General features: G+C 62.8%; 46 protein-coding genes (2 of these 46 running past the window's edge). 32 read left to right on the top strand and 14 right to left on the bottom strand.

What is annotated here, in order from left to right:
- The 11 genes from pspB to hutW all read left to right on the top strand — a co-directional run.
- A protein-coding gene (gene pspB, locus ACT5M9_RS21715; RefSeq protein ID WP_349922051.1) for an envelope stress response membrane protein PspB crosses the window boundary here: on the top strand, nucleotides 1-179 show its 3' portion. Its footprint begins 58 nt before the window's first position; 179 of the gene's 237 nt are visible here — the last part of the coding sequence; its start codon lies beyond the left edge, outside the window; it ends in the stop codon at nucleotides 177-179.
- Entirely contained in the window at nucleotides 176-577 is a 402-nt protein-coding gene (pspC, locus tag ACT5M9_RS21720; protein ID WP_438551279.1) for an envelope stress response membrane protein PspC, read from the top strand. Before pspB ends, pspC begins: the two co-directional genes overlap by 4 nt.
- A gap of 83 nt (nucleotides 578-660) precedes the next feature.
- On the top strand, nucleotides 661-2067 hold the full coding sequence (locus ACT5M9_RS21725) for a YcjX family GTP-binding protein (RefSeq protein ID WP_457980571.1): 1407 nt from the start codon (nucleotides 661-663) through the stop codon (nucleotides 2065-2067).
- Nucleotides 2068-2124: 57 nt separating this feature from the next.
- On the top strand, nucleotides 2125-3168 hold the full coding sequence (locus ACT5M9_RS21730; RefSeq protein WP_457978946.1) for a YcjF family protein: 1044 nt from the start codon (nucleotides 2125-2127) through the stop codon (nucleotides 3166-3168).
- A gap of 238 nt (nucleotides 3169-3406) precedes the next feature.
- The gene (phhA, locus tag ACT5M9_RS21735) at nucleotides 3407-4222 is read left to right on the top strand and encodes a phenylalanine 4-monooxygenase (RefSeq protein WP_457978944.1); all 816 of its coding nucleotides are present in this window, start codon (nucleotides 3407-3409) and stop codon (nucleotides 4220-4222) included.
- Nucleotides 4223-4266: 44 nt separating this feature from the next.
- Nucleotides 4267-4605 (top strand): 4a-hydroxytetrahydrobiopterin dehydratase, encoded by a 339-nt coding sequence (locus tag ACT5M9_RS21740; RefSeq protein ID WP_438551276.1) that lies wholly within the window; start codon nucleotides 4267-4269, stop codon nucleotides 4603-4605.
- 143 nt (nucleotides 4606-4748) lie between these two features.
- Nucleotides 4749-6296, top strand: coding sequence for a transcriptional regulator TyrR (tyrR, locus tag ACT5M9_RS21745; protein ID WP_438551275.1), 1548 nt, complete (start codon nucleotides 4749-4751; stop codon nucleotides 6294-6296).
- Between the two features lie 174 nt (nucleotides 6297-6470).
- A complete protein-coding gene (gene yfiR / locus ACT5M9_RS21750) occupies nucleotides 6471-7010 on the top strand; it encodes a regulatory sequestration protein YfiR (protein ID WP_457978942.1) in 540 nt (179 codons plus the stop codon).
- Nucleotides 7007-8257, top strand: a complete 1251-nt coding sequence (dgcN, locus tag ACT5M9_RS21755; protein WP_457978940.1) for a diguanylate cyclase DgcN/YfiN — start codon at nucleotides 7007-7009, stop codon at nucleotides 8255-8257. Before yfiR ends, dgcN begins: the two co-directional genes overlap by 4 nt.
- A 26-nt stretch (nucleotides 8258-8283) precedes the next feature.
- Complete coding sequence (gene yfiB / locus ACT5M9_RS21760) at nucleotides 8284-8772, top strand: outer membrane lipoprotein YfiB (protein ID WP_457978938.1); 489 nt, start codon at nucleotides 8284-8286, stop codon at nucleotides 8770-8772.
- 376 nt (nucleotides 8773-9148) lie between these two features.
- A complete protein-coding gene (gene hutW / locus ACT5M9_RS21765) occupies nucleotides 9149-10528 on the top strand; it encodes a heme anaerobic degradation radical SAM methyltransferase ChuW/HutW (RefSeq protein ID WP_457978937.1) in 1380 nt (459 codons plus the stop codon).
- 74 nt (nucleotides 10529-10602) lie between these two features.
- Here the strand turns inward: hutW and xseA are convergent, their stop codons facing one another.
- From xseA to ACT5M9_RS21790, 5 genes are all read right to left on the bottom strand, one after another.
- Nucleotides 10603-11964 carry an exodeoxyribonuclease VII large subunit gene (gene xseA, locus ACT5M9_RS21770; protein WP_457978935.1) on the bottom strand — a complete coding sequence of 454 codons (1362 nt, stop codon included), beginning with the start codon at nucleotides 11962-11964 and terminating at the stop codon, nucleotides 10603-10605.
- Between the two features lie 119 nt (nucleotides 11965-12083).
- A complete protein-coding gene (locus ACT5M9_RS21775; RefSeq protein ID WP_457978934.1) occupies nucleotides 12084-12998 on the bottom strand; it encodes a DMT family transporter in 915 nt (304 codons plus the stop codon).
- A gap of 173 nt (nucleotides 12999-13171) precedes the next feature.
- Nucleotides 13172-13594: an ExbD/TolR family protein gene (locus ACT5M9_RS21780; RefSeq protein WP_457978932.1), complete on the bottom strand. Its 423-nt coding sequence runs from the start codon at nucleotides 13592-13594 to the stop codon at nucleotides 13172-13174.
- On the bottom strand, nucleotides 13594-14364 hold the full coding sequence (locus ACT5M9_RS21785; protein WP_457978931.1) for a MotA/TolQ/ExbB proton channel family protein: 771 nt from the start codon (nucleotides 14362-14364) through the stop codon (nucleotides 13594-13596). The genes ACT5M9_RS21780 and ACT5M9_RS21785 overlap by 1 nt, the downstream gene beginning before the upstream one ends.
- Nucleotides 14365-14366: 2 nt before the next feature.
- On the bottom strand, nucleotides 14367-15152 hold the full coding sequence (locus tag ACT5M9_RS21790; RefSeq protein ID WP_457978929.1) for an energy transducer TonB: 786 nt from the start codon (nucleotides 15150-15152) through the stop codon (nucleotides 14367-14369).
- Nucleotides 15153-15640: 488 nt separating this feature from the next.
- Between ACT5M9_RS21790 and ACT5M9_RS21795 the strand changes: the two genes are divergently transcribed.
- From ACT5M9_RS21795 to ACT5M9_RS21820, 6 genes are all read left to right on the top strand, one after another.
- Nucleotides 15641-18808: an alpha-amylase family glycosyl hydrolase gene (locus tag ACT5M9_RS21795; protein WP_457978927.1), complete on the top strand. Its 3168-nt coding sequence runs from the start codon at nucleotides 15641-15643 to the stop codon at nucleotides 18806-18808.
- Nucleotides 18809-19726: 918 nt separating this feature from the next.
- Nucleotides 19727-20359, top strand: coding sequence for a YitT family protein (locus tag ACT5M9_RS21800; protein ID WP_457978925.1), 633 nt, complete (start codon nucleotides 19727-19729; stop codon nucleotides 20357-20359).
- Between the two features lie 276 nt (nucleotides 20360-20635).
- Nucleotides 20636-22099, top strand: a complete 1464-nt coding sequence (guaB, locus tag ACT5M9_RS21805) for an IMP dehydrogenase (protein WP_438551263.1) — start codon at nucleotides 20636-20638, stop codon at nucleotides 22097-22099.
- Nucleotides 22100-22184: 85 nt separating this feature from the next.
- Complete coding sequence (gene guaA, locus ACT5M9_RS21810; RefSeq protein WP_457978923.1) at nucleotides 22185-23774, top strand: glutamine-hydrolyzing GMP synthase; 1590 nt, start codon at nucleotides 22185-22187, stop codon at nucleotides 23772-23774.
- A 382-nt stretch (nucleotides 23775-24156) separates the two neighbouring features.
- Complete coding sequence (locus ACT5M9_RS21815) at nucleotides 24157-24429, top strand: hypothetical protein (protein ID WP_457978921.1); 273 nt, start codon at nucleotides 24157-24159, stop codon at nucleotides 24427-24429.
- 170 nt (nucleotides 24430-24599) lie between these two features.
- Nucleotides 24600-25418, top strand: a complete 819-nt coding sequence (locus ACT5M9_RS21820; protein ID WP_457978920.1) for a helix-turn-helix domain-containing protein — start codon at nucleotides 24600-24602, stop codon at nucleotides 25416-25418.
- 30 nt (nucleotides 25419-25448) lie between these two features.
- Here the strand turns inward: ACT5M9_RS21820 and ACT5M9_RS21825 are convergent, their stop codons facing one another.
- The 3 genes from ACT5M9_RS21825 to ACT5M9_RS21835 form a co-directional block, all read right to left on the bottom strand.
- A complete protein-coding gene (locus ACT5M9_RS21825) occupies nucleotides 25449-27704 on the bottom strand; it encodes a M9 family metallopeptidase (RefSeq protein WP_457978919.1) in 2256 nt (751 codons plus the stop codon).
- A gap of 447 nt (nucleotides 27705-28151) precedes the next feature.
- A complete protein-coding gene (locus ACT5M9_RS21830; RefSeq protein WP_457978917.1) occupies nucleotides 28152-28979 on the bottom strand; it encodes a methylated-DNA--[protein]-cysteine S-methyltransferase in 828 nt (275 codons plus the stop codon).
- 59 nt (nucleotides 28980-29038) lie between these two features.
- Nucleotides 29039-29803 (bottom strand): SDR family oxidoreductase, encoded by a 765-nt coding sequence (locus ACT5M9_RS21835; RefSeq protein ID WP_457978915.1) that lies wholly within the window; start codon nucleotides 29801-29803, stop codon nucleotides 29039-29041.
- Nucleotides 29804-30098: 295 nt separating this feature from the next.
- Here ACT5M9_RS21835 and ACT5M9_RS21840 point away from each other — a divergent pair, with 295 nt between their 5' ends.
- Together ACT5M9_RS21840 and ACT5M9_RS21845 are read left to right on the top strand one after the other, a co-directional pair.
- On the top strand, nucleotides 30099-31445 hold the full coding sequence (locus ACT5M9_RS21840; RefSeq protein ID WP_457978913.1) for a leucine-rich repeat-containing protein kinase family protein: 1347 nt from the start codon (nucleotides 30099-30101) through the stop codon (nucleotides 31443-31445).
- Nucleotides 31446-31650: 205 nt separating this feature from the next.
- Nucleotides 31651-32298, top strand: a complete 648-nt coding sequence (locus tag ACT5M9_RS21845) for a thiopurine S-methyltransferase (protein ID WP_457978911.1) — start codon at nucleotides 31651-31653, stop codon at nucleotides 32296-32298.
- 305 nt (nucleotides 32299-32603) lie between these two features.
- Here the strand turns inward: ACT5M9_RS21845 and ACT5M9_RS21850 are convergent, their stop codons facing one another.
- On the bottom strand, nucleotides 32604-35378 hold the full coding sequence (locus ACT5M9_RS21850) for an insulinase family protein (RefSeq protein ID WP_457978909.1): 2775 nt from the start codon (nucleotides 35376-35378) through the stop codon (nucleotides 32604-32606).
- A 161-nt stretch (nucleotides 35379-35539) separates the two neighbouring features.
- On the opposite strand from ACT5M9_RS21850, the gene sixA reads away from it, so the two are divergent.
- The 3 genes from sixA (at nucleotide 35540) to ACT5M9_RS21865 (ending at nucleotide 37480) form a co-directional block, all read left to right on the top strand.
- Entirely contained in the window at nucleotides 35540-36007 is a 468-nt protein-coding gene (sixA, locus tag ACT5M9_RS21855; protein ID WP_457978907.1) for a phosphohistidine phosphatase SixA, read from the top strand.
- Nucleotides 36008-36140: 133 nt separating this feature from the next.
- Nucleotides 36141-36347: a stringent response modulator YtfK gene (gene ytfK / locus ACT5M9_RS21860; RefSeq protein ID WP_349922445.1), complete on the top strand. Its 207-nt coding sequence runs from the start codon at nucleotides 36141-36143 to the stop codon at nucleotides 36345-36347.
- Nucleotides 36348-36559: 212 nt separating this feature from the next.
- Nucleotides 36560-37480: a DMT family transporter gene (locus ACT5M9_RS21865; RefSeq protein ID WP_457978905.1), complete on the top strand. Its 921-nt coding sequence runs from the start codon at nucleotides 36560-36562 to the stop codon at nucleotides 37478-37480.
- Nucleotides 37481-37545: 65 nt separating this feature from the next.
- Here ACT5M9_RS21865 and ACT5M9_RS21870 read toward each other — a convergent pair whose 3' ends face one another.
- Entirely contained in the window at nucleotides 37546-39162 is a 1617-nt protein-coding gene (locus ACT5M9_RS21870) for a peptide ABC transporter substrate-binding protein (protein ID WP_457978903.1), read from the bottom strand.
- A gap of 373 nt (nucleotides 39163-39535) precedes the next feature.
- On the opposite strand from ACT5M9_RS21870, the gene fbp reads away from it, so the two are divergent.
- Nucleotides 39536-40570 carry a class 1 fructose-bisphosphatase gene (gene fbp, locus ACT5M9_RS21875; protein ID WP_457978902.1) on the top strand — a complete coding sequence of 345 codons (1035 nt, stop codon included), beginning with the start codon at nucleotides 39536-39538 and terminating at the stop codon, nucleotides 40568-40570.
- A 202-nt stretch (nucleotides 40571-40772) separates the two neighbouring features.
- Here fbp and mfd read toward each other — a convergent pair whose 3' ends face one another.
- Both mfd and ACT5M9_RS21885 read right to left on the bottom strand, forming a co-directional pair.
- Nucleotides 40773-44228, bottom strand: a complete 3456-nt coding sequence (gene mfd, locus ACT5M9_RS21880) for a transcription-repair coupling factor (protein WP_457980569.1) — start codon at nucleotides 44226-44228, stop codon at nucleotides 40773-40775.
- A gap of 48 nt (nucleotides 44229-44276) precedes the next feature.
- On the bottom strand, nucleotides 44277-44852 hold the full coding sequence (locus tag ACT5M9_RS21885; RefSeq protein ID WP_457978900.1) for a PilZ domain-containing protein: 576 nt from the start codon (nucleotides 44850-44852) through the stop codon (nucleotides 44277-44279).
- A 76-nt stretch (nucleotides 44853-44928) separates the two neighbouring features.
- Between ACT5M9_RS21885 and ACT5M9_RS21890 the strand changes: the two genes are divergently transcribed.
- Genes ACT5M9_RS21890 through lolE form a run of 3 tightly spaced genes read left to right on the top strand, consistent with a single transcriptional unit; the run spans nucleotide 44929 to nucleotide 48159 of the window.
- Nucleotides 44929-46164, top strand: a complete 1236-nt coding sequence (locus tag ACT5M9_RS21890) for a lipoprotein-releasing ABC transporter permease subunit (protein ID WP_457978899.1) — start codon at nucleotides 44929-44931, stop codon at nucleotides 46162-46164.
- A 40-nt stretch (nucleotides 46165-46204) separates the two neighbouring features.
- The gene (gene lolD, locus ACT5M9_RS21895; protein ID WP_457978897.1) at nucleotides 46205-46918 is read left to right on the top strand and encodes a lipoprotein-releasing ABC transporter ATP-binding protein LolD; all 714 of its coding nucleotides are present in this window, start codon (nucleotides 46205-46207) and stop codon (nucleotides 46916-46918) included.
- Complete coding sequence (gene lolE / locus ACT5M9_RS21900) at nucleotides 46918-48159, top strand: lipoprotein-releasing ABC transporter permease subunit LolE (RefSeq protein ID WP_457978895.1); 1242 nt, start codon at nucleotides 46918-46920, stop codon at nucleotides 48157-48159. Before lolD ends, lolE begins: the two co-directional genes overlap by 1 nt.
- Before the next feature lie 133 nt (nucleotides 48160-48292).
- Here lolE and yfbR read toward each other — a convergent pair whose 3' ends face one another.
- Both yfbR and ACT5M9_RS21910 read right to left on the bottom strand, forming a co-directional pair.
- Nucleotides 48293-48883, bottom strand: a complete 591-nt coding sequence (yfbR, locus tag ACT5M9_RS21905) for a 5'-deoxynucleotidase (protein ID WP_457978893.1) — start codon at nucleotides 48881-48883, stop codon at nucleotides 48293-48295.
- A gap of 102 nt (nucleotides 48884-48985) precedes the next feature.
- Nucleotides 48986-49420, bottom strand: a complete 435-nt coding sequence (locus ACT5M9_RS21910) for a YccF domain-containing protein (RefSeq protein ID WP_438551247.1) — start codon at nucleotides 49418-49420, stop codon at nucleotides 48986-48988.
- A gap of 430 nt (nucleotides 49421-49850) precedes the next feature.
- On the opposite strand from ACT5M9_RS21910, the gene tig reads away from it, so the two are divergent.
- The 6 genes from tig to ppiD all read left to right on the top strand — a co-directional run.
- Entirely contained in the window at nucleotides 49851-51161 is a 1311-nt protein-coding gene (gene tig / locus ACT5M9_RS21915) for a trigger factor (RefSeq protein ID WP_457978891.1), read from the top strand.
- 86 nt (nucleotides 51162-51247) lie between these two features.
- The gene (gene clpP, locus ACT5M9_RS21920) at nucleotides 51248-51871 is read left to right on the top strand and encodes an ATP-dependent Clp endopeptidase proteolytic subunit ClpP (RefSeq protein ID WP_005324106.1); all 624 of its coding nucleotides are present in this window, start codon (nucleotides 51248-51250) and stop codon (nucleotides 51869-51871) included.
- Nucleotides 51872-52012: 141 nt separating this feature from the next.
- Nucleotides 52013-53287, top strand: coding sequence for an ATP-dependent protease ATP-binding subunit ClpX (gene clpX, locus ACT5M9_RS21925; RefSeq protein WP_438551245.1), 1275 nt, complete (start codon nucleotides 52013-52015; stop codon nucleotides 53285-53287).
- Between the two features lie 141 nt (nucleotides 53288-53428).
- Complete coding sequence (lon, locus tag ACT5M9_RS21930) at nucleotides 53429-55783, top strand: endopeptidase La (RefSeq protein WP_438551244.1); 2355 nt, start codon at nucleotides 53429-53431, stop codon at nucleotides 55781-55783.
- Between the two features lie 240 nt (nucleotides 55784-56023).
- Nucleotides 56024-56296 carry a nucleoid-associated protein HU-beta gene (hupB, locus tag ACT5M9_RS21935; protein ID WP_005315375.1) on the top strand — a complete coding sequence of 91 codons (273 nt, stop codon included), beginning with the start codon at nucleotides 56024-56026 and terminating at the stop codon, nucleotides 56294-56296.
- Nucleotides 56297-56447: 151 nt separating this feature from the next.
- Nucleotides 56448-57671, top strand: partial view of a peptidylprolyl isomerase gene (gene ppiD / locus ACT5M9_RS21940; protein WP_457978888.1) — the 5' portion only. The gene runs 690 nt beyond the window's last position; the window shows 1224 of its 1914 coding nt (coding positions 1-1224); its start codon is at nucleotides 56448-56450; the stop codon falls past the right edge of the window.

Here is a 57671-nt window from a genome sequence, read left to right on the forward strand (position 1 = left end):
CCCCCATCTGGCTGGTGCTGCACTATCGCGCCAAGGGCAGGATAGGGGCGGGCCTTGCCGATAACGAGCGGGAACAGCTGCAAGGGCTGCTGGTGCGCGCCGAGAAGATGCAGGAGCGGGTCGGTGCCCTGGAGTCCATTCTGGACGCCGAGGTCCCCGGCTGGAGGAACAAGGTATGAGCGCCGCCAACAGCCAACGCAACCTCTACCGTGATCCCCAGCAGGGCAAGATAGCCGGCGTCTGCGCCGGCCTCGCCGAGTACTTCGGGGTGGAGACCTGGATAGTGCGGCTGCTGGCCATCAGCGGCCTCATCTTCGCCGGCTTCATCACCTTCACAGCCTATATCGCGGCCTGGTTCCTGCTGGACAAGAAACCGGTAACCCTCTATCGGGAGCAGGATGCCGACTTTGGCGAGCTGCGCATGAAGGCGCGCAGCTGGCAGGCGGGGGTGACCCCCCATCAGGCGCTGGGGCGCATCGCCCGGGAGCTCGACAGCCTGGAACCCAGGCTGCAGCGCATGGAGAAGCTGGTCACCTCCAAGGAGTTCAACTTGCAACGGGAATTCAGCAAGCTGTGATGCATCGATAGGCGCGCCCCGGGCCAGAGAGGGGTCGGGGCGCGTCAGCACAGAGGATTGAGCACGCCTTGACATCTAAAAAATTGCTACGCAACAAGCTTGAACAACAGTGGTCAGTGCTGCAGCACAAGGCCACGGACGTGGTGAACCGGGTGCGGGATCGCCACATTCGGCTGGCGGTCACCGGCCTGTCACGCAGTGGCAAGACCGCCTTCATCACGGCGCTGGTGAACCAGCTGGAGCATGCGGCCATCGACGGCCGTCTGCCGCTCTGGGATGCCCAGCGCCAGGGGCGGATCCTGGGGGCGCGCCGCGTCCCCCAGCAGAACCTCCACATCCCCACCTTCCCCTACGAGCGGGGGCTCGACTCCCTGTTCGGCGACCCCCCCGCCTGGCCGGAGCCCACCCGCGGGGTGGCCGAGGTGCGCCTGGAAATTCGCTATCGCACCCGCCACCCCCTGCGCCGCCACCTGGGGGAGATCTCCACCCTCTACGTGGATCTGGTGGACTACCCCGGTGAGTGGCTGCTGGACTTGCCGCTGCTGGATCTCAGCTACGAGCAGTGGAGCGAGCAGGTGCAACATCAGTTGCGCCGCCCCGAGCTGCAGCAACTTGCAGCCAGCTGGCTTGAGCCGCGCTGGCAGGCGGAGCAGCCGTTCGAGGAGAAACCCGCGAGCGAGCTGGCGGAGCGTTACACCGACTACCTGCACGCCTGCAAGCGGGAGCTCGGCCTGCACCTCATTCAGCCCGGTCGCTTCGTGCTGCCGGGGGAGTACGCCGGCGCCCCCTTGCTGCAGTTCGTGCCCTGGGTGTGGGACAAACCCGCTCATGAGCCTGCCGACGGCACCCTCTACGCCACCTTCAAGCAGCGTTTCGAACAGTACAAACAGCACCTGGTGCAGGGCTTCTACGAGCAGCATTTCGCCGGCTTCGATCGCCAGATCGTGTTGGTGGACTGCCTGCAACCCCTCAACGCCGGGGCCGCCAGCTTTGGCGACATGCAGCAGGCCATCGCCCGCATCATGGAGAGCTTCGCCTACGGCAAGAGCAACTGGTGGCGTCGTCTCTTCTCCCCGCGCATCGACAAGCTGCTGTTCGTGGCGAGCAAGGCGGATCACGTGACGCCGGAGCAGCACGGCCCCCTGGTCTCCTTGCTGCAACATCTGGTGAGCAGCGGCCGTGGTCAGGCCCGCTTCGAGGGCATAGAGACCGAATGCCTGGCGCTCGCCGCCATCAAGGCCACCGAGGTGGGCAAGGGGCAGGCCAACGGCCGCGAGTTCCCCGCCATTCGTGGCACCAGCCTGGAGGGCGAGCCGTTGCTGCTGTTCCCGGGGGAGGTGCCATCCCAGATCCCGCCGGCCCAGTGGTGGCAAAACCAGGGCTTCGATTTTCAGGCGTTTCGCCCGCTGCCCATGAGCGCCCACCAGGCGCTACCCCATATCCGGCTCGACGCGGCGCTGGAATTCCTGCTCGGGGATCACCTCGAATAATCAGCTGGCCTGCTGGCGGGGCAACCCCTTGCTGGCAGGCGCCGAGGAACATAAGCGATGAACGATCAGACAAAACAACCAACGCCAGAGGCGGGCGTCCCGTTGCAAGGCAAGGTGGTACTGGATCCCGTGTTGCAGGTGGCATCAGCAGAGCCTGCCCCCGCACCGGCCCAGCGGCTGGAGGAGGCGAGCTTCGAGCGCCTCGATGAGCTCAATGACTTCACCGAGGTGGAGCCGGCCCTGACCATCAAGCCCCGCCGCCGTCACCGCCTGCTCGGCTGGGGGCTGGGGGCCGTGGGGCTGCTCTCCCTTGGCCAATTTGGCGCCTTCCTCGTCGACCTGTTCGCCTCGTCCCCGCTCTGGGGCGGCGCCTGGCTGTTGGCCTCAGGCCTGGTGCTGGCGGGCACGGCGTCCGTGGCCGGGCGCGAGTGGCTGCGCCTGCGCACCCTCAAGCGGCGCCAGGACGTGCGCTCGCGCGCCGACGATCTGCTGGCCCATCAGGGAGTGGGGCAGGGTCAGGCCTTCTGCGAGGCCCTGGCACAGAAGAGTGGCGACAAGGGGCGGGAGGGCTATCGCAACTGGCTCTCCCAGCTCGACGAGAGTCACAGCGATCGGGAGGTGCTCACCCTCTACAGCCAGCTGGTGCTGACCGAGCGGGACAAGCTGGCCCAGGCCCGGGTCGCCAAATGGTCGGGGGAGGCCGCCGTGCTGGTGGCCCTGAGTCCGCTCGCCACCGTCGACATGATGCTGATGCTGTGGCGAAACCTGAGGATGATCGAGGACATCGCGGATGTGTATGCCATCGAACTCGGTTACTGGAGTCGCATCCAGCTGATCCGTCAGGTGTTTCGCAACATGCTCTATGCCGGCGCCACCGAGCTCGTCACCGAGGTGGGGATGGACTTGCTCGGCGCCGAGCTCACCGCCAAGCTCTCGGCCCGCGCCGCGCAAGGGGTGGGGGCTGGCCTGCTTACCGCGCGGCTCGGGCTGCGCACCATAGAGGCGTGCCGCCCGTTGCCCTGGTGCGGGGACGAGAAACCCAAGCTCGGCGAGCTGAGGAAGCGGCTTATCGGTCAGCTGGCGGGTTATCTCAACCGCTGATGGTGTGAGGCGATTTCGCCCCCGCATGGCGGGCCACTCCAGCGCCAGATACGCACATTCAGATGTCACAAATTATTTACATTTGTGCGCAGCAGCCGACCTCGGGGTCGGCTGCTTTTTTAGGGGGCAAACCGTTACAGTGATCCTATAGACCTCTGCGAGCGGGCCTGTGCAAACAGGCCTCCGCCCGCAGAGCCCACGCAGGAGCGCCCAAACGGGGCGCGGGATGGAAGGGATCATGGCCAGCCTCTATACAGCACACAAACCGGACGAGCAGGGCGTCATCCACTACAGCGACGAGGAGCACGGCACCTGGCAGATCCTCATCGAGCGTCAGCTCGCGGCGCTCGGCGGCAAGGCCTGTGAGGAGTATGTGGCCGGGCTCGCGCGCCTCGACCTGCCCCGGGACAGGATCCCCCAGCTGGCGGAGATCAACAGGGTGCTGCAACCCGCTACCGGCTGGTCCGTGGTGGCCGTGCCGGCGCTCATCTCCTTCGATCGCTTCTTCTCGCTGCTGGCCAACCGCCAGTTCCCGGTGGCCACCTTCATCCGCCGCCGGGACGAGCTCGACTATCTGCAGGAGCCGGACATCTTCCACGAGCTGTTCGGTCACTGCGCCATGCTCACCAACCCGGCCTTCGCCCACTTCACCCATGTCTACGGCCAGCTCGGCCAGAAGGCGAACAAGGAGGAGCGGGTTTTCCTCGCGCGCCTCTACTGGTTCACCGTGGAGTTCGGTCTGGTGCAGGAGGCGGCCGGGAAGGGGCAGGGGAGCGATGGCCTTCGCATCTACGGCGGCGGCATCCTCTCCTCCATCGGCGAGACGGCCTATGCCCTGGGGGGACAGCCCAGACTGCAGCCCTTCAGCCTGATGGAGGTGCTGCGTACCCCCTATCGCATCGACATCATGCAGCCCATCTATTACGTGTTGCCTAGCCTGGATGCTCTCTACCGGCTGGCAGAGCAAGACATCATGGCGACGCTCGCCGAGGCGCGTCGCCTCGGCCTCAATGCGCCCCTGTTCGCCCCGGCCCCTGACAAGCAGGCGAGCTGAGGCCACTTACCCATTTTCCGACTGATCAACGAAAGGAGTCCCCCATGTCCGAACTGGCAAGCCAACGATGCGAAGCGTGCCGTGCCGATGCCCCCAAGGTCAGCGACGAGGAGCTGGCGACCCTGATGCACGCCATCCCCGACTGGCAGCCCCTGGTGGTGGCCGGTGAGCTGCAACTGCGCCGGGAGTTTGGCTTTCGCAACTTCAAGGAGGCGCTGGCCTTCACCAACCGCCTGGGGGAGCTGGCGGAGGCGGAGTTCCACCATCCCGCCATCCTCACCGAGTGGGGCAAGGTGACGGTGAGCTGGTGGACCCACAAGATAGGCGGGCTGCACCGCAACGACTTCATCATGGCAGCGCGCACCGACGAACTGCTGAAGTAAGCCGTTTTCCCTCTGTTTTTGCCCCCTGGGCCCGCCTGGTAAAACAGGGTGGGCCCGCATTTTTATGGGTCAGCGCTCGCACTGGCGGGATCGAGTCTGTATCATCCAATGAATCAGAATGTTAGCTAGGAAGTGTGTTCCGAATGCGTCTTGAAGTCAGCTGTGAAGACCGCCTGGGCCTGACCCGGGAACTCCTCGACCGCCTGGTGGAGCACAACATCGATCTGCGCGGCATCGAAATCGATACCTCAGGCATCATCTATCTCAACTTCCCCGAGCTGGAATTCAGCGATTTCCAGCACCTGATGCCGGGCATTCGCCGCATTCCCGGCGTCTATGACGTCAAGACCATCCCCTATATGCCATCCGAGCGGGAGCACCACGAGATCGAGGCCCTGCTCAAGGCGCTGCCTGATCTGGTCTTCTCACTCGATGCCAAAGGGAAGATCACCCAGGCCAACCAGTCCGCCCTCACCACGCTCGCGCTGCCGCCGGAAGAGGTGCGTGGCATGGCGCTGGGCTCCCTAGTCAAGGGGTTCTCCTTCAGCCGTTGGCTGGAGGCGGGGGAGATCCGGCCCCAGACCTGCAAGCTGAGCCTCGGCAGTGAAGAGTACCTGGGGGATCTCATGCCGCTCTTCGTGGCGGAAGAGAAGGGCAGGCAGGCCCTGGCCGGCGCCGTGGTGGTGCTCAAGTCCGCCCGCCGGGTCGGCATGCACTTCAGCGCCCTGCACGCGGTGGAGGTGGGGGGCTTCGAGCACCTGCAGGCCGAGAGCCAGAAGATGAAGGAGGTGCTGGCTCAGGCCGCCAAGCTCGCGATGCAGGACGCGCCGCTGCTGATCGTCGGGGAGACAGGCACCGGCAAGGAGCTGCTGGCTCGTGCCTGCCATGGTGCCAGCCTGCGCTCCAGCCACCCCTTCATGGCGCTGAACTGCGCCGCCATGCCGGACAACGTGGCCGAAAGCGAGCTGTTTGGCTATGCCCCCGGTGCCTTTGGCAACAACACCGAGGGCAAGCGCGGGGTACTGGAGCTGGCGAGTGGCGGCACCCTGATGCTGGACGAGATCGGCGACATGTCTCCCCATCTGCAGACCAAGTTCCTGCGGGTGCTGCAGGATGGGGTCTTCCGCCGGGTCGGGGACGAGCAGGAGGTGCGGGTCAATGTGCGCTTCATCTGCACCACCCAGAAGCAGTTGCTGGATCTCGTGCACGAGGGCAAGTTCCGCGAAGATCTCTACTATCGCCTCAACGTGCTGAGCCTAAGCCTGCCGCCCCTGCGCGAGCGCAAGGCGGACATCATGGCCCTGGCCCAGCAGTTCGTCTCCCGCTTCGCAAGTGAATTGCAGCGCCCGCGCCCACGCTTCACCCGCAACATGGCGGAATACCTGACCGCCTATCGCTGGCCCGGCAACGTGCGCCAGCTGCGCAACTGCCTCTACCGGGCCATGACCCTGCTGGAAGGGGACGAGATAGGACCGGAGCACGTGGATCTGCCCATGGCGGCGGATACCATGCCCCTTATCGACGAGTGGTTCGAGGGGGGGCTCGACGAGGCGGTCAAGCGCTTTGAGAGCCAGCTGCTGGCGCGGCTCTACCCGGCCTTCCCGTCCACCCGCCAGCTGGCCAAGCGGCTCGGGGTCTCCCACACCGCCATCGCCAACAAGCTGCGTGAATACGGGATCGGCAAGAAGTAGCGAAATGAGTGGAATTGATGTCAGGGGCCCCTCTCGTCAGGGGCCCTTGTGGTTGCTGCGACATTCCTTGACGCAGCCGATATGGCAGTGGATGGGTCCTGGTCAAACGGCTGGTAAGCTCGCTCCACATCTCCCCTTCCTCCCCCTGGGTACTGACGTGAGCACAAGGGCATCATGCAATCACACTCCTTGATCCGGGCCCTGGTGTTGCTGGTCACCCTGCTCTGCCCGCTGGTGCAGGCGGAGCCCTTGACCAGTGCCGAGGCGCGTGCCGAGCAAGTGCGTCAGACCGTCCTCGACATTCTCAGCTATACCCGCTGGCCGAGCGAGCCCGCCACCCTGCGCCTGTGCATCACGGCACCGACGGAGTACGCGGGGGCCCTGCTCACCATAGAGCGCCAGGCCAATGGTCGCCCGGTGGACGTGCACCGCTATGAGACCGACGACGAGAACCTGGGCCTGCGCTGCGACGTGATCTATGTGGGGGTGCTCTCTTCACAGCTGCGGCTGCCCCTGTTCGAACGCCTCAAGGGGCATCCCATCCTCAGCATCAGCGAGCAGAGCAGCGAGTGCATCGCCGACGCCGTCTTCTGCCTGCAGGCCGGGATCGACCGGGTGCGCTTCAAGGTCAACCTGGATGCTCTCGCCCGCAGCGGGGTGCGGGTGCATCCGGCCGTGCTCAAACTGGCCAGGGCCGGAGAGGGGGCACAATGAAGGATCAAGTGTCGCTCGATTCATCCCGGATCACCCTGCGCCAGAGCCTGGGGCGCACCCACATGATGACGTCCCTCACCGCCGTCTGTATGGCGGGTCTGTTTTTGACCATCACCGCCTTGCTGGCTCTGCGCCTCTATGCAGACCACAACCTGGAGCTGGTGGCGCGGGCCATCAGCTACACCACGGAGGCGGCCGTGGTGTTCCATGACGAGGAGGCGGCGAGAGACGCCCTGCAGGCCATCACCTCCCACGAGGACGTGGCCAGCGCCAGCATTCACCTGGCCAATGGCCAGGTGCTGGCGAGCTGGAGCCGGGCCATCACCACCCCCTGGTCGAGCCTGGAGCGGCAACTGGCCCACCTGATCCTGCCGGGGCCGGTGGAGCTGCCCATGCTGCGAGAAGGCAAGGAGATAGCCCGCATCCACCTGGTGGGCCACGGGCAGTATCTGCTGCGCTTCTTGCTGCAAACCCTGCTGGCGACCCTGGTCTGCCTGCTGCTCAGCATCCTGGGGGCCCTCTACGTGGCTCGTAGGATGCAGCACTCCATCACCGAACCCCTCAAGTCCCTGGCGCGGGTGGCCTTCAACGTGCGCCGTCGCCGCGACGTCAACCTGCGGGTGCCAGCGGCGAACATCGCCGAACTGCACGATCTGGGAGAGGACTTCAACTCCCTGCTCGACGAGCTGGAAGCCTGGCAGGCCCATCAGAAGCGGGAGAATGCCAGCCTGCTCCACCAGGCCACCCACGATCCCCTGACCGGCCTGCCCAATCGCGCCCTGTTCGAGGCGAGGCTGGCCCAGGCCGTCACGGCCGGCGGTGCCCAGGGGGAGCATTTTGCGCTGCTCTATCTCGATTGCGATCGCTTCAAGCAGATCAATGACAACCTCGGCCATGCCGCCGGTGACGACGTGCTCATCACCCTGGCCAGACGGGTGCAGCACCAGCTGCGGCCGATGGATCTGGTGTGTCGGCTCGGGGGGGATGAGTTTGCCGTCCTGCTCTCGCCCCTGCACCACCGGCAGGAGGTGGATGAGGTGATGGGGCGGATCCAGCGGGCCATGGCGGCCCCCGTGGTGCTGGGGGACGGCCAGCAACTGGTGGCCGGGGTCAGCGTCGGTTTTGCCATGTACCCCGAGCAGGGGACAACGGCGGAGGCGCTGTTGCAACACGCGGACGGCGCCATGTATGAGGCCAAGCGACAACGACGGGAGGCAGAAGACAACACAAGAGACACAGAGCGTTAGGCAGGTAAAACAACAAGAGGATAAGAATGAACACTTCCAACTGGATAAGAGCGGGCCTGACTGGGTTGCTGCTCAGCGTCCTGACTGCATGCCAGAGCCCTCCCAAGGGCCTGACCCCGGCGCAGCTGACCGTGCTCAAGGAGCAGGGTTTCCATCTGACCGACGAGGGGTGGACCCTGGATATCTCCAACAAGGTGCTGTTTGCCAACAACGTGGGGGCACTCAACCCCAACACCCGCCAGGTGGTGGAACAACTTGGCAAGGCGCTGATGGATGTGGGGCTGAACAAGGCGCGGGTGGATGGTCACACCGACTCCAATGGCGAGGCCGGCTACAATCAGCAGCTCTCCCTGAAACGGGCCCAGTCCGTGGCGGATGTGCTGGTCTCCGTGGGCATGCCCCCCGCCAACCTGGACATCCGCGGCCGTGGTGAAGAGGCGCCCATCGCCAGCAACGGCAATGCTGCCGGACGCGCCGAGAATCGCCGGGTGGCCATCATCATCGGCAACGATTGACCGCGCGAGCAATGCGGCCGCTGGCTCCTTGCGCCAAGGCGGTGACAGCCGTCTACCGCAACCCTGTTTTCCTTGCCAGCCAACGCGTGTGTGTCGCCACTCTCCCAGGAGGGTGGCCATCTTTCCCTTCCGTCAGCATCCAATAAATACTCTTCGTACTCTTCGTACTCTTCGTACTCTTCGTACTCTTCGTACTCTTCGTACTCTTCGTACTCTTCGTACTCTTCGTACTCTTCGTACTCTTCGTACTCTTAGTTAGCGCAGGTGCCAAGGCTCATTCATGGCCTGAGTCTGCCCCCGACTTGATCCAGCACAACGCAACCATTGAATGATAGTCGTTATCATTTACATTATTTACAGATGGTAACGGTCCCTGATGACAGTACAACTCACCCCGACCATGACAGGGCTGGCGAGCCCGGATCCCCTCAAGTTTGCCTTCACCGCCAAGACCTCGGCCCACGCCAGCCGGGGAGGCGTGCGTCCCCTGTCCCTCGATGATGCCGGCTGGCAGGCCTGGTGGCAGCGGCCGAGCCAGGCGGACGAGCGGGCGCTCTATATCCACATTCCGTTTTGCCGCAAGCGCTGCAGCTTCTGCAATTTCTTCGAAAATGGCGCCAATCCGGCGCGCATGAGCCGCTATATGGCCGCCCTGTGTGGGAGCCTGGCGCAGGCGGCCGACACCCCCCTCGGCCAGAGCAAGCCGTTTGCCGCCATCTATGTGGGAGGGGGCACCCCTACCGACATGGAGGCCGGGGATCTGGCGCGCCTCGCCAGTGTGATCCGCCGCTTCCCCCTGACTCCGGATGCGGAGCTGACCCTGGAGGGGCGCCTCAACGGCTTTGATGACGAGAAGTGGCAGACGGCCCTCGATGGGGGCTTCAACCGCTTCTCGTTCGGGGTGCAGAGCTTCGATACCCAGGTGCGCCAGCAGGCGGCCCGCTTCGACGACAGGGAGACCCTGCTCGCCCGGCTGGGGGAGCTGACCCGGGACGATGCCGCCGTCATTGTCGCGGATCTCATCTTCGGCCTGCCCGGGCAGGACGATGCCGTCTGGCGTCAGGACATCGCGGACGTGATGGCGAGCGGGGTGCACGGGGTGGATCTCTATCAGCTCATCGCCATGGCGGGCACCAACCTGGATAGGGCGGAGCAGAAGGGCAGGCTGGGCTGGTCGGCGGACGGCCAGCAGCGCGCCGCCATGTATGCCTATGGCGCCCAGACTCTGGAGCAGGGAGACTGGCAGCGGCTCTCCGGCAGCCATTGGCGCCGGGGCGAGCGTGAGCAGAGCCGTTATAACCAGATGGCCAAACGCGGCGCCGAGATCCTGCCCTTCGGCGCCGGTGCCGGCGGCAATGTGCACGGTCATGGCCTGATGTATGGCCGGGATCTGGCCCCCTGGCACGAGGCGCTAAGCGCGAATGCGCGTGCCCCCGGCATGGTGATGAGCGTCAATCCCAATGCCCGCATGGACGGCCTGCTGCGCGGCGCGCTGGACACGGGTTGGCTGGCGCTGGAGCGGCTACCCACAGGGTTGCGCACACATCTGCTCCCCCTGTTCGAGGTCTGGCAGCAGCACGGGCTGGCCGAGCTGAAAGAGGAACGGCTGGAGCTGACCCTGGCCGGGCGTTTCTGGAACGTCAATCTGCAGGCCGGGCTGTTCGAGTTCTTGAAGTTAAACCCTTTGGGTGGGGAGCCAGCCCCGGCTGCGAGAACCGGCCATCCGGCCGGGGCGGTACGTCATTCCCTGGTGTGAAAAGCGGCGTTGACGACATAAAAATGGACCATCAGATGATGGGCCATTTCTTTATGCGGATAAGGGCATGCTGGCTAGTCGCCGATGCTGTCGACCCGCACGGTCAGGCTGCCCTCGGCCAGGGTGGTGACGAGGGTCTGCCCCGGGGCTGTCTGGCTGGCACGGCTGATCACCTCACCACGCTCGGTGCGGGTGATAGAGTAGCCCCGCCCCAGGGTGGCCAGCGGGCTGACCCCGTCGAGGCGGGCGCTCAGCATGGCGAGTCGGTGGTCGGCCAGATCCTGGCGCTTGGCGATGAGGGCGTGAAGGCGTTCCTCGGCGAGCTGATGGCGGCGTTTGCCGGCCGCCAGCAACCGCTCCGGGCTCTTCGCCTGCAGGCGCCGATCGAGGCTGGTTAGGCGCCGCTCCCCCTGGTGCAGGCGGCTTGCCAGCAACTGCTGCAAGCGGCTGGCGAGCTCGTCCAGGCGCTGGGATTGCTGCTCAAGCCGGCGCTTGGGATCCTGGTGATCCAGCCGTTTCTGCAGCAGCGCGAACTGGTGGCTGGCGGTGGTCTGGCGCCGGGCCATGGCCTGGGCGATGCGCTGGTGCAGGTGGGCGAGGCGCTGGGCACGGGCGCTTCTGTCCGGCGCCACCAGCTCAGCGGCGGCGGAGGGGGTGGGGGCGCGCAAGTCAGCGGCAAAGTCGCTGATGGTGACGTCCACCTCGTGGCCCACGGCGCTCACTACCGGGATGGCAGAATGCGCGATGGCGCGGGCCACCGCCTCCTCGTTGAAGCACCAGAGATCTTCGAGGGATCCGCCGCCGCGCCCGACGATCAGCACGTCCACCTCGGCGCGGCGGTTGGCCAGGGCAATGGCCGTCACTATCTGGCCGATGGCGGCGCTGCCCTGCACCTGGGCCGGGTAGATGAAGACCGGCAGATCCGGCGCCCGGCGTTTGAGCACCGTCAGCATGTCGTGCAGGGCGGCGCCGGTGGCTGAGGTCACCAGACCCACGGCGCGGGGCTCGCGGGGCAGGGGGCGCTTGCGCCCCTCATCGAACAGCCCCTCGGCGCCGAGCCGGCGCTTGAGCTCCTCGAAGCGCAGGGCCAGCATGCCGTCCCCTGCGGGCTGCATGGATTCTATGATGAGCTGGTAATCGCCGCGGGGCTCGTAGAGGGAGACCCGGGCCTGCACCAGCACCTGCATGCCATCCTGCGGGCGGAACGGCACCCGCCGGTTGTTGCCCTTGAACATGGCGCAGCGCACCTGGGCGGACATGTCTTTCAGGGAGAAGTACCAGTGGCCCGAGCTTGGCATCGCCAGGTTGGAGAGCTCCCCGGTCAGCCACACCAGCCCCAGATCCTGCTCCAGGATCATGCGCACGGCGCTGTTGAGGCGGGTGACGGTGAAGATCTGCTGCGCTCGGTTCTGGCTGCTGTCGTTGAGGTGATTCAAGGCTGGCCCTGCTGCTGGGTCCCCTGGGGGACGGAAAAGAGGATGGGGCACATCTTACCCCAGTTCGGGCCAAGAGCCGAGCCCGCCGCCGGACATCGCGGGCCGGCGGCGGACGGCGATCAGCGCTCGGGCTGTGGGCTGACCGGCTTGGTGGTGCGGGCCGGGCTCACCACCAACCAGACCGCGAGGCAGACGACGGCGCCACCCATGACGAAGCCGCCGGTGAGGGTCTCGCCGAGCACCAGGTAGCCCCACAGGATGCCAAACGGGGGGATGAGGAACGTCACCGTCAGGGATCGCAGGGGGCCGATGTCGGCGATGAGGCGAAAATAGAGCAAATAGGCGAGGGCGGTGCAGATGAAACCGACTGCCAGCACGCTGACCCAGACCTCGGGCTGTGCCCAGTTGACGACAGGACCGGTTGCCATGGTGTAGCCGAAAAAGGGCAGCAGGAAAAGACAGGCCCCGAGCTGGCTGCCGAAGGCCACCAGCTTGGCATCCAGCCCTCCTCGCTCGCTGATCCAGCGCCTCGTCAGGAAGCCGGCGCAGCCGTAGCAGGCGGTGGCGATGAGGCAGGCCAGCACCCCGGTGACGAGGTTGCCGCTGAGGCTGAGCTCTCCCGTGGTGGTGATCAGGGTGATGCCGATGAGCCCGAGCAGCACGCCGGCCCACTTGCGCAGGGTCAGCGTCTCGTTGAAGAAGGAGAAACCGATCAGCGCCCCCATCAGCGGCGTGGTGGCGTTGAGGATGGCCGAGTAGCCCGCCGGCAACCAGAGCGCGGCGATGGCGTACATCAGGAAGGGGATGCCCGAGTTGATGATGCCGAGCACCATGGATGACTTCAGCTTGCCGTGAAACTGCATGGGGGTGCGCAGCAGCGCCAGCATGACGGCGAGGCCGATGAGGGCGAAGAAGACCCGCAGGAAGGTGGTGTTGACCGAGCCGAAGGCGGGGGCTGCGATGCGCATGAACAAAAAGCTGGCCCCCCAGATGGCGGCAAGGGCCAGCAGTCTCGCGTAATCCGATGTTCTCATTTTCTCTTCCTTGAAATGCTGGGCTAGCACCAGCTGACTGGTATGCAGATCCCTCATGATGCAGGCATGTCCGGCTGCTGACAACCGGCTGAGGGGGAGGCAAACAAACAAGGCACCACCTGGGTGATGCCTTGTTGCATGGGTCGTATCGATTTATTTGCCTAGGTTGTCTATCACTCGCTTTCCGGTTGGCTGACGAAAGCTATCTTGTGCAGACCGTGCTGGGAAGCCTGGGCCATCACCCTGGCGATGATGCCGTACTCGACGCTCTTGTCGATGCGCAGCTGGATCTCGGGCACCTCGGGCTTGGCCGCGCTGGCCTCCTCCATCTTGGTGAGCAGTGCCGCCTCGTCGACGGCCTTGTCGTTCCAGTACAGCTTGCCGGCCCCGTCGATGGAGAGCACCACGTCCTCCTGCTTGGGCTGGTTGGTCTGGCTGCTGGCCTCGGGCAACTCGAGCTTGACCGCGTTGGTGAGCAGGGGGGCGGTGATCATGAAGACGATCAGCAGCACCAGCATGACGTCGATCATGGGGATCATGTTGATCTCGGAGAGGGGCTGCTCGTCCGAGTCACCGGGCAGTTTGCCGAAAGCCATTACATCTGCCCCTTCTTGATGGTCTCTCTCTTGGCGCTCTCGATGCCGGACAGCTGGGTCACGTTGGAGGCGCCCTGCTCGAACCCGGTCACCAACAGGGCGAAGAGGTCGTAGGCGAAGTCATCGAGGGCCGCGAGTTTCAGGCGATTACGGCGCACGAAGAAGTTGTAGATGAGCACGGCAGGCAGGGCCACGGCGAGACCGAAGCCGGTCATGATGAGGGCCTCGCCGACCGGGCCCGCCACCTTGTCCAGGCTGCTCTGGCCGGCAGCCCCTATGGCCAGCAGGGCGTGATAGATGCCCCAGACGGTGCCAAACAGCCCGACGAAGGGGGCCGCCGAGCCGACGGAGGCGAGGAAGGCCAGCCCCTGCTCGAGGCGGATGCGCTCCATGGTGATGGCCTGGCGCAGGGCACGCAGCAGGAAGTCATCGGGGGAGCCGAGTTTGAGTGAGACGGCGCGCTCCTGGGCTCTGCCTAGCTGGGCCATGGCGCCAAGGGCCGCCCGGGTCACCCGGCCATGGCTCTCCTGTGGCGGCGTCCGGGCGAGCTGCTGCTCCATCTCCTGCAGGCTCTCGTGCTGCCAGAATTCGGCCACGAAGCGGGCGTTCAGGCGCTGCTCGCGGATCCCGAGCCAGAGCTTGAGCAGGGCGAAATAACAGGTGCCGAGCGACATCAGTATCAGCAGGATGAGGGGGATGAGGCCCGCCCCAGTGTTCTGGCTGAGCAGATGGGCGATGCCCATGGCGTTGGTTTCGACTTCCGGATTCATGGTTAGTTTCCTAGCTTGAAGATGATGGTGACCCTGGCCCAGTCCGCGACCGCGACATTGTTCTGTTTGGCCGGAATGAAGCGCCAGCGGTTGACGGTGCGTCTGGCGATCATGTCAAGGCGTCGATAGCCGCTGCTGCGCTCCACCTCGACCGACTCCGCCGTGCCCTCCTTGGTGACGCGTACCTTCAGCACGACCTGGCCCTCTTCTCCGCGCCTGCGGGACTCCTGAGGGTAGGGGGGCTCAGGGTTGTTCAATCTGGCGTCCCGGGAGATGGGGGCGCTGCTGCCAGCCCCCGTGCCGGTCTGCCGGGTCTTGGCCGGGGCGCTGTTGCTGCTGGCACTCTGGCTATTGGACGTGGACGTGGACGTGGACTTGGTCGGCGTGGCGGGTGCAACGGGGGCCACAACCGACTGAGCCTGGGTGACGGGTTTGACCACAGGGACTGGCTTGGACTTTGGCGGCGCCTTGGGCACCGGCTTGGGAGCTGGCTTCTTGACGACGGGCTTGACCACCTTCTGCTGCACCGGCGCCGGCTTCTTGATAGCAGGGGGCTGCGCAGGGGCGGCGGCCGCCTTGGCCGGTGCGTCATCCTTGTTCGACTCCCCCGCCCAGCGGGCAGAGAGGGTGAGGGGCTCGGGGGGCTGGATGGGGGTGGGGCGGCTGCCCTGCAGCAGCCACAGGATGGCGAGGTGCAGGAGCACGGCCAGAGTCAGGCAGGCGAGCTGGACAGGGCCGAATGCCATCTTGTCGCGGCCCATGGCCGGTCTCATTGCGCAGGTGATCATCGACCCGCTCCCTTCCTGATCGTCATCTTGGTACTCAAATGTCTATTAAATGGCCGCCAACATCGGCCCTTGGCGCCCAGCATGCGCCAGGCGATGGGGTGCAAACAAGAAACATTATCAATCGCGTTTTAATCATCCTAGCCTGCAAGCGGCTCGGCCGAGCCGGCTCAGCCGTGCTGCCCGCCCTCACACTCTTGCCATGGGGTGCCCTGCTCATCTGCTCGCCATCAGATTCATGGCAATCACTCCAGAAATGAAAGCGCTATCAATCACATACAGCCGATCTCGGGGGCGATGTTGGTCACAATTTGCACTCGGCTGGTCATTGAATAGCCAGTTTGAGCCCTAGACTGGCTGGGCCCATCTGAAGGCGGGACTGTAGCGGATGGGGGAACGCCGGGGCACACCGGCGTCACACACAAAACAATGAAAATAAAGGACTATCAATGGCTAGATGGATAATCGCGGCCGGATTGTTGGGATCACTCATGGCCTCGCCACACGCGACGGCGGCAGAGTGGTTCTTCCGGGGCACCGCGAATGGATGGGCGGCGACCGCCATGGTCTCCACCGACGGCGTCAATTTCGATACCTGCCAGTTCTTCCAGGGCGGGGATGCCAGCGGCGGCCCGCGCTTCAAGATAGACAGATACGGCAACTGGCAGCAGAGCTACCCGGCGGCCGACAAGCTAGTCAATGCCAACACCCACTACCAAATTCGCATCAACGCCGGCACCCAGGCGATCACAGCCACGGCGGTGGACGGCTGCGAGCAGAGCGGCTTCGCCAGGAACTGGCCGCAGTTGCAGGTGCGCGGCACCTTCAACGGCTGGGCGAGCCTGCCCATGACCTTGGTGGCCGATCACCTGTGGCAGGCCGAGGGCTACATGGATGGCAAGGCCAGCCAGCGCCTCAAGTTCGATCAGGCCGGCGACTGGGCCACCAACTACGGCGACAGCAACGCCGATGGGGTGCTGGAGCGCAGCGGCGGCGACATTCTCTGGAGTGGCACCGGCAATGTCCGCTTCCAGGTCAACGACCAGACCCTGGCCTACAGCATCATCCCCCTCGGCGACGACAACCAGCCACCGCTGGCGGTCATCACCCCGGGGGGCACGGTCAATGTGGCGGTGGGGGAGGCGCTCACCTTGAGTGGCAGCGACTCCACGGATGCCGATGGCCAGATAGCCAGCTATCTGTGGAGCAGCGGCGAGACCACCGAGAGCATAGTGGTCAACACCAGCCAGGCGGGCACCTTCACCTATGGCCTGACGGTGACCGACGATCAGGGGGCCAAGGGGAGCAGCAGCGTCAGCGTGGTGGTGGCAGCGCCCCAGACAGGCGACAAGTGGTACTTCCGCGGCACTCCCAACAACTGGGGCCTGACCGCCATGACCAGCCAGGACGGAGTCAATTTCTGTACCGAGCAGGTCTTTGGCAGCAGCGATCCCCGCTTCAAGGTGGATCACAAGGGGGACTGGACCGAAGCCTACCCGGCCCAGGACTACAAGGTGACCGGCAACACCAGCTACCGCATCTGCTTCGATGCCAAGAGCAAGGCGCTGGACGTGGCACCGGTTGCGGGCGCCGATACCCAGGCGCCGACGGCGAGCGCGAGCCCGACCCCCGGCAACTACGCCCAGGCGCAGTCCATCACCCTTGCGGTGAGCGATGACAAGGACAGCGCACCCAGGCTCTATTTCACCCTGGATGGCAGCACGCCGAGCACCGGCTCCGCCCTCTACAACGGCCAGGTGTTCAGCGCCAGCGACAAGGGCAGCGGCGCCGATCTGGTGATCAAGACCCTGAGCGTCGATGCCACCGGCAATCGCCGTGAGCAGAGCTTCAGCTACTACATCGGCGATCAGGCGGTGGCAGCGGGCGACTTTCGTGGGGAGAGCATCTACTTCTTGCTGACCGCCCGCTTCTACGACGGGGATGCTGGCAACAACTATTACAACCGGGATCGCTACAAGGCGGGGGATCCCCACTGGCGCGGTGACTTCAAGGGGCTCATCGGGAAGCTCGACTACATCAAGGATCTCGGCTTCACCGCCATCTGGGTGACGCCACCGGTGGAGAACCGCTCCGGCCTCGATTACCACGGCTACCATGCCTACGACTTCTACCGGGTCGACCCCAGGCTGGAGTCGCCGGGGGCGGGCTATCGTGAGTTTATCCAGGCGGCCCACGCCAAGGGGATCAAGGTGATACAGGACGTGGTGATCAACCACTCCAGCCAGTACGGCCTGCGGGGCAAGACCTGGATTGACCACTTGCCCATCAAATACTATGTGCCGGCGGGCTCGAGCCAGGGCCTCATCAACAACGGCCCCTATCAGGGCAACCTGGGGGATTACGCCAGCGCGAACCGCTGTGACGATGACAACCCGGCGGCCCCCGACTGGTACAAGGCGCGCTGTCAGTCCGATCCGGAAGGGGTGGTGCCCCTGGTGGATCCCAAGACCGGCAGCACGGTACCGAGCGCCGGTTACAACCCCAACCGCTTCTTCGGCATCGACGCCCAGGGGCTGGATCCCGCCTGGTATCACCTTGACGGCTTCATGTCCGGCGGTGACTGGGAGAATCCGCTCTCCCTGCAGCGCAAGCACATGGCGGGGGATTGCATCGATCTCGCGACCGGCAACCAGAACGTCAAGGACTACATCAACGGCGCCATCCACCAGTACCTCGACATGGGGGTCGACGCCATCCGCATCGATACCCTCAAGCACATAGAGCGGGACGAGCTGCTGACCTATGTCCACGACTGGCAGGCCCACAAGCCGGGGCTGTTCGTGTTCGGCGAGAACCTGGTGAAGGGCACGGGCTGGGGATCTGAGATCGCCAACGATAACGCCTCCGCGGTGATCCGCCCCTGGTGGTATACCCGCACCACCAGCGATCCGGCCAACCCGCGCGCCGGCGGGGATTCCGGCCTCTCTGTGCTCGACTTCTCGCTCTTCTCCACCTTCCGTGACAACGTCACCAAGGGCAGCTTTGGCGGGGTCGGTGGTATCTTCGGCATGGACTGGGTCTACGGCGATGCCACCAAGCTCATCACCTTCTTCCAGAACCACGACGTGGGGCCGGACAACGACTTCAAGTACCGCTACGGTGGGGAGGAGGGCAACGCGGCCATGACGTACAACCTGCTGTGGACGGCGCGCGGCATCCCGACCCTCTACTACGGGGAAGAGGTGATGTTCCAGGCCGGCAAGCCGCAAGACATCGACGGCGCCACCATGACGGTAGATCAGACCGGCCGCGCCTACTATGGCGACGTGCTGGACAACCCGGCGACCGCCTCCCACCCGCTCTATCTGCACATCAAGCGCCTGAACCAGATCCGCAAGGCGGTACCCGCCCTGCAGAAGGCGCCCATGAGCCAGGTGAATGAGTGGGGCAGCGGCATGAGTTTCGTGCGCGATCTCAGTGCCGAGGGCAGCTATGCGGCCGTGGGCCTCGCCGCCAACTCGGCTCAGCAGATAAGCATCAGCGGCGTGAAGAACGGCAGCTACAGGGACGCCGTGACCGGCACCACGGTCAACGTCAGCAATGGCAGCCTGAGCTTCGCGGTGCCCGCCTACTCGGCGCGGGTTTGGGTGCTGAGTGGCCCTGGCAAGATAGGGAGCGATGGCAAGTATTTGAAATAATGCGGTTTATAAGCAGCCCGGCATACCGGGACGGCAGCTCGCTGCAATAACAGTGAATAGCACTCAGAGTCGGCCCAAGGGCCGACTTTTTTATGTTCGTTTTATACCCGCGTTGAATCCATGCTGCGGATACTCGCGCTACCCGCTACCCGCTATCCGCTATCCGCTATCCGCTATCCGCTATCCGCTATCCGCTACCCGCTACCCGCTACCTTGATGCGATATGCGCTGCGTGGTTCTGCATGAATCAATGGCAGCCCTCCCTGAACGCGATAAGGAAAGGACGCTGTTATGCGCCATAAATAGAGCCTTGTGTGTCGCAGATAGGGCCTTGTGGTTTGCCAGGGGAGGGCACTTCTGTGCGTCGTCAGGGGAAGATGAGACAGCTTGTTTCCCCCTGGTTGCCAGGTGCGTTGCATGGATGCTTTGCACCGAAATGGTGCTGATGCACCTTAGTGGTGCGCTCCCCGATGCACTCAGATCGGCACTCGGGGCAATAACGGCAGGTCCGCGTGAGGATGCAAACTCTCCAGATCCGGCTACAGGCCTTGTGCCGCCTGCCTTTAAGCTTTTCAGACCCGGCCCGTGACCGAGTTTTAAGCAGCGGCACCTCTGGGCAGTGCAAACATGCTGACTCGCCGGATCCGGGTGTTTTCAGGCAGATATAACCGACTGTTTTAGTCCGCCGAATTAGACGTTAAATCCGAATATTTATTGTTTTATGGTCTCTTGTGTTGGTTGGCGCCGTTTTTGCTGCAACTTGTCGGCATCTCATGGGATGGAAAACGAGTTCCCTCCTAGGTGTGACTGCCACGCAAGATATTGCGAGCACGCGGCGCCCGTATACGGTCGGGGATCGGCTCACGAAGTCGCGTCATTAGGTTATTCAGGGTCAAATAGGGTCAAAAAAGGAGTCATATGGAAGGTGAAATGACCATGTCGTCCCCGGTGGGCAAGGGGCTGGCACATACCCTCAAGGACGATATCTACGGCATGGTGCTCGGCATCATGTTTATCGCCGTGGGGCTCAATCTGCTCAAATGCTCCGGCATGATCACAGGCGGCATCGTTGGCATAGCCTTGCTGCTCACCCACGTCAGCAGCCTGCCCATCGGCCTGCTGTTTTTCCTCGCCAACCTGCCGTTTCTGGTGTTCAGCTACTTCACCATGGGGAGGGCCTTCATGCTCAAGACCCTGGTGGTCAATGTGGCGCTCTCGGCCGCGACCCAAGGGGTGCCGCTGCTGCTGACGGTTAGCTACATTCACCCCCTGTTCTCCGCCCTGGTGGGGGGCACCTTCCTCGGCATGGGGGTGTTATCCCTCGCTCGCCACAACGCGTCCGTCGGGGGTATAGGCGTGGTCACGCTCTGGCTGCAACGGCGTGCCGGCATCAACGCGGGCAAGAGCCAGATGCTGCTGGATGTGCTGGTGTTCGCCCTCTCATTGCTCACCCTGCCGCTCTCCTTGCTGCTCTGGTCTACCTTAAGCGCGCTCGCCATGAACGCCATGCTGATGAACTGGCACAAGCCCGGCCGCTATCAGGGCAGTTGAGGCCGTCACTAAGTTGCCGGGCGGGCAGGGGAGTTGTTAAAAAAATACGCAGGCGAGGGCTTGGTGGCTAAAAAGCCCCCAACGGCAAAAAAGATCATCTTGTTCCATAAAACGATATGGTTACGGCTGAATTTATTGGTTTTTTGCCCCGTTGGCGGCGTTAAATCGGGCTACGCCATAAAAAATTCAAAAAACTTCTTTACCATCGGCCAATGCATGAGTAAAATTTGTCGGCAATATTTTACACCCCCACTTCCACAACGGTGAGATATTGCCATGCTCAGGATTGCCAAAGAAGCGCTGACCTTCGACGATGTACTGTTGGTTCCAGCCCACTCCACTGTTCTTCCCAATACCGCCGACCTGCGCACCAAGCTCACGTCTGGTATCTCCCTGAATATTCCGATGATTTCCGCTGCCATGGACACAGTGACCGAAGCCCGTCTGGCTATCGCACTGGCCCAGGAAGGCGGCATCGGCTTCATTCACAAGAACATGTCCATCGAGCAACAGGCCTTCGAAGTGCGCAAGGTCAAGAAGTACGAGAGCGGCGTCGTCTCCGACCCCGTCACCGTGCGTCCCGACATGACCATCGCCCAGATCAAGGAGCTGAGCCACAAGAATGGCTTCGCCGGCTACCCCGTCGTCACCGACGGCAACCAGCTGGTGGGCATCATCACCGGCCGTGATGTGCGCTTCGTGATCGATCTCTCCCAGACCGTCGAGCAAGTCATGACCCAGAAGGATCGCCTGGTCACCGTGCGTGAGGGTGCCCCCCGTGAAGAGGTGGTGGCCCTGATGCAGAAGCACCGTATCGAGAAGGTGCTGGTGGTCAACGCCGACTTCAAATTGAAGGGCATGATCACCGTCAAGGACTTCCAGAAAGCCGAGCGCAAGCCCAACGCCTGTAAGGACGAGAAGGGCCGCCTGCGGGTCGGTGCCGCCGTCGGCGCCGGTGCCGGCAACGAGGAGCGCGTCGCCGCCCTGGTCGAGGCCGGTGTGGACGTGTTGCTGATTGACTCCTCCCACGGCCACTCCCAGGGCGTGCTGGATCGTATCAAGGCGACCCGTGAAGCCTATCCTGACTTGCAGATCATCGGCGGCAACGTGGCCACTGGCGCCGGCGCTTTGGCGCTGGTGGAAGCGGGCGTCAACGCCGTCAAGGTCGGTATCGGCCCTGGCTCCATCTGTACTACCCGCATCGTGACCGGTGTCGGCGTGCCCCAGATCACCGCCATCTCCGACGCGGTCGATGCCCTGGAAGGCACCGGCATCCCGGTGATCGCCGATGGCGGTATCCGCTTCTCCGGTGACCTGGCCAAGGCCATCGCCGCCGGCGCCAGCTGCGTCATGGTCGGCTCCATGTTCGCCGGTACCGAAGAGGCTCCGGGCGAGATCGAGCTCTACCAGGGCCGCTCCTTCAAGTCCTACCGCGGCATGGGCTCCTTGGGCGCCATGTCCAAGGGCTCCAGCGATCGCTATTTCCAGTCCGACAACGCCGCCGACAAGCTGGTGCCGGAAGGGATCGAAGGGCGCGTGCCGTATAAGGGTCGCCTCAAAGAGATCATCCACCAGCAGATGGGGGGCCTGCGCTCCTCCATGGGCCTGACCGGCAGCGCCACCATAGACGATATGCGCACCAAGGCCGAGTTCGTGCGCATCTCCGGCGCCGGGATGAAAGAGTCCCACGTTCACGACGTGACCATTACCAAAGAAGCCCCCAACTATCGGATGGGCTGATAAAACGGGGCTGCGGCCCCGTTTCTCCACCCCTTTTTTAGCCCCCACGCTTTTTGTGACAACATCAGCCTGAAGCAGGAATAAAATGACTAAAAATATTCACGCTCACCGTATCCTGATCCTGGACTTCGGTTCCCAGTACACCCAGCTTATCGCCCGCCGCGTCCGTGAGATCGGCGTCTACTGCGAGCTGTGGGCCTGGGACGTGACCGAAGCGCAGATCCGCGACTTCAACCCGAACGGCATCATCCTCTCCGGCGGCCCGGAATCCGTGACCGAGGCCGGCAGCCCCCGCGCCCCCGAGTATGTGTTCAACGCAGGCGTGCCCGTGTTCGGCATCTGCTACGGCATGCAGACCATGGCCGAGCAGCTCGGCGGCAAGGTGCAATCCTCCACCGAACGTGAATTTGGTTATGCCCAGGTCGAAGTGCTGGGTCAATCCGGCCAGGCCAGCGCCCTGCTGCGCAACATCGAAGACGCCATCGCCCCGAACGGCCACGCGCTGCTGGATGTGTGGATGAGCCACGGCGACAAGGTCACCACCATCCCGGCTGGTTTCACCACCATAGCCCAGACCGCGACCTGCCCCCACGCCGCCATGGCCTGCGAAGAGAAGCGCTTCTACGGCGTGCAGTTCCACCCGGAAGTGACCCATACCCGTCAGGGCGCCCGTCTGCTGGAGCACTTCGTCAAGGACATCTGCGGCTGCGAATGCCTGTGGACCCCGGCTACCATCATCGACGACGCCGTCGCCCGCATCCGCGAGCAGGTGGGTGAGGATGAGGTGATCCTGGGCCTCTCCGGCGGGGTGGACTCCTCCGTCGTCGCCATGCTGGTGCACCGCGCCATCGGCGACCGCCTGACCTGCGTCTTCGTGGACAACGGCCTGCTGCGCCTGAACGAAGGCCAGCAGGTGATGGATATGTTCGGCGATCACTTCGGTCTGAACATCGTCAAGGTCGACGCCGAGGAGCGCTTCCTGTCCGCATTGGCGGGTATCGACGAGCCGGAAGCCAAGCGCAAGACAATCGGTCGCGTCTTCGTAGAAGTGTTCGACGATGAAGCCAAGAAGCTCAAAAACGCCAAGTGGCTGGCTCAGGGCACCATCTACCCGGATGTCATCGAATCCGCCGCCAGCGCCACCGGCAAGGCCCACGTCATCAAGTCTCACCACAACGTCGGCGGCCTGCCGGAAGAGATGAAGATGGGTCTGGTCGAGCCCCTGCGAGAGCTGTTCAAGGACGAGGTGCGCCGCGTCGGTCTGGAGCTGGGTCTGCCCTACGACATGCTGTACCGTCATCCTTTCCCGGGTCCGGGCCTGGGCGTGCGTGTGCTCGGCGAAGTGAAGAAAGAGTACTGCGATCTGCTGCGCAAGGCCGATGCGGTCTTCATCGAAGAGCTGCGCAAGGCCGACCTCTACAACCAGGTCAGCCAGGCGTTCGCCGTCTTCCTGCCGGTGCGCTCCGTCGGCGTCATGGGCGATGGCCGCAAGTACGACTGGGTCATCGCGCTGCGCGCCGTCGAGACCATCGACTTCATGACCGCCCACTGGGCCCACCTGCCGTACGACTTCCTTGGTCACGTCTCGAATCGTATCATCAACGAGATCAACGGCATCTCCCGCGTGGTGTACGACGTCTCCGGCAAGCCGCCCGCAACCATCGAGTGGGAATAAGCGTTAACGCCGCTTTCTGCCGATCACGCAAAACTGCAAAAAAGACGCCCTTGAGGCGTCTTTTCTTTTTCCAATCGTTTGCGTATCAATCTTCATTTTTGAGTGCCTCTTTGCGCCCACTTGCCACTGTCATTTCTGACAGTGAGTATCTTATTGATTTGCTTGTGATCAGAACTAGGCTCATTCATGCCAATTGAGACCGATCGTCGGTCGTGGCAAGAGGGGAGTGTAGTGCCAGCCAGCGTTCATACCCGCTGCAGGCGCAAGCCATGGCGCCGAGTGCTTGGCATCTCCCCCGGTGGAGTCCGGACACCACTTGAATCAACGGGGCGGATCCCGAACAGCCAAACGAGTAGGGACAAGAGATCACGGAGGGTTTGTTATGTCAGAACAAGCAGTGCTGTTGGGCGGATGGACGGCCTACCACAAGCTGAGCGCCAAAGATCAGGCTGTCTTCAACGAAGCGCTGAAAGGATTTGAAGGGGTGCTGTATAAGCCCTTCGAAGTCTCCACCCAGGTGGTGGCCGGCACCAATTACCGCTTCAAATGCAAGAGCACGGTGCCGCTGCCCAACCCCATCCACGGGGAAGCCGTGGTGCAGATCTTCCAGTCTCTGGAAGGTACTGCCCATATCACCTCCATCACCCCGATCTGATCCGGTAGTGGGAAAAGTCGGGGAGGGGCGTGAAGCCACCGATCGGTTAGCCCCAAACCTCACCAATGAAAAAGACGCCGAGCGGCGTCTTTTCTTTTTTAAGCCGAATACTGGAGGCTGCTCCACTGGCTGTTGCACTTCGTATGGATACACAAACAAGGAGATGGATGATGAGAGAGACTCCCTGCGCCCTCGCGGCGTGGCAGCCCCCCCACCCCCCCCGCCCGGGGCATCTGCGCGCCGATCTGGATACCTGGCGGCAGCAGTTCTTTCGGGCGCTGCCCGACGCGCGCTGCCTCGAGGCCCTGTTCGATCGTGCACCGGACATTGTCTTCTCCATCAAGGACAGGGCCGGCCGATATGTGAGCATCAGCGAGGCCTGTACTGAGCGCTGTGGCCTGGCAAGCCGGCATGATGCCATCGGCAAGACGGCCCACGAGATCTTCCCGCCCCACATGGCAGCGCGCTACCAGGCCCAGGATGATCGTCTGTTTGGCACCGGTGAGCCCGTAGTGGACAATCTCGATCTGACCCTGTTTAACGACCGCAGCCCCGGCTGGTGCCTGACCAACAAGGAGCCGCTGCGCGATGGCGGTGGCACCATTGTCGGCCTGGTATGCATGTCACGCGATCTGCACGAGCCGAGCCGGGCCGGCTTCATCGACGATCGCTTCGTCGAGGCGGTCGATCACATCCTCACCCATTATTCCACCCCCTTGCGTATTGAATCGCTGGCGCGACGGGCCGGGGTATCAGTTGCCCAGTTTGAGCGGCGCATGAAGCGGATCTTCCAGCTCTCTGCCGGCCAGTTCATCACCAAGACCCGTATCGACATCGCGATCAACTGGCTGAAGGGCAGCGATATGGCCATCGCCGACATCGCATTGCGGTGCGGTTTTTGCGATCAGAGCGCCCTGTCGCGGCAGTTTCGAGCCCTGACAGGCCTGTCTCCACGCCAGTACCGGCAGTTGCTGCGCCGGGAGAAGTGACGCGCCGCCGGTGCGGCGCGTCGTACCCATCTATTGAGCCAACACTACACTGAGGCTCAGATCCCGGTAGGGTTCACCGGCGTCCACCGCTATGTGGTAGTAGGTACCGCCCTCGGGGGCCTGGATGGTGACTATCTCGTCGTTACCGCCATTGACCGAGCCCTGATCGTAGCTGTCCCGGTTAGGCCAGCCTTGGTGCATGACATAGAGGTTGGCGTCGCCGCTGCCACCTCGGGTCTGCACCGTCAGCCGGGTCGTCCCCTGGGGAACGAAGACGTAGTAGTAGCGGATGTCATCCGACGCGATACCGGTGCGGGCACAGGTCGCGTCGATGATCTGATCGTCGGGATAGCCGCAGTCCGGCTCGGGCGGCTGGCCGGCCGTGGTGGCCGTCTGCACCCAGGCGGCGAAATCGTCGTCATAGGTCAGACCCTGCATGGTCGACCAGTAGCCGTCATAGTCGTCGGCGCGAAATTGGGCCACGGTATCGTCCACCCTGTCCCTGTGGTGTTCGAACATGTAACGCACCGCCATATAGCCCCAGCGGTAGGCGCGGGTCCCATAATCGTTCATGTCATAGGTGTTGCCGAAGATGGTCGACAGGGGATAGGCACCGCCCTGGGCCGCCTCGATCGCCTTGGCGTTGTCGTTGCCAAGGGACAGATACTCGGCCAGACCTTCTATCCACCAGACGGTGGGCTGGCTGATGGCACGGGCGAAGTTGCCAGCCATGTTGAAACGGCCATCCAGATAGTGCACATACTCGTGCTCCAGATTCCACACCGAGAACCGGGGCCGCAGCCAGGACGCTTCGTGGGCGATGAAACGCGCCTGGTTGCCGGGTTGGTCGGGCTCACCTTCCAGATACATGCCGCCGTTGTCGGTGGCGATGCCATAGATGACGCCAGCGTAGCGGCTGTAGTTGGCGTAGTCGTCGAACACCACCACCTCCAGCGCGTCGTTGACGTCGCCCGGCAGTGGCCGGTTCTGGGTCTTCAGCATGCGGTGGAAGTATTGCTCCTCGTTGGCCAAGGCTGCACAGCTCTCGGTCAGTTGCTGCTCCGTCATATCCTGAGCTCGGATGCGCAGGGTCGATCCGCACTCGTGGCGGATCGGCAGCACGATGTCGGCCAGCCGCTGCTCGAAGTCACAGGTGCCGTACTCGGCACAGTGGGCATTGTCATAGTATTTCACGGCACTGGCGGTCGCGAGCCAGAGATCGGCGCCGGGACCATCCAGACTGCTCTGCGCCAGGATCTGCTCGATCCTGGTCCGCGACGCGGCGAAGTGGGCCGGATACTGCATGTAGCGCAGGGCCTCGTTCAGGCTGTCGGTGAGCTGGTAGGCGTAGTCGGTGCCGAGCAGGGCTGCCTGGTTGCCCTGCACGAAGGCGAACAGGGCCTCGGCGTAGCTGCCGTCTTGCTCGGCCAGGGCGCGCCCATCAGCTCGGTAGTGGGACATGAACAGGACGGTCAGCAGGCCGGTGTAACCCGACCCCACCTCCCAGTGCTTAAGGGCATCGGCGGCATTCGGCTGTCCGTCTCGATTGGTGAAGCGGGCGATGAGGGGCTTGAGGCGCGGCAGGTAATAGGCCTCATCCTGGAGATTGGTCATCAGGGTGAAGCTCTCCCCGATCGTGCTACCCGCGTCCGGATTGGGGATGAACAGGGCCGGGTTGTCCAGCAGCCGATCGAGGCCGACCCGGATGGCGTCGCGCACCGTGAACGGTGGCTCCGGATAGAGATCGCGGGCGATGGCGTTGTAGTAGCCGGCGCGCAGATAGAGCACCAGATTGGCGAGGCCACGGCCGCTGCCCTGGTAGTCTGCGGCGCGCGCCTGCAACCGTTCGGCCACCGCCAGCAGGTTGGCGGTGTCATAGATGCGGGCGCCGTCGTCCGCCGTGAGAGAGAAGAGGCCATAGGTGCACGGCACCTCGGGCAGGCCCTCCAGGTAGTCGGCCAGTGCCGCACCGGACTTGTTGAGGAAGCCGGCCGGATCGCGGCAATCCCCCCCCTCGGCCAGCAGGCTCTGGGCCTGGGCGCGCCAGTCGGGCTCTCGGTCGCGCCGGGCGTGGGGATCTTGCGTCAGCTCGGGGGCGGCGGGCGGGGGCAGCAGGCGGTGCAGCCGCGGCGCCGGCAGGGTAGCGAGGGACTGGCCGTGCTCGGCGCCGGCCAGGTCTGCCGGCATTATGGCGGGCGAGGGCAGGGAGACGGGGGCCTCGGTGGCGGCCTGGGCGGTGGCCCAGCCAGCCAACAACAGCCACGCCAGGGGTTTTAATGCAAGCATAGGACTCTCCATGGTTGGGGTAGATGCCCGTGCCGGTGTAGTCACGCCGCTGGCGCCTCCCTGCGCCGGTCCGGGACACCTAATGTGGCAGAGAGTCCCTCCACCCGTATTGGCATATCCCTGCGCCTTGACGGCGCAATTTGCCAAAAACGCTTCGCCCGAGCATGCCTTCGCCATCTGGTGTGGGCAGGCTGCACCCCATCATAGGGATCCGCAGATGCGGGAAGATTTGGACGCCCCCTCACCATCAGGAAATAACATGGACAGGATTGTTAATTACCGCGCGACCAAACCAAGGTAACAAAAGGGGCGATCTGCGCTCCGCCTCTTCTGATGCCCCCCTCCCTTTACATCGCTGAACACTTGTCCGGCACTGCCTGATGGTCCGCAGCCGTACAACCTACAGCCCTGTTGCTCCCATAACAGGCCGTGCCTCAAGGGCTGTGCTCATTCATATCTCGCCGCTTCCCAGGCGTGTATCGCCTGTTTGCGGGTCTCCCCCCAGTGATAGCCGCCGAGTTTGCCGCTTTGCTGGATGACGCGATGGCAAGGGATGACGAAGGCGACGGGGTTGGCACCCACCGCCAGCCCCACGGCGCGGGCGGCCTTGGGGTTGCCGATGGCGCTCGCTACCTGGGCGTAACTCACCACCCTGGCAGGTGGGATCTGCAGCAGCGCCCGCCAGACGCTGATCTGGAAGTTGGTGCCGCTCACGTGCAAGGAGATGGGGCGATCCGGCGCCTTGGCGCCATCGAACATGGTGTGGATGACCCCCTGAGTGCGTGATGGCGCCTCCCTAAGCTCTGCCTCTGGCCAGTGCTGGGCGAGGGCGGCCAGCGGCACGTCCTGCGCCTTGTTATCCAGAAACGAGAAGTTGCATACCCCTCTTGGGGTCAGGGCGACGAACGCCTGGCCGAAAGGGGTGTCGTGCACGCCGTGCTCGATGACGAGCCCGGCTCCCTGCTGTTTGTACTCACCAGGCGTCACCGCCTCGAGCTGCACGAAGTGATCGTAGAGCCGAGAGCCGCTGCTAAGGCCCAGGGTATCGGCCACCTCCAGCAGGGAGCGCGACTCATGCAGCAGCGCCTTGGCCCGCTCCAGGGTCAGCACCTGCAAATAGCGCTTAGGCGTCACCCCGGCCCAGCGGCTGAAGAGCCGCTGGAAGTGAAAGGGGCTCAAATGAGTGTGTGCCGCTATCTCCTCCAGGCTGGGCTGGCGCTCCACCCGGTTTGCGATAAAGGTGATGGCATCGGCGATGCGTGCATAGTCTGACATAAAGTGCTCTCACGTTAGGGGGCGCAGGTTCAGGTGCGGCAAATTCAGGTGCGACAAGGTCATGTACGACAGATAGATACCCCACCATCGGCCAGCAGGGCAATGCCGGTGGTAAAGCTCGATGCATCGGACGCGAGATAGAGGGCCGAGCGGGCTATCTCCTCCGGTTGGGCAAGCCGTTTGAGGGCATGCATATTCTGCACAAAGGCCAGACTCTCCGGGGTATTGGTAAAGGCCCGCCCCATGGGGGTGTCGGTGCCCCCCGGCAACAGGGCGTTGACCCGCACCCCTTGCGCCCCATACTCGGCGGCCAGCACCTGGGTCAGGCCCATCAGCCCGGCCTTGCTGGCGGCATAGGCCGCCATGCCGGGCAGCCCCAGGGTATGGCCGACGAAGGTGGAGGTAAAGATGAGGGAGCCGCCGCCACGGGCCAGCATGGCGGGGATCTGGTACTTGGCCCCTACAAAGGCGCTGGTGAGGTTGGTATCCAGGGTCTCCTGCCACTGGGCCAATTCCAGCTCCTGCACGCTGCCCGGCGTCCCCGTGGTACCTGCGTTGTTGAAGGCGATATCCAGTCCCCCGAAGTGTTCAATCGCGAGCTCCACCAGGGTTCTGGCATAGGCCTCGTTTTTGACATCCCCCGCGAGGCTTATTGCCTGACCTCCGCCGTGGCGGATCTCCTCTACCAGCAGGTCGAGCTCAGGCTGGCGTCTTGCCCCGACGACAACCTTGGCCCCTTCCTGGGCAAACAGGATGGCGCTGGCGCGGCCGATGCCGGAGCTGGCACCCGTGATGATGGCGACTTTATCTGACAACATGGGCATGGCGGATCCCTCGGGTTGGTTGGCGCAGTTTGCGCGCTATATTGGGTCTGTTCGAACCCACTATGGCGACAAACCGGGGCCGGAGCGACCCGGATCTTGCTCTCTTTACCGGTGTCGCTAGCCCCTTGGGAACCGCGTTCGGCGGCGATATGGCACCCATCTGCAACAAAACAGGCGAACTCTGGCGCCAGTTCTTTATAATGCCCCTCCTTTAATGACTGCCGGGCCTGCCCGGCGGTGCAGATGGCCTGTGTCACCACGACTGACGGCAGGCCGCCCCGATAGAGACATTGCCATGCATACCCTGGAACAGCTGCGCGCAGGCTCCTTGAACGGCGCCCGTCACCTCAAACTCTCTGAAAACCTGGCGGTTTTCCCCCCCGAGATCTTGAGCCTCAAAGAGACACTGGAGGTGCTGGATCTCACCGGCAACCAGCTGAGCTCGCTGCCGGACGAGCTGGCCGAGTGCACGAAACTGCGCATCATCTTCTGCTCCGAGAACAACTTCACTGAACTGCCCGAGGTGCTGGGGCGCTGCCCCGCGCTCACCATGGTGGGCTTCAAGGCAAACCGGATCGAAGTGGTATCTCCCAAGGCGCTGCCCGAGAGGCTGCGCTGGTTGATCCTGACTGACAACGCCATCGAGCGCCTGCCTGATGAGCTGGGTCAATGCACCTCTCTGCAAAAGCTGATGCTGGCGGGCAACCGCCTGACCGAGCTTCCCGCGAGCCTAGCCCACTGTCAACGCCTCGAGTTGCTGCGCATCGCCGCGAACCGGATTACGGCATTTCCCGCCTGGCTGCTTGCCTTGCCGCGCCTCGCCTGGCTCGCCTATGCGGGCAATCCCTTCGCCGACGGCTGGGAGCCCAAGAGAGCGAACCCGGTCGCCGATATCCCCTGGCAGGAGCTCGAAGTGGGCGCCTTGTTGGGGCAGGGGGCATCCGGCGCCATCCACAAGGCGGTCTGGCACCCCGCAGCGGGTCAGCCAGTGGAGTTGGCCCTCAAGCTGTTCAAGGGCGCCGTGACCAGCGACGGCCTGCCGGCGGCCGAGATGAAGGCCGCCCTGGCGGCGGGTCAGCATGCGGCGCTGATCGGGGTGATGGGGCGGGTCGGCGATCACCCCTCGGGGATCCCGGCGCTCGGGATGACCCTGATCAGCCCTCATATGCAGAATCTGGCGGGACCGCCGAGCCTTGATTCTTGCACCCGGGATATCTATCCCGAGGGGCTCGTGCTCTCGCTGCCGGCCGCGCTCGCCATGGCCACGGAAGTCGCCTCGGCCGCTGCCCATCTGCACCGGCTGGGGGTGATGCACGGGGATCTCTACGGCCACAACCTGCTCCACGACGGGGAGGGGGCCGTGCTGCTCGGGGACTTTGGCGCCGCCTCCTGCTATTCGCCGGCAGACCCTGTGCTGTCTGCCGGGTTGGAGCGGCTGGAGGTGCGCGCCTTCGGCTGCCTGTTGGAAGAGCTGCTGGCCTTGTGCCCGGCGCGAGTGGCCCAGAGCGAGGCACTCCATCGACTGGCGAACGAATGCCAGGCCCCGGAAGCGGCCCTGAGGCCCAGCTTTGCCGGGATAGGTGCCCGACTTGGTCAGATCCAGCAGTCGTTGAGGGTCGAGATGGCGCCACTGCTGGCATAAACGGCTGCGGGTGATAAGTCCTGCAGAGAAAGCGTTGCAAGGTGGCTAATTGGTAGTCAAACACACCTGAAAAAATGAATGAAATGTACATATCATGCTGCCGGCGATGACTCCATTAAATGGGCAGGCCTGGGTCGACAAGGCTTGCACCGCCCCGGTGAAGTTGTGATATTGATGCATCATTGCAGATGACGAGAGAGACAGGATGGAAGCGGCGTTTTGGCATCAGAAGTGGGAAGAGAACCGGATAGGCTTCCATCAGGCGGACGTCAACCCCTGGTTGCCGGTCGGCTGGTCCGCCGGGGGAGGGGAGGACACCGTGCTGGTACCCCTGTGCGGCAAGTCCAGCGACATGCTCTGGCTGAGCGGGCAGGGGCATCCCGTCGATGGCTTCGAGCTCTCCGAGCTCGCCATCGAGCAGTTTTTCAGTGAAAACCGGCTGGCCGAGACGGTGACCGAGGTCGGCCCCTACCGCTGCCATCAGCATGAGAGCCTGCGCATCCATCAGGGGGATTTCTTCGCGGCTCCCATGCTGGGTCGCCAGTACCGACTGGCCTATGACAGGGCGGCCCTGATCGCGCTGCCGGCCGCCATGCGCCGCCAGTATGCCGAGCTGATGAGCCGCCTGATGGCGCCAGCGGGGCAGATCCTGCTGGTGACCCTGGAGTATCAGCCGGAGCAGCAGAAGCAGCCGCCGTTCTCGGTGGGGGAGATGGAGGTGCGCCACCTGTTCGAGCGGGATTTCGCGGTGGAAGTATTGGGACGGGCGAGCGAACAGGAACACCCCAGAGTGCAGAGCGGTCAGCTCTCCTACTTTGACGAGGTGGCCTACCGGCTGACGCGCCGGGGCTGATCCCATGGCGCGATTCTGAAGGGGCTTGCGGGGAGGAGGTGACTCTTTTTACCTCCTTTGACGTAGATCAACGTGATGGGCAGAGGCTCTGTCTAAGATGAGCCTGTTTCTCAATCACTGTCAGGTTTCGGTCGGCGTGCTCTGGTTTTCATCGCCTGATCCGTCATCGGCTCAGTGTCTGATTTTCACGCTCATGTTCACTTTTGGCGGCTCAGGTCGCAATTGCTAATGGTATTTCCAGCCGACCCTCAGGGGTCGGCTTTTTATTACCTGCGTTTTTCACACGAGGCGAGGAAGAGAGGCGATTACGCCTCAAAGGTGGCGGCGGCGAGGCGAAACGCCCGGGGATCGTCGATGAACTGACCGGTGATCCGCTCGTCGTGCTCGTGGCCCTGGCCATAGCTGCAGAGGATCAGTCTGTCCGAGGTGCGGGAGCGCAACTGGGTGATAAAGCGCACCAGATCGGCGCGGCTCAGATTCCCCACCTCCTCGCAGACCCGTTCCCGCTGATCGAACCCGAGATCCTTGTTGCCGATGCTGACCCAGAGCCGCTGGCCACGGCTGCGCAGGTTGGCGTCTCGCTCGCTGAGCTGGGCCTGCAGGCCCGCCTTGCTGTCCTGCCACTGCCGCTCGGTGAACTCCAGCATGGCGAGCGGGAAGAGGTCGATAAACTCCTCCACCGCATCCAGCAGGATCTGCGGCCCCGCCACCGGCGACTGGATATAGAAGATGAGGCCGGGATGGCGATTGAGGGGCAGGTTGCCGGCCCCCACCACGTAGCCGAGCTGCTGGCGGGTGCGCAGCTCGTGGAAGAAGGTGGAGGACATGATGTGGTTGGCCAGGGTGAAGCAGGCGAGATCCCTCGCCCGCACGGTGCGGGACTGGTAGTAGACCAGGAGCGCCGAGTCTTCGTGCTCGCAGCCCTGCTCGCGAATGAGGGTGCCCCTGTCCTGGATGGAGATGAGGGGGCGGCGCGTCTCGGCGCTGGGCTGACTGTTGTCACCGAGGTGGCGCTCCAGCAAGGCGGCGAGTTCGAGCGCCTCTGTCACGTCCCAGTCCCCGTGCACCAGGGTTTCCACGTGCACGTTGGCAAACAGCTGGGCGACGAAGTCGGGCATCTCGCCGAGCTCTATGGTCCTGAGGTGGCGCAACAACTGCTCGAACGGCGGGTTGTTGGGCTGCAGCAGGCTGGTGAGCTGGTTGAACAGCTGGGAGATGGGGCGGGTCTTGGACTGATTCTCCCAGTTGCGGATGAGCTGCTCCTTGATTTCGCTGAAGCGGGCCGGATCTGGGTAGCCCAAGGTGCGGTTGCCGAGGATCATATCGAGCAGCAGGGGCTGCTTGTCGGCAAAACCGCTCATGTTGATGGTAAAGCCCCCCTGGTGGGCATAGATCTGGTAGCCGAGCCCGGCCAGCTCCGCCGGGTAGGTGAGGGCGTTGAGGTGATCCTGGAGCAGCTCCACCGCGAGGCGTGCCATGGCGATGTGGCGTGGGCTGCGCACCGCATGCTCGCTGTCGATGGAGATATAGAGGTTGCCCTTGGGCACCCCGAACAGGTGCTCGTGCAGGTGCCAGAGTCGAAAGCCGGGTCTGTCCACCAGGCAGGCGGGCATGTCGGCGGGCAGGGCAGGCGTGCGGGTATCCAACCGGTTGCTGATGAAGGGGTTGGGGGCCGGCAGATGCAGGCCTGGCTCCGGCTCGCTCTGCTGCCAGCGGATCTTCTGGGCCTCCGGGATGGGGGCGACGCCGTAGGGGGTCTGATACCAGCGGGCGAGGCGGTCCGTGCTCACCTCGGGGGCCTGCACCGTCATGCGCAGGTTGTGGGGGGTGAGCTTGGCGAGGAAGCGGCGGATCAGCGCCTCGTCATATTCCCGCATCATGTAGTCGCCGTAGAGCAGATCGTCCGGGGCATAGCTGAAGAGGTTAAGCACCAGGCCGGAGACGGTGTCCAGTGCCCGGCCCCGCTCCTGGAAGCGGAAGGCGGATTCCAGCACGCTGCGCTTCTCGTCGTAGCGCCAGGCCTGCAGACCGTCACGTTCGATGAGTTTGAGATAACCAAACAGGGCCTCGATGATCTCGTTCACGTGCTCGAGGCCGAGGGGGGTGAGGCCGAAGCTCACCCCGAAATCCTTGAAGTTGCTGCCGCTGACGCCGCCGCCGGCGGCGAGCTGATTGACCCAGCCCTTGCCCTTGAGCAGGGAGAGCAGACTGCCGTCACCTTCATAGCCGATGAGGTGGCTTAAAAACGTGAGGGGCTTCTTGTCGTAGTAGGCGTCCACGCTCGGCAGGGGGAAGGTCAGCCCCAGCTTGCGGGTCTCCTTGACCGGCTTTATCTGGATGCGGATACCGAGATCGTCGAGGCGATAGAGGGGCTCGGAGAGGGTGGGGGTGCCCAGGTTGCGATCCAGAATGGGGCCGAAGTAGTGCTCACTCCAGCGGATCTGGGTCTCGATGGGTTCGGGAGAGATCATCACCAGCCCCATGCGATCCGCGCTGTAGTGAGATTCGTAGAAAGCAACGAGGTCGGATCTCAGATCCCGGCCGGGCAGATCGGCCAGGGTATCCAGGTTGCCCACCGAGAACTTGGAGAAGGGATGGGTGGGATTGATGGTCTCTTTATGTACCTGATAGCTGCGGCGCACGTCGTCCTGCAGCTTGAGGCGATATTCGGAGTCGACCGCGTTGCGCTCCTTGTCGACCCATTCGGTGGCGAAGGTGGGGCAGATGAAGAACTGGGAGAAGCGATCCAGCCCCGCCTCGAAGAAGCCGTTGTCGATGTCGAAGAAGAAGTTGGTGAACTCGGTACCGGTCCAGGCGTTGTTGCTGCCCCCGTGGCGGCTCATGAACTGCTGATATTCCCCGGGCTTGGGGTAGGTCTGGGTGCCGAGGAACAGCATGTGCTCGAGGAAATGGGCCATCCCCTGACGGTCGACGGGGTCGTCGAAGTGGCCTGTGTTGACGGCCAGGGAGGCGGCGGACTTGTCGGTATCGGGATCGCAGATCAGCAGGACCCTGAGCCGGTTTGCCAGCTCCAGATAGTGATACCGCCTATGGTCGTTGGGACTGGCATGTGGGCTCATGTGGGCTGACTCGCGGTGAATTTATTTGAATTTAAACATGATTATCGACCCCGCTATCTTGTGAGGCAAACCCTTTTCTGAGAGGTAGCGCAATTGTTTCCCCCGGCATGGCGGGGTAAGATCCCCCCGCTATTTAAACAGGCCCCCTGGGCGAGGTTGTAATGAAGATCTACATCATGCGTCATGGCCAGGCTGGCATGAATGCAAAAACGGATGAACAGCGTCCCTTGACCGAACAGGGCCGTGACGAGTCTATTCATATGGCTCGCTGGCTGGCTCCCCAATTGACGGGTCCTTTGAGTCTGGTCATTCATAGCAACTATCTGAGGGCCAGACAGACCTGGCAAGCCATCGCCCCCGAGCTGCCAAAGGCGCAGAGCGTCGAGGAGAGCGGCGATATCACCCCGTACGGGGACCCGGCCATGGTGGCGAGCTACCTCACGGCACTGGCGACGCGCCATGACAACATCCTGATGGTCAGCCATCTGCCGCTGGTGGGTTATCTGGTGCAGAGCCTCTGCCCGGCGGCGGGTGCCCCCATGTTTGCCACCTCCGGCATGGCCTGTATCGAGTGGCAAGATGACAAGGGGGTATTGCTCTGGTTGGAAGGTCCGCATACAATACGCTAAAAGTTAATAATAAGTTACAAAATGGTTTTTTAGGGAAGAGATGGGCGATTTTTCCGGAATTTTATATAAATTTGACGGAATTATTTCGCAGGAGCTGCTGTCATACGGATACAACTGCAAGAGGTTGCAAACGATGAGAGTGTTCAAGAAATACCTGCCGCTGATGGTGGCAAAACATGTCAAAACCTTCTTCAAGGGACGGATCTACATCCACGGCAGGGGGCGCTTCGATTTCCAGTCAGGCCTGTTATTGATGCCCATGGCGGCCGACATTCCCCATCGCCAGACGGTGCTCGAGGTCAACGAGCTGATCTCGCGGCTGCACATGGATGCGGCGTGACACAGACGCCCGGATGACGATCCCCCTCATGCCCGCCCTCGTGCGGGCATGATTGCTTTCAGGGTCTGACTGACCCCCCTTTGCAACGCAATGTGATGCGCTTTGTTGCCGATTTGCGGTGACTTGTTCCGCCCCTCTCGATGGCGCTTGCTTATCCTGTTTGCCTCTCTATACTCCCGCAAAATACCCGCTGTCTTTCTCTGGATTTAGCGATGCCCCTTGCCTTTTTATTTCCCTTCTCCTGCATGGCCATCTGGGCCGGCAACAGCATCGTCAGCAAGCTGGCGGTGGGGGTGCTCTCACCGGCGGCCCTCGCCTGGTCGCGCTGGGTGGTGGCGGCCGTCATACTGACCCCCTTCCTGGCCCACAGGGCCTGGCGAGAGCGCACCCGGCTGCGCGCCGGTTTCTATAAACTCGCCATGCTGGCCCTGCTCGGCATGGTGTTGAACCAGACCTTCGGCTATTACGCCGCCCAGACCCTGGGAGCCACCGAGATTGGCCTCATGATGGGGCTGACCCCCCTGATGACGGTGATGCTCAGCATCTGGTTGCTGCGCGAACGCCCGACCTGGGGGGCCCTGCTTGGGGGCGTCATCTCCATACTCGGATTGACTATCCTGCTGGGGCAGGGGGATCCCTCCCGGCTCTTCATCCAGGGCATTCACATCGGCTACGTCTACATGCTGTTGTCGGCGGCCACCTATGCGCTCTACTGCGTGCTGCTCAAGCGCTGGGAGCTGGGGTTGAGCAGCTGGACCCTGTTCTACGGCCAGGTGCTGTGCAGCCTCCTGTTCCTCACCCCCTTCTACCTGCTGGTGGACGGACAATGGCCGGATGGCCGCGCGCTCTGGCTCATCCTCTATGCGGGGATCCCCACCTCGGCCCTCTCCCCCTGGCTCTGGATGCAGGGGATTGCGCTGCTGGGGGCGAGCCGCACCGCCATCTTCATGAACCTGCTGCCGGTGATGACGGCGGCCCTGGCCATCAGCTGGCTGGGGGAGCGGCTCACCAGTTACCACCTGATCGGCGGCGGCATGACGCTGGTGGGGGTCTTGCTGGCGCAGTTGCTGGTCAAGCCCGTTATCCTGCGGCGCCGCACCAGGCTGGCCGTGGCGGGCTGCCCCGAGGATTGAGACAACCGCAAACCGCGATAAAAAAAGACCGCCGATGGGGCGGTCTTTGCGTCTTCGGGGCCGGATCACTGGGCCGTCAGATAGAGGTCTTTGGAATAGACCAGATCCTGCGGGTTGTGATAGGGGTAGCCCTTGACGAAGGGCTTGAGCAGCCGGGACTTCACATAGAAATAGACAGGGGCTATGGGGGCCTCCGCATCGATCAGGGCTTCCGCCTGCTGATAGAACCGATTGCGCTCGGTGGGATCCTGGGAGTCGTGGGCCTTGGCCAGCAGGGTGTCGTACTCCTTGTTGACCCACTTGCCGCTGTTGGCGCTGCTGCTGGAGGTCATGATGTCGAGGAAGGTGGAGGCGTCGTTGTAGTCCCCGTTCCAGGCATAGCGGCTCACCCCGAAGTCCCCCTCGTTGAGGGCCGACACCATGGTCTTCCACTCCATGTTGTTGAGCTCGGCCTTGACCCCCAGGTTGTGTTTCCACATGGAGGCGATGGCCAGGGCTATCTTCTTGTGCCCCTCGTTGGTGTTGTAGAGGATATCCACATCCAGCGGCTTGTTCGGGCCGTAACCAGCCTCGGCCAGCAGGGCCTTGGCCGCCTTGATCCGCTCTTCCTTGCTCATCAGCTCGCTGGCCGGTTGCTTGAGCTCAAACCCGTCCACGCTCGGCGGTGTCAGGCTGAAGGCGGAGATCTGTCCCTGGCCCAGGATCTTCTCGGTGATGGTGTCTCGGTCGATGGCCAAGGAGAGCGCCTTGCGCACCTTGGGGTTGTCGAAGGGTTTGCGCTGGGTGTTGAACACATAGTAATAGGTGGAGAGCAGGGGCGCGCTGACCAGCTCCTCGGGGCTCTGGTTCTTGATCTGCTTGTACTGCTCCAGCGGATAGGTGGTGTAGTGCAGCTCGCTAGCCCGGTAGCGGTTGAAGGCGGCGGTCTCGGACACTATCTCCAGATAGACCACCTTGTTCAGCACAGTGTGGGCATTGTCCCAGTAGTGGGGGTTGCGCTCGGAGATGAGCCGTTCGTTCGGGGTCCACTCTTTCAGCACGAAGGCGCCGTTGGAGACGATGTTGCCCGGCTTGACCCAGTCATTGCCGTACTTTTCTATGGTCGCCTTCGGCGCCGGGAAGGTGGTGTAGTGGGAGAGGGTCTTCAAGAAGAAGGGAACCGGGTTTTTCAGGGTGATCTGCAGGGTGAGGGGGTCCAGGGCCTTGATGCCGAGGGCATCGGGCTTGGCCTTGCCCTGCACCACTTCGCTGGCGTGGGTGACCCCGGTCAGCTCGATGAACCAGGCGTAGTTGGAGGCGTTCTTGGGATCCGCCGCCCGCTGCCAGCCATAGACGTAGTCCGCCGCCGTTACCGGCTCGCCGTTTGACCACTTGGCGTCGGGCCTCAGCTTGAAGGTGTAGACGGTGCCCGTGGGATCGAGTTCGTAACTGAGCGCGCCGGCGAGTTTCAGCTTGCCGTTCCCGTCCAGGGTGTAGAGTCCCTCGAACAGATCGTTGACGATCTCGCTGCCAGAGCTCTCTTCCACCATCTGGGGATCGATGGAGGCGGGTTCGGTAGCTATGTTGCGGATGAAGGTTTGCTGTTCTGCCGGCAGCAACTTGGTACCGGCCGGTACCTGGGCCGCCAGGGCGGGGAGGGAGATCAGGGCGGCAACCGTGCCGGCAATGAGTGTCCTTTTCATTGAATATCCTTATGTTTTTTTGCTTCCAAAGCCAAGCCAGTGTGCGGGATTGATGGCGAGATCTCAAGGGGGGATCCGTGGGCCCCGTCTGCCTGTTCCCGAATGGGGAGGGGCCTGAGGCAGGGTGAAGAAGGGGTTGGATTATTGTTACGAATTAAGATGGCGAAAGAGGCCGGCCGGTACCACTTTTCTCCCGCTGCGGCGCCATTTTCTGGCGTGAACTGGCGATTTATACACCGTCTTAATTCGCTGCAAAAACAAAAAACAAACGTTACATTGGGTTACAAAACAACGCAGCCGAGGATCGGCACTTTTTTTGTCGATGCTTGCAAACGTTTTCAAGGCCAACGAAAACGATCCTAAAGGAAGAAGAATGCGAAACATGATCACCATGGGCGAGTTCATCGTCAAAAAGCAGGCGGACTACCCGACCGCAACCGGCGAGCTGACCTCCTTGCTCAGCTCCATCCGCCTGGCTGCCAAGGTGGTGAACCGGGAGATCAACAAGGCGGGGCTGGCGGACATCATCGGCTCCATGGGGGCCGAAAACGTGCAGGGTGAGGTACAGCAGAAGCTGGACGTCTACGCCAACGAGCGCTTCAAGGCGGCGCTGGAGGCCCGGGGCGAGGTGTGTGGTATGGCCTCCGAAGAGGAGGAGGACTTCGTCTCCTTCGATTCCGAGCTCTCCCGCCACTCCAAGTACGTGGTGCTGATAGACCCCCTCGACGGCTCCTCCAACATCGACGTCAACGTCTCGGTCGGGACCATCTTCTCCATCTATCGCCGGGTCAGCACCCCGGGAGCCGGTGTGACTCTGGAAGACTTCCTGCAGCCGGGCAACCGCCAGGTCGCCGCCGGTTACGTTGTGTACGGCTCCTCCACCATGCTGGTCTACACCACCGGTTTCGGGGTCAACGGCTTCACCTACGATCCCTCCATCGGCTGCTTCTGCCTCTCCCACGAAAATATCCGCATCCCGGAGGAGGGCAAGATCTACTCCATCAACGAAGGCAACTACATCAAGTTCCCGGACGGGGTGAAGAAGTACCTCAAATATTGCCAGGAGCGGGACGAGGCGACCCACAGACCCTACACCTCCCGCTACATCGGCTCACTGGTGTCGGATTTCCACCGCAACCTGCTCAAGGGCGGCATCTACATCTATCCGTCCGGCACCAACTCCCCGAACGGCAAGCTGCGCCTGCTCTATGAGTGCAACCCCATGGCCTTCCTGGTGGAGCAGGCCGGCGGCAAGGCCTCAGACGGCTTCGGCCGCATCATGGACATCCAGCCCACGGCCCTGCACCAGCGCACCCCCTACTTCGTTGGCTCCACCAAGATGGTGGACAGGGCCGAGGCCTTCATGCGGGAGTTCTCCGCCCACGAGGATCCGGCCAAGCAGGGCTGAGTCTGGCGCCGGGCTCTGCCCATCATCGCCAGCCAGGAGACTGCGGATAGCCGCCAGAAAATACGCAGATAAAGAAACGGGAGCCTCAGGGCTCCCGTTTTTTTGTTGTGGTCATCCGTCGTGACACTCGTGGCTTATGTTCCCGTGGTGGCGCCTGTCGGGGACAAAACCCGTCGAGACGCACCGCAGAGCGCCGACTCCATCAGGGCAGGGTGTGCTTGGCTAGGTCCGCCAACAGGGAATCCACCAGTTTCAGCCGCATGGCCCTGTCCTGGTTCGGTACCTGGAAGCGCAAGCGGGTCGGTCCATCCATTTTATAGATACGTGGCTGCTCGGAGAGCAGTTTTACCAGATAGGTCGGGTTGACCTTGGTCTCCTGGCTGAAGTCGAGATAACCACCGCGATCGCTCATCTCCACCCGACGGATACCAAGGGCCGTTGCCCGCTGGCGGAAGGCCGCTATCTCCATCAGCGTCTTGGTCGCCTCCGGCAGCAGGCCGAAGCGGTCGATCAGCTCCACCTTCAGTTCCCGCAGCTCCTGCTCATCCTTGGCGCTAGCGATGCGCTTGTACATGGACAGGCGCATGTTGACATCCGGGATGTAGTCGTCCGGCAAGAGGGCGGGCAGGCGCAGCTCCACCTCGGTGTGCTGGCTCATCAGCTGATCCAGGGACGGTTCCTTGCCGTGTTTCAGCGCCTCCACCGCCTGCTCCAGCAGCTCCATGTAGAGGGTGAAGCCGATGGATTCGATCTGGCCGCTCTGATCGTCCCCGAGCAGCTCGCCGGCACCGCGGATCTCCAGATCGTGGGTGGCGAGCGCGAAGCCCGCACCGAGATCCTCCAGGGAGGCGATGGCGTCGAGGCGCTTGGCGGCGTCCTTGGTCATCAGCTTGGGATGGGGGGTGAGCAGATAGGCATAGGCCTGGTGGTGGGAGCGGCCGACCCGGCCCCGCAGCTGGTGCAACTGGGCCAATCCCAAGTGATCCGCCCGGTCCATGATGATGGTGTTGGCGCTCGGCACGTCGATGCCGGTCTCTATGATGGTGGTGCATACCAGCAGGTTGAAGCGCTGGTGGTAGAAGTCCGACATCACCCGCTCGAGCTCCCGCTCGCGCATCTGGCCGTGGGCGATGCCGATGCGCGCCTCCGGCACCAGGGTGGCCAGGTCCGCCGCGCACTGCTCTATGCTCTCCACGTCGTTGTGCAGGTAGTAGACCTGGCCGCCCCGTTTGAGCTCCCGCAGCACAGCCTCCCGGGTGACCGCAGGCTCCTGCTGGCGCACGAAGGTCTTGATGGCGAGCCGCTTGGCGGGCGGGGTGGCGATGATGGAGAGATCCCGCATGCCGGACATGGCCATGTTGAGGGTGCGCGGAATAGGTGTTGCCGTGAGAGTGAGGATGTCCACGTCGGCCCGCAGCGCCTTGATCTTCTCCTTCTGGCGCACCCCGAATCTGTGCTCCTCATCGACGATAAGCAGCCCCAAATCTTTGAACAGGAGATCCGAGCCCAGCAGCTTGTGGGTGCCGATGATGATGTCCACCTTGCCCTCCGCCAGCTCCTTGAGCACGGCGGTCTGCTCCTTGGCGGAGCGGAAGCGGCTCAGCACCTCGACCCGAACCGGCCAGTTCGCGAAGCGATCCCGGAAGTTGTCGTAGTGCTGCTGGGCCAAGAGGGTGGTGGGCACCAGCACGGCCACCTGCTTGCCGCCGTGCACCGCCACGAAGGCCGCCCGCATGGCCACCTCCGTCTTGCCAAAGCCCACGTCGCCGCACACCAGCCGGTCCATGCTCTTGGCCTGGCACATGTCGCCGAGCACCGCATTGATGGCGTTGAGCTGATCTTCGGTCTCCTCGAATGGGAAACCGGCGGCAAACTGGCGATAGGCTTCTCTATCGTGCTTGAAGGCAAAGCCGTGACGGGCCGCCCGCAGGGCGTAGACATCCAGCAGCTCAGCCGCCACGTCGCGGATCTTCTCTGCCGCCTTGCGCCGCGCCTTGGTCCAGGCCTCGCCGCCGAGCTTGTGGCTGGGCGGGTTGTCGGACCCCGTGTAGCGGCTGATGAGATGCAGACTGGTGACCGGCACGAACAGCTTGTCGCCACCGGCGTATTCCAGGGTCAGGAACTCGGTGGGCAGGCCGCCGGCATCTATGGTCTCGAGCCCCTGATAGCGGCCGACCCCGTGATCCAGGTGCACCACGGGCTGGCCCTGGGTCAGCTCGCCCAGGTTGCGAATGACCGCATCCGAGCTCAGGTTCTTGCTCTTGTCCCGGGCGCGACGGCTTCGGATCTTGCCGCCGAGGAGTTCGGCCTCGGTGACGAGGGCCAGCTCCTCCTGCCCCGCCTCCTGCAACAAGAAGCCTCGCTCCAGCGGGCAGACCAGCAGGCCATGGCGCGCCGTGCTTGCCACGAAGGCCTCGAGGGAGGGGAACTCCTTGGGCTGCACCTGGATGCGTTCGAGCAAGTCGCCCAATACCTCCCGCCGCCCCTCGGACTCCACCGAAAACAGGGTGCGGCCGCCAAAGCCTTGCAGGAACTGATCCAGCGCCAGCAGGGGCTGCTCCTTGCTGTGATCGAGCTGCAGGTCCGGCAGGGGGGCCGTGGCCAGGTTGTGCTGGCCGGCGCTCCCGTCGGTGGCCTCCGGCTGCAGGCGCACGGCGCCATATTGACCCAGCGCCGCAAACAGTTGCTCCACCGGCAGATAGATCTGCTGGGGGGGCAGCAGGGGGCGGGTGTTATCCCAGCGCCTGTCCTCGTAACGCTGACCGATATCGTTCCAGAAGCGCTGGGCGGCGGGGTAGATCTCCCCCACCGTCAGCAGCAGGGTGTTGGTCGGCAGGTGGTCGAACAGGCTGGCAGTCTCGTTGAAGAAGAGGGGCAGGTAATACTCGATGCCGGCGGGCCAACGCCCCTTGCTTACCTCCTGATAGACGGAGCCCTCGGCGCGGGAGATCTCGAACTGCTCCCGGTATTGCCCCCGGAACAGCTCGATGGCCCCCTCGTCGGTGGGAAACTCCCGGGCGGGCAACAGGCTCACCGACTTGACCGGCTCGCTGGAGCGCTGGGTCTCGGGATCGAAGGGGCGGATGGAGTCCACCTCGTCGTCGAAGAAGTCGATGCGATAAGGGTTGCCGCTGCCCATGGGGAAGAGATCCAGCAGGGAGCCGCGGGCGGCGAACTCGCCGTGCTCCAGTACCTGCTCCACCGCCACATAGCCCGCCTCGGCCAGACGCCCCCGCAGCTGTTGCAGGTTGAGGCGCTGGCCCGCTTTCACCAGCAGGCTGTATTTGTCGAGATAGACACGAGGTGCGGTGCGCAGCATCAGGGTGGAGATGGGGACGATCAGCACCCCGCTGCTCATCTGCGGCAGCTTGTAGAGGGTCTCGAGGCGCTGGGAGATGATGTCCTGATGGGGGGAGAAGGTGTCGTAGGGCAGGGTCTCCCAGTCCGGGAACAGCAGCACGGGGCAGCCTTTATCGGCTAACAGGTACTGCAGTTCCTGTTCGAGGCGCAGGGCGCTCGGGGTATCGGCGGTCACCAGCAGGACGGGGCGATCCGCCTCGGCGGTGAGGCGGGCGGCGACCAGCGCCAGGCTGCTGCCGACCAGCTGGCCAAGGGTTATCTTCTGGCCCGCTTTGGCGGGCAAGGCGGGGATTGTCATTGGCATCGTTCGATTCTTTTAACGTTGGCGGTGAGGCGTTGACGGTGATTAGCGCTGGCGCTCCTGGGCCCGCAGCTTGAGCTGCTTCGATTGCACGTGCAGGCTGGCACGCACCAGCAGCTCCCTGTCATCCTCGCGGATCCGCACATAGTCGAGCAGCACCTGGATGCCGTGCTCTCCTGCTTCAAGGTGTTTGACCTCGGCGTAGCAGTAGACGGCGGAGGCCTCTTCCCGCAGGAAGATCTTGAGGCGCACGATCTGATGGGGGCGGGGGGGCTCCCCGTGGCCCTGACGGGGGTGCAGGTAGACGAGATTGCCCGCCCCGAAGCGCAGGGTGTGGAAGCGGTGTTCCGAGTGATCCTGCACCGCCAGCACATAGCCCATGATCATGTCGATCTTGCGGGACTGCTGGTTGACGATTTCGACGAGATCGTGCATGGACTCGTTCTGGCTGCGCAGCAGCCGGCTGCTGACGAGATCGATGGCGGTGATGGCAGAGGCGATACGAAAGGGCTCTGGCAGTTCGGCGTCCAGCGCCTCCAGCGTCGGCAGGTGAAAGTCGGCCGGCATGGGGATCACATTGACCGGCGTGGCATGGGTGACGCTGAAGAACTGTTCCTGCATGGAGGCTATCCCTTGTTGTCATAGACGGTTTCCCTTTATTATCCGGTATCTTATTTTGTTGGCAACGTAGATATCCTTGAAGACTGGACTTTTTCAGCCACTCTCGCTGGCCATCGGCCTGCGTTATGCAGGCTCGCGACGCAGTAATCGCTTCGTCTCCTTTATCTCCCTGTTTTCCACCTTCGGTATTGCCATCGGGGTCGCCGCCCTGATGGTGGTCATCTCGGTGATGAACGGTTTCGAGGGGCAACTCAAGGGGCGCATCCTCGGGGTGATCCCCCACGTGGTGCTGACCAACCCTGCCGGGCGCATCGATGCGGAGCCGCAAGGTCTGCCGGATCTGGCCAAGCTGCCCCACGTGGTGGCCGAGGCCCCCATGCTCGACAGCGAAGGCATGCTGCAGAGCCCTGGCCAGCTCACCGGAGTGAGCGTGCAGGGCATAGATCCGGCGCTCTGGCCCAAGGACGACATCCTGCACGCCCAGATGCTGGCGGGACGCCTCGACAGCCTGCAGCGCGGTGAATACCACATCGTGCTGGGGCAGGGGGTCGCGAACCGCCTCAAGGTGTCGCTCGGGGATGAGGTGCGCCTCATTCTGACCGAAGGCACTCGCTTCACGCCGTTTGGCCGGGTGCCGGCCCAGCGCCTCTTCACCGTCTCCGGCATCTTCGGAGTCGGCGCCGACGTGGACAGCCAGGTCGCCCTCATTGCGCTGGGGGATGCTCAGCGCATGCTGCGCCTGCCGGACGACACCGTCGGCGGCATCCGCCTCTGGCTGGACGATCCCTTCGCCGCCGACCAGGTTGTCAAGACCGCCCTGCCGGACGGGCTGGAGTGGCAGGACTGGCGCCGGGAGCGGGGTGAGCTGTTCCAGGCGGTGGCCATGGAGAAACGCATGATGGGGCTGATGCTGGTGCTCATCATCGCGGTCGCCACCTTCAACATCCTCTCCGCCCTCGTCATGGTGGTCACCGACAAGGAAGGGGAGGTGGCCATTTTACGTACCATGGGCATGAGCGAGTCTGGCATCGTCAAGATCTTCATGGTGCTGGGGGCGTCGAGCGGCGTCATCGGCGCCCTGTTCGGCGGCTTGGCGGGGCTGGGGCTGTCCCTCGGTCTCAACCCTCTGCTCGATGCGGTGGGGCTCAACCTCTACATGGCGGCCGGTGGTTCGGGTCTGCCGGTCATCGTCGAACCGGCTCAGGTCATCACCATCCTGCTAGGCGCCGTGCTGCTGAGTTTCAGTGCCACCTTGTACCCGGCGGCCCGTGCGGCCCGAGTGAAACCGGCCGAGGCACTGCGCTATGAATAATTTCTCTTCTGTCATTACTTCCCCAAGCGGAGCCCCTTTTATGAATGAGTCCCTGTCCCGCGATAATCCGTCGCGTGAACCTCTGCTGCGCTGTGAGGCCCTGAACCACGTCTACAAGGAGGGCAGCCTAGAGACCCAGGTACTCAAGGGGATAGACCTGTCCGTGGCCCCCGGCGAGATGTTGGCGGTGGTGGGCAGCTCGGGCTCCGGCAAGACCACCCTGCTGCACCTGATGGGGGCGCTGGATAATCCCTCCAGCGGCGCCGTGCTGTTCAAGGGGCAGGACATCCATCACTGGGACAGCCGCACCCAGGCGCGATTCCGCAATCAGGAGCTGGGCTTCGTGTATCAGTTCCACCACCTGCTCGCCGAGTTCACCGCGCTCGAGAACACCGCCATGCCGCTGCTCATCGCCGGCGAGTCGGTGGCGAGCGCCGCCGAGAAGGCGACCCGGATGCTGGGGCGGGTGGGGCTCTCCCATCGCCTCAACCACAGGCCCTCCGAGCTCTCCGGTGGGGAACGCCAGCGGGTGGCCATCGCCCGCGCCCTGGTCAACGAGCCGAGCCTGGTGCTGGCGGACGAGCCCACCGGCAACCTGGATCACGCCAGCGCCACCGCCGTCTACGAGCTGCTCTGCGAGTTGAACCGGGAGCTCGGCACCGCCTTCGTGGTGGTGACCCATGATCTCAGCCTCGCCGCCAAGCTGCACCGGCGGGTGACCCTGGTGAGCGGCATCATGGCGGAGGTCGCCTGATGTTCAAGCCGCTGCCCCTGTTTCTGGGCCTGCGTTACAGTCGCTCTCGCCGTCGCAACGGCTTCATCGCCTTCATCTCGGCCTCCTCCCTCATCGGCATCGCCCTCGGGGTGATGGCGCTGATCCTGGGGCTCTCCGCCATGAACGGTTTCGAGCGGGAGCTCAAGAACCGGGTGCTCTCCGTGGTGCCCCATGGCGAGCTCATCGGCATGGAGGCGCCGCTGCCTAACTGGCCGAAGCTGCGGGATTACCTGCTGGCCCAGCCCGGCATCGAGGCCGCGGCCCCGGTGATCCGCCTGGACGGCCTGCTGGAACACGGCTCTGCCCTCAAGGGGGTACAACTGCGCGCCGTGCTGCCGGAGCTCGAGGCGAACCTGTCGGATGCGGGCAAGTACATGACGGGCCGCGGCCTGCGTGAGCTGGAACCCGGCGAGAAGGAGGTGATCCTCGGCAAGACTATAGCCGACAAGCTGGGGGTCAAGATAGGGGACACTGTCGCCCTGCTGCTGCCTCAGGGTGGAGATGCCAGCGGCATCAAGAATCCCAAGCGCGAAGCCCTCAAGGTGGTGGGACTGATGGAGATCGGCGGCCAGCTGGACGGTCTCATCGGCTTCATGCATCTCGCCGACGCCCAGGCCATCACCGGCATGGGCAAGGACGTGGAGGGCTTCAGCCTCAAGGTCAACGACGTGCTCAAGGCGCAGTCCATCACGGTGGCGGCGGCGAGCAAGTTCCCGCACTACGTCTACATCAGCAGCTGGATGAGCCGCCAGGGCTACCTCTATCAGGACATCCAGATGGTGCGCACCGTCATGTACGTGGTGATGCTGATGGTGGTGGCGGTGGCCTGCTTCAACATCGTCTCCACCCTGGTGATGGCGGTGAACGAGAAGCGCAGCGAGATCGCCATCCTGAAGACCATGGGGGCGAGCCCGGGTCAGATCCGGCTCACCTTCGTCATCCAGGGCATGGTGAACGGGGTGGCGGGGGCCCTGCTCGGGGCTCTGCTCGGCGGCCTGCTGTCCAGCAAGCTGACCCAGATCCTGGGCTTTGTCGAGACCCTGATCGGCCACCGCTTCCTCAACCCGGACATCTACTTCATCGACTTCCTGCCCACCGAGCTGCACATGCAGGATCTGGTGATAGTGACGAGCGCCGCCATCCTGATGAGCCTGGTGGCGACCCTCTATCCCGCCTGGCGAGCGAGCGCCCTGGTGCCGTCCCGGGAGCTGGGACACTGATATCCAGTCGATGACAATCTATCGATAACATAAAGGGCCCTGCGGGGCCCTTTTTCGTGCTCGGGAAATCTGGCTCGGTTGCCTTCAGGGCAAGGAGTGGGGCGACATCATGCCGAACTCATGGTCGACAGTATCAATGGGCATTCAATTCATCGAGAGGCAGTGAGAAACTCGCCACGAACACATCGATAAAGTAACGCATGGCGGGGTTCATCCGGGCGTCCAGCATCTGCTCGAGGCGCTTGCGGGCCGGCTCGAACTCCCGGTTGCCGGCGTTAATCTCCTCCAGGCACTTGGTATAGGCGCAGAGGGTGTCCGCGTCCTTCACCAGCCGGGCCAGCGCCTCGTCCTGCGCCGCCGAATCGAGCAGGGGTCGAAAGTCGTCGACCAGCTCAGGCGGCAGCATCCCCAGCAGGCGCTGCTCGGCGGCCAGCTCTATCTTCTTGTATTCACGGGCTATCTCGGGGTTGAAGTACTTGACCGGGGTGGGCAGATCCCCGGTCAGTACCTCGCTGCTGTCGTGGTAGAGGGCCATGACGGCGGCGCGGTTGGCATCGTTCTGACCACCGAAGAGCCGGTTGCTGATGACGCCGAGGGCATGGGCCACCATGGCCACCTGCAAGCTGTGCTCGGCGATGTTCTCCGGCTGGATGTTGCGCATCAGGGGCCAGCGATAGATGAGCCGCATGCGGGCGAGGTTGGCGAAGAAGTGGCTGGGGAGCATGATGACCTCGAACAATGACAATGAAAATGGGCAGACCCTAGTCTGCCCTTTTTTCTGCTGGTCCGCATAGCTTGTGATGCGCCAGCGGCGAATGAAGTCCGCTCAGCGGATATAGCGGCCGGATTCGGCCTCCTGATTGGTCACCACCATCTGACCGATGGGGGCCAGGGCTATCAGGGCGAGTTTCAAGTGCTGGATGCCGAAGGGGATGCCCACTATGGTCACGAAGCAGGCCAGGGCCGAGGCGATGTGGCCGATGGCGAGCCAGACCCCGATCACCAGGAACCAGAGGATGTTGCCAATGAGGCCGAGCGCCCCGGTGCCGATGTCGCTCTGGCCCGTCATGGCCTTGCGGCTCACCGCCTGCTTGCCAAACGGGAAGAAGGTGAAGGTGCCGATGACGAAGCAGGCCCGTCCCCAGGGGATCCCGATCAGCGACACGAAGCAGAGCAGCCCGGCCAGCCACCAGGCCAGTCCCATGAAGACGCCTCCCAGCAGGAACCAGAGCAGGTTGAACAAGAAGCGAAAAAAGGTCATTTGGGTCACTCCAGACTCATAAGTTGGCTGTCACCATAGCGATCCCCACCGCGGGACGCAATGGCTGAGAGGAGAGGGTGGACAATTTGGGTCGCAGCCCCCCTTGCCGGCGCGGGATCAGGGGCCATTTGAATGAAAAATAGGGGGCATTGGGGGCAAAACAGTGAGCCAGTGCAAATTATTGCGCAGTCGATGCTTGAACTCGCGGCCAGAGTTCCCCATATAGGGGTCAGACTTGCGCAAATTGTGCCGTCTGCGCCCCGGATGGGGGATGTGCGGCTCGACGCGACCACTGTGCGCCGCTATAATGTCGCGTCAAATTTTCTCATCACAAAGACAGTCGTTGTCTTTATAAACAGGAAGACTCCGGGTATCTGCCCAGGGGTAATAAAGGGTCAGCACGCAGTGCTGAGTTGAACGAGGTAAAAGAATGCAAGTTTCTGTAGAGACAACCCAGGGTCTGGAACGCCGTCTTACCATCACTGTACCGGCTGCAACCGTTGACGCTGCCGTGCGTAAAGAATTGAATGGCCTGGCCAAGACTCGTCGCATCGACGGCTTCCGTCCTGGCAAGGCACCGGCAACCATCATCAAGAAGATGTTCGGTGCCATGGCCCACGCCCGCGTTGCCGATGAAATGATGCAGAACAACTTCATCAAGGCCATCATCGAAAACAAACTGAGCCCGGCCGGTGCGCCGACCATGGATCCGAAAGAGATCAAGGAAGGCCAGGATTTCGAATTCACCGCCACTTTCGAAGTGTACCCTGAGTTTGAAGTTGCCGGTCTGGAGAGCATCAAGGTCGAAAAGCCGGTTGCTTCCGTCAAGGATGAAGATCTGGCCAACATGATCGACACCCTGCGCAAGCAGCACGCCACCTGGTCCGAAGTGGACACCGCCGCCGCCAACGGCATGCGTGTGACCCTGGACTTCGTGGGCTCCATCGACGGTGAAGAATTCGACGGCGGCAAGGCCGAAGGCTTCGCACTGGAACTGGGCGCCGGCCGCATGATCCCTGGCTTCGAAGACGCCATCCTGGGCAAGAAAGCGGGCGACGAGTTCACCATCGATGTGACCTTCCCGGCTGACTACCACGCCGAAAACCTGAAAGGCAAGGCGGCCAAGTTTGCCTCCAAGCTGAGCAAGGTTGAAGAGCAGGTGCTGCCTGAGCTGACCGAAGAGTTCGTCAAGCGTTTCGGCATCGAAAGCGGCAAGGTGGAAGAACTGAAGGCTGAAGTGCGCAAGAACATGGAGCGCGAACTGGCCCAGGCCCTGAAAAACAGCGTGAAAGAGCAGGTGTTGAACGGCCTGGTTGAAGCCAACCAGATCGATCTGCCGAAGGCCGCCGTTGCCCAGGAAATCGATGCCCTGCGTCAGCAGGCTCTGCAGCGCTTCGGCGGCTTCCAGGGCGGGAACGCTCCCGAGCTGCCGGCCGAGCTGTTCCAGGCTCAGGCCGAGCGCCGCGTCCGCGTTGGTCTGCTGCTGGGTGATGTCATCCGCACCAACGAGATCAAGGCTGACGAAGCCCGTGTGACCAGCATCATCGAGTCCATGGCCACCGCTTACGAAGATCCGAAGGAAGTGATCGAGTACTACCAGAAGAACGAGCAGATGCTGAACGGCGTCCGCAATCTGGCGGTTGAAGATCAAGCCATCGACCTGATCCTGTCCAAGGCCCAAGTGACCGAGAAAGAAGTGGCCTTTGACGAAGTGATCAACAAGTCCGGTGCCGCTGCCTAAGATCATTTGACTTAAGGTCAAAACTGTTAAGTATAATGGCTCGTGTGATCTCCACTCGGGCCATTTTATTTTAGGGACAATGCCTTATGTACAAAAACTATAACGATGTGACTGAATCCCCACGCAATGCGCTCATCCCTATGGTGGTAGAGCAAACGGCCAAGGGTGAGCGTTCCTACGACATCTATTCCCGTCTGCTCAAGGAGCGGGTGATCTTCCTGACCGGTCAGGTCGAGGATCACATGGCGAACCTGGTGGTGGCCCAATTGCTGTTCCTCGAATCCGAGAACCCGGATCAGGACATCAGCATCTACATCAACTCGCCGGGTGGCGCCGTCACCGCGGGTATGTCCATCTATGACACCATGCAGTTCATCAAGCCGGACGTCAGCACCGTCTGCATGGGGCAGGCTTGCTCCATGGGCGCCTTCCTGCTGGCTGGTGGTGCCAAGGGCAAGCGCTTCTGCCTGCCGAACGCCCGGGTGATGATCCACCAGCCGCTGGGCGGCTTCCAGGGCCAGGCATCCGACATCCAGATCCATGCCCAGGAGATCCTGAAGATCAAGAACACCCTGAACGATCGTCTGGCCTTCCATACCGGTCAGGACATGGCCACCATTGAGCGCGACACCGACCGTGACAACTTCATGTCGGCGGAGCAGGCCGTGGCTTATGGCTTGGTGGACGGCATCCTGAGCCAGCGCGGCTGAGTCCGGATCCGGTCCGTCAAGCCGACTCGAGTACATCAGGGTGACGATTTCCCCGACGGGTGTGCTTGAGCAGGGTACCCCGTCCTGTTGTAAACTCAGCAGGACGATATCCATCCTCTATCGATTAAACGAGGTTGCTGAATGACAGAGAAACGCAAGGGTGAGGGCGACAAGCTGCTTTATTGCTCTTTCTGCGGCAAGAGCCAGCATGAAGTGCGCAAGCTGATCGCTGGCCCTTCCGTCTACGTATGTGACGAGTGTGTCGAGCTGTGCAACGACATCATCCGCGAGGAGATCCGCGAGATTTCCCCCAAGCGCGATGGTAGCGAGCTGCCGACCCCTCATGAGATCCGTGCTCACCTGGATGACTACGTGATCGGCCAGGAGTACGCCAAGAAGGTGCTGGCGGTTGCCGTCTACAACCACTACAAGCGTCTGCGTAGCGGTAGCGAGGCTGGCGGCGTCGAACTCGGCAAGTCCAACATCCTGCTGATAGGCCCAACCGGCAGCGGCAAGACCCTGCTGGCCGAGACGCTCGCCCGTCTGCTGGATGTGCCCTTCACCATGGCCGATGCCACTACGCTGACCGAAGCCGGTTACGTGGGTGAGGACGTGGAGAACATCATCCAGAAACTGCTGCAGAAGTGCGACTACGACGTGGAGAAGGCCCAGCGCGGCATCGTCTATATTGACGAGATCGACAAGATCTCCCGCAAGTCGGACAACCCCTCCATCACCCGCGACGTGTCCGGGGAAGGGGTACAGCAGGCACTGCTGAAACTGATCGAGGGCACCATCGCCTCTGTGCCGCCGCAAGGGGGCCGCAAGCACCCGCAGCAGGAGTTCTTGCAGGTCGATACCTCCAAGATCCTGTTCATCTGTGGTGGTGCCTTCGCCGGCCTGGACAAGGTGATCGAGCAGCGCTCCGTCAAGGGCACCGGCATCGGCTTTGGCGCCGACGTCAAATCCAAGAATGCCAAGGCGACCCTGAGCGAGAACTTTGCCAAGGTGGAGCCGGAAGATCTGATCAAATACGGTCTGATCCCCGAGTTCATCGGCCGTCTGCCCGTGGTCGCGACCCTGACCGAACTGGACGAGGCTGCCCTCATCCAGATCCTGAAGGAGCCGAAGAACGCCCTGACCAAGCAGTATGCCGCCCTGTTCGCCCTGGAAGAGGTCGAGCTGGAGTTCCGTGACGACGCCCTGAACGCCATCGCGCGCAAGGCGATGGAGCGGAAAACCGGTGCCCGGGGTCTGAGATCCATCGTCGAGGCCGTGCTGCTCGACACCATGTATGACCTGCCCTCTCTGAAAGGGGTCAGCAAGGTGGTGATCGACGAGACGGTGATCAAGGGGGATTCCGCGCCCCTGATGATCTACGACAATCCCGAGACTCAGGCCGCCGCCTCAGAGTAACTGGCTGATTTTTAATCACATAAAGGGGCGTTTTGCCCCTTTCTTGCTTTTTACGGCCAAGGCGGATTGAATCTCATCTTTGCGCCCCCATATACTCTGCCAAGCGCTTTGCCAACGGTATAACAAGCCGAGAGGACATATATGAACCTAGAGCGTTCTGAACGCATCGAGATTCCCGTCCTGCCTCTTCGTGACGTGGTGGTTTACCCCCACATGGTCATTCCACTCTTTGTGGGGCGGGAAAAATCCATTCGCTGTCTGGAAGCGGCCATGGAGCAGGACAAGAAAGTCCTGCTGGTGGCCCAGAAGGATGCGTCAACTGACGAGCCTACGGTGGAGGAGATCTTCTCCGTCGGGACAGTGGCCAATATTTTGCAGATGCTCAAGCTGCCGGATGGCACCGTCAAGGTGCTGGTGGAGGGGGGGCAGCGTGCCCGTCTTGAGCGGATGATCGATGACAAGGACTTCTTCGTCGGGGAGGCGCAGTACATAGCGTCTGCCGCCATCGAGGAGAAGGACCAGGATGTGCTGGTGCGCTCCGCCATCGGTCAGTTTGAAGGTTACATCAAGCTCAACAAGAAGATCCCGCCCGAGGTGCTCACCTCGATCTCGGCGATCGACGATGCTGCGCGCCTGGCGGACACCATGGCGGCCCACATGCCGCTCAAGCTCGAAGACAAGCAGAAGGTGCTGGAAATCGCCTCCGTGTCCGAGCGCATCGAGTTTCTGATGGCCATGATGGAGTCGGAGATCGACCTGCTGCAGGTCGAGAAACGCATCCGCTCCCGGGTCAAGAAGCAGATGGAGAAGAGCCAGCGGGAGTACTACCTCAACGAGCAGATGAAGGCCATCCAGAAAGAGCTGGGTGAGCTGGAAGACAGCCCGGACGAGTTCGAAGCCCTCAATCGCAAGATTGAAGAGGCGGGGATGCCGGAGGATGCGCGCGAGAAGGCCCAGGCCGAGCTCGCCAAGCTGAAGATGATGTCCCCCATGTCTGCCGAAGCCACCGTCGTGCGCAGCTACGTGGACTGGATGGTGCAGGTGCCCTGGAAGGCTCGCTCCAAGGTCAAGAAAGATCTGGGCAAGGCCCAGGAAGTGCTGGACGCGGATCACTATGGCCTGGACAAGGTCAAGGATCGCATCCTCGAGTACCTGGCGGTGCAGGCGCGGGTGAACAAGCTCAAGGGCCCCATCCTCTGCCTGGTCGGGCCTCCCGGTGTGGGCAAGACCTCGCTCGGTCAGTCCATCGCCAAGGCGACCGGTCGCAAGTATGTGCGCATGGCCCTCGGCGGCGTGCGTGACGAGGCGGAGATCCGCGGTCACCGTCGCACCTACATCGGCTCCATGCCCGGCAAGCTCATCCAGAAGATGGCGAAAGTCGGGGTGAAGAACCCGCTGTTCCTGCTGGACGAGATCGACAAGATGAGCTCGGACATGCGCGGCGATCCCGCGTCTGCCCTGCTGGAAGTGCTGGATCCCGAGCAGAACAGCAGCTTCAACGATCACTACCTGGAAGTGGACTATGACCTGTCGGACGTGATGTTCGTGGCCACCTCCAACTCCATGAACATCCCGGGTCCGCTGCTGGACCGGATGGAGGTGATCCGTCTGTCCGGTTACACCGAGGACGAGAAGCTCAATATCGCCAAGCAGCACCTGGTGGCCAAGCAGATCCAGCGCAATGGCCTCAAGCCTTCCGAGATCACCATAGATGACTCGGCGCTGATCGGCGTGATCCGTTACTACACCCGCGAGGCGGGGGTGCGTAGCCTGGAGCGCGAGATCTCCAAGATTTGTCGCAAGGCGGTCAAGCGGATCCTGCTGGACAAGAGCATCAAGCATGTACTGGTCAATCAGGAGAACCTCAAGGAGTTCCTGGGGGTACAGCGCTTCGATTACGGCAAGGCCACCGACCAGAACCAGATTGGTCAGGTGTGCGGCCTGGCCTGGACCGAGGTGGGGGGCGATCTGCTCACCATCGAGACCACCAACATGCCGGGCAAGGGCAAGCTGACCTATACCGGCTCCCTCGGGGATGTGATGCAGGAGTCCATCCAGGCGGCCATGACGGTGGTACGGGCCCGTGCCGAGAAGCTGCGGATCAATGGCGATTTCTACGAGAAGCGCGACATCCACGTGCACGTGCCGGAAGGGGCGACTCCGAAAGACGGTCCGAGCGCCGGTATCGCCATGTGTACCGCCCTGGTCTCCAGCCTCACCGGCAACCCGGTGCGTGCGGACGTGGCCATGACGGGGGAGATCACTCTGCGCGGCGAAGTGCTGCCCATCGGTGGTCTCAAAGAGAAGCTGCTGGCGGCTCACCGTGGTGGCATCAAGCGGGTGCTGATCCCGAAAGAGAACGAGCGGGACCTGGAAGAAATTCCGGCCAACGTCAAACAAGACCTTGAAATCTATCCGGTTCGCTGGATTGACGAGGTGCTGGCGCTGGCGCTGCAAGAGAATCCGCAGGGTTTCGAACGCGTTTCTGTCGTGTAAATGTTGATGCGCCGCAAATTTGGCGCATTCGAGGGGTGGTTAAGGCTTGCATGCGCCGGATAACGGAAGTAGCCTTGACCACCGATCGGGTACTCATGATGAGTCGCAATGCGTGATGTGGCGCGGGTTTGCGCCAGATTGTCACTTGCAACTGATCAGGAGGCTTGCTATAAAACCTCCACTTGTTGTGGCCAGGGAAATCAGCGCCGCAGCGATGTTCGATAATAGGGGAAAATAAGAGTGAATAAATCTCAACTGATTGACAAGATTGCAGACGGTGCTGATATCTCCAAAGCCGCTGCTGGCCGTGCGCTGGATGCCTTCATCGACGCCGTTGGTGAAGCACTGAAAGAGGGTGACCAGGTTGCTCTGGTTGGCTTCGGTACTTTCGCTGTTCGTGAGCGTGCCGCTCGTTCCGGCCGCAACCCGCAAACCGGTGCGACCATCGAAATCGCCGCCGGCAAAGTTCCTGCCTTCAAAGCCGGCAAGGCCCTGAAAGACGCGGTCAACTAAGCCGGGCGCTGATTTCACATCGGCCACCGTCCTTGGTCACAGACCAGACAAGTGAGAGGGCTCTCCCTCATACTGATTGACCAAGGCGCATCGCAATCGGTGCGCCTTTTCATTATTTACGCCCATCGAGTTCGGGAGCATAAGTACAAACATGATGTTGGATAAACTACGCGAAGGGGCGCAGGGCAAGGTAGCCAAGGTTATCTTGGGCCTGATCATCCTCTCCTTTGCCTTGGCCGGTGTAGGCAGCTACCTCAATGGCCCGGCACGTACCGCCCCCGCTACCGTCAACGGCAATGACATCAGTGCTCCCGCACTGGAGAATGCCTATCGCAACGAGCGGGCCCGCATGGAATCCCAGATGGGGGAAGCCTTCAACCAGCTGGCCGCCAATCCCGATTACATGAAGCAGTTCCGCCGTGGCGTGCTGGATCGTCTCATCGATCAGGCGCTGATCGACGGCAAGGCACGTGAACTGGGTCTGCGCGTCAGCGACGAGCAGATCAAGCAGGCCATCGTCGCCATGCCGGAGTTTGCCGAGAACGGCAAGTTCAACAACGATCGCTACCTGCAGCTGATCCGCCGCGCCGGCATGACCCCCGAGATGTTCCGTGACTCCCTGCGCCAGGACATGGTGCGTCAGCAGCTGATGGGCGCCGTGCTGGGCTCGGAGTTCGCCCTCAAGGGTGAGGCCGAGCAGCTCGACAAGCTCTACAACCAGACTCGCGATCTGCGTCTGGTGCGCCTGGCCGCCGCTGCCTATGCGGATGAGGTCCAGGTGACCGATGCCGAGGTGGAGCAGTTCTACAAGGCCAACAGCACCCGCTTCATGAACGACGAGAAGGTGAAGGTCGACTACCTGCTGCTCGATGCCGCCACCATGGGCAAAGAGATCAAGGTGACCGAGCAGGATGCTCAGGATTACTACGATCAGCACCAGGACTTGTTCCAGCGTGCGGAGCGTCGTCAGGTGGCCCACATCTTGATCCCGTTTGGCAAGGACGAGAAGGCCGCCGAGAAGCAGGCTGAAGAGCTGCTGGTCAAGGCCAAGGGCGGTGAAGACTTCGCCGCGCTGGCCAAGGCCAACTCCTCCGACACCTTCTCCGCCAAGAAGGGCGGCGAGCTGGACTGGTTCGAGAAAGGGGTGATGGATCCTGCCTTCGAGAAGGCCGCCTTTGCCCTGGCCAAGACCGGTGACCTCTCCGCCGTGGTGAAGAGCCCGTTCGGTTTCCACATCATCAAGCTGCTGGCGGTCGAACCGGCCAAGACCAAGCCGTTTGCCGATGTGATGAGCGAGACCATCACCCGTCTGCAGTCTGACAAGGCCAAGGAGCAGTTCTTCGCCCTGCAGCAGAAGATGGCTGACAGCAGCTTC

The organism is Aeromonas sp. AE23HZ002T15, assembly GCF_054165525.2.

Coding starts and splice junctions, on each gene's coding strand:
- ACT5M9_RS21815 (WP_457978921.1), top strand. CDS start 24,157: ATGTCAGAACAAGCAGTGCTGTTGGGCGGATGGACGGCCTACCACAAG.
- yfiB (WP_457978938.1), top strand. CDS start 8,284: ATGAACACTTCCAACTGGATAAGAGCGGGCCTGACTGGGTTGCTGCTC.
- ACT5M9_RS21825 (WP_457978919.1), bottom strand. CDS start 27,704: ATGCTTGCATTAAAACCCCTGGCGTGGCTGTTGTTGGCTGGCTGGGCC.
- ACT5M9_RS21820 (WP_457978920.1), top strand. CDS start 24,600: ATGAGAGAGACTCCCTGCGCCCTCGCGGCGTGGCAGCCCCCCCACCCC.
- ACT5M9_RS21785 (WP_457978931.1), bottom strand. CDS start 14,364: ATGAATCCGGAAGTCGAAACCAACGCCATGGGCATCGCCCATCTGCTC.
- yfiR (WP_457978942.1), top strand. CDS start 6,471: ATGCAATCACACTCCTTGATCCGGGCCCTGGTGTTGCTGGTCACCCTG.
- ACT5M9_RS21840 (WP_457978913.1), top strand. CDS start 30,099: ATGCATACCCTGGAACAGCTGCGCGCAGGCTCCTTGAACGGCGCCCGT.
- ACT5M9_RS21795 (WP_457978927.1), top strand. CDS start 15,641: ATGGCCTCGCCACACGCGACGGCGGCAGAGTGGTTCTTCCGGGGCACC.
- phhA (WP_457978944.1), top strand. CDS start 3,407: ATGGCCAGCCTCTATACAGCACACAAACCGGACGAGCAGGGCGTCATC.
- lolE (WP_457978895.1), top strand. CDS start 46,918: ATGTTCAAGCCGCTGCCCCTGTTTCTGGGCCTGCGTTACAGTCGCTCT.
- ACT5M9_RS21790 (WP_457978929.1), bottom strand. CDS start 15,152: ATGATCACCTGCGCAATGAGACCGGCCATGGGCCGCGACAAGATGGCA.
- ACT5M9_RS21835 (WP_457978915.1), bottom strand. CDS start 29,803: ATGCCCATGTTGTCAGATAAAGTCGCCATCATCACGGGTGCCAGCTCC.
- mfd (WP_457980569.1), bottom strand. CDS start 44,228: ATGACAATCCCCGCCTTGCCCGCCAAAGCGGGCCAGAAGATAACCCTT.
- guaB (WP_438551263.1), top strand. CDS start 20,636: ATGCTCAGGATTGCCAAAGAAGCGCTGACCTTCGACGATGTACTGTTG.
- fbp (WP_457978902.1), top strand. CDS start 39,536: ATGCGAAACATGATCACCATGGGCGAGTTCATCGTCAAAAAGCAGGCG.
- tig (WP_457978891.1), top strand. CDS start 49,851: ATGCAAGTTTCTGTAGAGACAACCCAGGGTCTGGAACGCCGTCTTACC.
- ACT5M9_RS21730 (WP_457978946.1), top strand. CDS start 2,125: ATGAACGATCAGACAAAACAACCAACGCCAGAGGCGGGCGTCCCGTTG.
- guaA (WP_457978923.1), top strand. CDS start 22,185: ATGACTAAAAATATTCACGCTCACCGTATCCTGATCCTGGACTTCGGT.
- clpX (WP_438551245.1), top strand. CDS start 52,013: ATGACAGAGAAACGCAAGGGTGAGGGCGACAAGCTGCTTTATTGCTCT.
- lon (WP_438551244.1), top strand. CDS start 53,429: ATGAACCTAGAGCGTTCTGAACGCATCGAGATTCCCGTCCTGCCTCTT.
- ytfK (WP_349922445.1), top strand. CDS start 36,141: ATGAGAGTGTTCAAGAAATACCTGCCGCTGATGGTGGCAAAACATGTC.
- ACT5M9_RS21845 (WP_457978911.1), top strand. CDS start 31,651: ATGGAAGCGGCGTTTTGGCATCAGAAGTGGGAAGAGAACCGGATAGGC.
- ACT5M9_RS21830 (WP_457978917.1), bottom strand. CDS start 28,979: ATGTCAGACTATGCACGCATCGCCGATGCCATCACCTTTATCGCAAAC.
- ACT5M9_RS21910 (WP_438551247.1), bottom strand. CDS start 49,420: ATGACCTTTTTTCGCTTCTTGTTCAACCTGCTCTGGTTCCTGCTGGGA.
- ACT5M9_RS21865 (WP_457978905.1), top strand. CDS start 36,560: ATGCCCCTTGCCTTTTTATTTCCCTTCTCCTGCATGGCCATCTGGGCC.
- ACT5M9_RS21885 (WP_457978900.1), bottom strand. CDS start 44,852: ATGCAGGAACAGTTCTTCAGCGTCACCCATGCCACGCCGGTCAATGTG.
- hutW (WP_457978937.1), top strand. CDS start 9,149: ATGACAGTACAACTCACCCCGACCATGACAGGGCTGGCGAGCCCGGAT.
- ACT5M9_RS21775 (WP_457978934.1), bottom strand. CDS start 12,998: ATGAGAACATCGGATTACGCGAGACTGCTGGCCCTTGCCGCCATCTGG.
- tyrR (WP_438551275.1), top strand. CDS start 4,749: ATGCGTCTTGAAGTCAGCTGTGAAGACCGCCTGGGCCTGACCCGGGAA.
- ACT5M9_RS21740 (WP_438551276.1), top strand. CDS start 4,267: ATGTCCGAACTGGCAAGCCAACGATGCGAAGCGTGCCGTGCCGATGCC.
- ACT5M9_RS21800 (WP_457978925.1), top strand. CDS start 19,727: ATGGAAGGTGAAATGACCATGTCGTCCCCGGTGGGCAAGGGGCTGGCA.
- ACT5M9_RS21780 (WP_457978932.1), bottom strand. CDS start 13,594: ATGGCTTTCGGCAAACTGCCCGGTGACTCGGACGAGCAGCCCCTCTCC.
- lolD (WP_457978897.1), top strand. CDS start 46,205: ATGAATGAGTCCCTGTCCCGCGATAATCCGTCGCGTGAACCTCTGCTG.
- ACT5M9_RS21850 (WP_457978909.1), bottom strand. CDS start 35,378: ATGAGCCCACATGCCAGTCCCAACGACCATAGGCGGTATCACTATCTG.
- ACT5M9_RS21870 (WP_457978903.1), bottom strand. CDS start 39,162: ATGAAAAGGACACTCATTGCCGGCACGGTTGCCGCCCTGATCTCCCTC.
- sixA (WP_457978907.1), top strand. CDS start 35,540: ATGAAGATCTACATCATGCGTCATGGCCAGGCTGGCATGAATGCAAAA.
- yfbR (WP_457978893.1), bottom strand. CDS start 48,883: ATGCTCCCCAGCCACTTCTTCGCCAACCTCGCCCGCATGCGGCTCATC.
- clpP (WP_005324106.1), top strand. CDS start 51,248: ATGTACAAAAACTATAACGATGTGACTGAATCCCCACGCAATGCGCTC.
- pspC (WP_438551279.1), top strand. CDS start 176: ATGAGCGCCGCCAACAGCCAACGCAACCTCTACCGTGATCCCCAGCAG.
- dgcN (WP_457978940.1), top strand. CDS start 7,007: ATGAAGGATCAAGTGTCGCTCGATTCATCCCGGATCACCCTGCGCCAG.